Raw genomic sequence first — 57,671 nt, forward strand, 5'->3', positions numbered from 1 at the left:
CTTTACCTTGTGCTGCCTCTGCACCGGCCTTCGCGGTTTCTGCGTCAGCTTTAGCGGTTTCTGCACCAGCTTTAGCTGCTTCGGCTTTACCTTGTGCTGCCTCTGCACCGGCCTTCGCGGTTTCTGCCTTACCGGCAGCTGTTTCTGCACGTGCAACAGATCTATTGATCTCTTGGAGGCTATTAGTTACAGTGGTTGCTGCGGTTTTAGCATCTGCAATTGCTTTCTTAGAATCAGCATTTAATTTATAAGTTACTGCATTATTTTCATATGCAACATCTAACCCATCGCCAGCTTTAAAATCAAGCACATTATTAGCATTATTAAGTGCTGATGTGCGATTGTTACGCATGGTTTTAATATCCGAGCCATTTACTTGGAACTTATATTCCGTTTTAGCAATTTCATCAGCTGCTTTGATTACATGGTAAAGTTGTGAACCAGTGATTACATCACTCGACTTATCAGAGATTTCACCAGCTCCTACATTTTGGATCTGACGTTTAATAGTGTTATTACCAAAACTTACAGTGCCATTACCGGTTGCGGCAACGCCTGTAGATAAGGTTGCGTCACCAATTTTGAGGCCACTTACCGTATGTTTATCCGATGTACTTGAAGATTCGCCAATAGCAATATCGCCAGATTTATTGGCAACTGCACTTTTACCCAAGGCAATACCAGAAGTTGCACCAGAGGCAACATTAGCACGATCACCAATGCTAATCCCTGTACCAGCCTCTGTTTTAGCGCTGTTACCTAAAGTAATAGAATAACTTGCAGGGTCTGTAGCTTGTGCACCATTACCAATTACAATAGCTTGAGTTGCCTTATCCGCAGATGTCGCTTTATCGAAGTTGTTACCATCAGTTTTGTTATCGCCCAGACCACCAATTACAATAGATTTTGAGCCATTGGCTGTTGCTTCTGGACCAATTGCAACTGTTCTATCGCCATTTGCTGCTGCGTAAGCACCAATTGCTACAACCCTTTCTCTCGTTGCACTTGCATTTTGACCAATAACAACAGAGTTCTCTCTTGTTGCAGTAACACTTGTACCAATAGCAACGGTATTGTCACCGCTTACCTTTGTTGCGTCACCTAAAGCAATTGAACTTACACCGCTCGCGTTCGTACCCTGACCTAAAGCAATGGAATTTCTGCGTTCAACTGTTGCTCCATTACCAATAGCAATTGCATTCACTGCACCATTACCAACACCTGTATCTATTGCAGTAATATTAGTTTTGTTACCAATCGCAATTGCACCGCTTGCAGCTGTAATTTTGCTATCATTACCAATTGCAATAGCATTTGCAGAACCCACATTGTATGACAGATTACGAAGAATAGTACTGCCTGCACCAAATGCAATAGCACCCTCTGATCCTTCAACTTGAGCTAGCTTACCAATGGCAATTCCATTAATTGATTCTCTAAATTGGCTTCCCCAATAGTTATTAACGTTTGCTCCAGTACCAATCGCAATAGAATCTTTAGCAAGAGCATTTGCATAGACACCCGAAGCTATAGAGCGATCTGCTTGTGCCCCACTTGATTCGGCATATTTACCATTATTGTTTTTTGTTTGACCATCCGATGTATTGGTGATGCTACTATTATTTCGTCCTTCATAATTGAATGTTGCTTTGGTACCATCAGCTTTTAATAACGCTTGATCTCTAGTATTTCCATTGGAATTAACATGAGAATACCCCATGATATCAATGTTATCCGCTTTAACTTCATTAAATTTATCTAATACAGATTTTACACCTGCAGTTCTTGCAACGGTCTTACTTGCTTCTGTGCTAATAGGATCTGTTATAGTAATCTTTGAAATCTTACCATTTGCTACCTCTGTACCTAGGTTAGCTGTTTTAACTTCAATACCTACCGTGCTTTGATTGGTTGAGTCTAAGGTTGTATATACATCTGTGTATTCACCCGGTTTAAAAATAACCGTATGATCATTATTAACGCGCCCTGTTGTCTTATTGGCTTTTGTTGCATCATCATAATGCCCAATATTCCAACCGGTATAATTTCTCACATAATAAAGTTGTGAACCAGTTACCGCATCGTTACTGTCAGAAGCAATACGACCTGCAGCCACGTTTTGAATTTGGCGATACATCGTATTATTCTTATCATCCGTGCCACCTACAGAAAGAATAGAAACGGTTGTAGAATCTTTAGAACCATTAACTTGAGAAACTTGTTCAGTTTGTGTCTTAAATTTACCCGCTAGAGCTGAATTTGCAACATTAGATTTGATAGTCATCCCTTCTACTTTATTTAATGCAGCATTGTTTATGTTTCTGCCAGCTTCAATAACCTTATTTAAGGCATCCTGAGTTTGACTATCATTGTACGCTTTAACTGCCTCTGTATACTTAGTTTCAAGGTCGTTAACATCAATATTATCGTTCTCACGCCCTTGGCCTACTGATTTAATACGAGAAAGCGAACCTAAGAACACCGCGTCATCATATCCGTTATAAGCACCTCCATTACCGCTATTTGCTCCTAGAGCCAATGTATGACGCCCAATTGCTTGAGCCCCTGAGCCTAAGCTAACGGCATATGCTCCTTGTGTGCCCCCCTGGCGCCCATCAAGTGGGCTAAAATAATATGTTTTACCACCACCTGATGCGTATGAATCATAGTTAGAACCAATAGCTATACCTTTATAACCAGAGGCAATAATTATGTCATGTCCAATAGCAAGTTGATAATTACCTACTGCTTTAGGTTTCTTCAGCTTACCATTCTCCCATATCTCATCCTTCTTTCCTACTTGAGCTTTACCAAAGCCATAAGAACCCGTTTCTCGATCATAGACTCCCACAATATATTTGCCTCTAGCTAGATCTGCATGAAGTTCATTATCTTGTAATCTAAAGAGCCCATCATCGGTATTTGTCGCTGCCATTACCCATGTTGGATAGCCTAAGCAAATTGAGAGTAGCGAAAGTTTTAAAATAGGTTTAGATATATCTGTAACTAGATTTACTACACTATTGGAAGAAGATTTAACCGTTCCTTTTGCTAGCTCTGATACCACCTCTAGCCTTTGGGTAGTCCTATTCCAAATAACTTTAAATATTTTGTTCATATGAACGATATCCTCAAAGAAATGTCTATTTAATATATGGTATTTATCCTAATAAATACCGCTAATAACAATGAAGGATATGAAGTGTCTGTTATTAACACTAAATTATCATCCTCGCATTGTTTATGGGTGTTTCGGCGAACGTTTAATTATCCCTCATATATAAAAAAACAACAACCCACTAATTTGTAAACTTTCGTAAATTATTTGCTATATTGATTATGTCAATGATTCCCTTCGTTTTCAGTTTTAATGTTTATTGTGTCCATTCTTTCTAAAAAATAGCCACGCATTTGCGTGGCTATTTTTCAATTTAACGTTATTTATTTCGTTTCTTCTCAATCGTTTCTAGCAACTGATTGATTTCTGTATTTACAAAAATCTCTTCAATCGTATGGCTGAGTTTACGTCGCCAGTTTGGGTACTCCATACTTGTTCCAGGAATATTGACAGGATCAAGCATATTCAACCAATCTTCAGGCTGTGAACCGAATAACGCACTATTGGTGTCTGCCACATAGGCTTGCAATTGATGTGTGAACTCTTTGCTTACGTTGGTATCAGTATTCGCAAGTTCTTGCACATTTTCGACCGCTTGGCGGATTTTTGCTTTTGTCTCTTCGCGGCCTTGTTTGAGAATATTCAGCACTTTTTCACTTGGATAAACCCCAAACTGCTCGCCTAAATCAAAGTCGTAGCCTTTCCAATAGCCTTGCACCGTTGGTAAGTCGTGTGTACTCAACGTGGTCATTGCTTGGTATGGATAGTTCTCTAGCGGTTTACTTCCATTTGCATCCATTTCAAAATAAAAGATGTTATAAGCTAAAATACCTTTTTCTTCCAATTTTTCGAGCATACCTTTCGGCACAGTGCCTAATGCTTCAGCAATGATTAAACATTGATGGCGTTGGCTTTCAAGAGCCAGAATCGCAAGTAAATCATCTAACGGATAACGTACATAAGCCCCGTTTTTGGCGGAGTCTCCTTTTGCTACCCACCACATACGAGCTAAGCCTAAAATATGATCAATCCGCAATGCACCACAATCTTTCATATTAGCACGCAATAAGTCGATGAATGGTTGATAACCGCGTGCTTGTAACACTTCTGGATGCATTGGCGATAAGCCCCAGTTTTGTCCGTTTGGTGCCATAATATCTGGAGGCGCGCCCACAGAAGCATCCAATACAAACAACTCTTTATCTGCCCAAGTTTCTGCACCGTTATCTGCTACGCCTACGGCTAAATCGCGGTAAAAGCCCACGGGCATACCAAGCTCTTTCGCCAATAAGTTGCATTGTTGTAACTGTTGTTGAGCTACAAATTGCAACCACATATAAAAACGCACTAAATCACTTTGTTCCGCTTGGAATTGGGCTACTGCTGGCGAATGGTAATCGTGATATTGCTCAGCCCAGAAATTCCAGCCCCATTGTTCGCTAAATCGTGCAGAGAGCCAACTATGCAATGCATCAAACGTACCTTGGATTTTCAACGCTTCGCCATTTTGAGCGATAAATTGCTCGAAAGCGGTCTGATCTTGACTACAAAATGCAGAATAGGCTAAACTTAAGCCGTGCAATTTCAAGCTCATTACTTGCGTATAATCGACATAATCTTTCGCACGCTGTTCGGCTAATTGGCGTTGCGTTTCCGCATCATTAAACCACGTTTGAGCTTCTACTGATTTTTGGAATGCCTCAATTGCATTCACATCAATATAGACGATATTCATCCACAAACGTGAAGATGGGCTGTAAGGGCTTGCCCCTTCTGCATTCGCTGGGAAAAGTGCATGAATTGGATTAAGACCGACAAAATCCCCACCTTTTTCAGCTACTTTGGTTAAGAATGCTTTGAGATCACTGAAATCGCCAATGCCCCAGTTTTGCTCAGAACGTAAGGTGTAAAGCTGTAAAATCGCCCCCCATAATTTCTGATGAGCTTGCAACGCTTTTGGCTGGAATGCGGTTTCTGGTGTTACAATCACACGGCAATGATACGCCGCTTTTGCGGTGTGAAGAGAAAGCTCGTGATAGCCTAGAGGTAAATTACTCGGTAAATTGATCGCATTGCGTTTTACTTTACCCGCAAGCACCTCGCCATTTTCAAGCGTAAGTTGCCAGTGCGCCTGCAAATCCTGATTGCTGTTTGCAATATGCAGTGGAATATAGACCGTTTGTCCTGCCTTTACCACTTTCACAAGCGGTAGAATTTGGCGACTTTTTGGTGAGCCAAGGCGTTTCGCAATTTTTTGGTAAACTTCCGAGCTTGCATAACGACGGCGACCATATTCATCGAAGAAATAAGTGTTTAAATAAGGGTGAGTTTGTTTCATTTGCTTTTCCTAAATATAAATATATCGTACCGTAGGGCGTGTGAAACGAAGCTTCACGCACGCAAGCGGTTTATTTTTCAAAAGCAGAATCAACATTCTGCCTTTAAACTTTATCTATTATTTTTTTATGCTGTTTTTCGCTTTTTTAATATTCGCTTTCGGCTGTTTTTCATCGTAAACAATGGTTTTTACGCATAATTGAATAATTTGATCTGAACCATTGCGGATATATTCATCATCACGTACTTGGTTGTTTTTTTGCAAGTCGTGCATTGCATCATCAATCCCTTGGATCATACTTGGCTTATGCAGCAAGCCCCAGCAACTTGGATCAAGATAATTCACTTTTTGTTGGAAAGCATCGGCAAAAATCACACCGCTATTATAGGCATATTCTTTGTGATCGACTAAACGATTGATGGTTAAGGCTTGAATTTGCTCAATCGGCATTGGTACACGGTTGTAATACCAATTTATTACGCCTTGAGTAAATTGCGAGATATTGTAATCTTTAGTCACGCGGTCTTTGTAGGTTTGACCCGTTACGCTATAAGCAATGGCATAAGATTTTTGATCCAATTCAGCTTTGCTTAAACGAGGTAATGTCGTGTTTTTATTAGAACACGCAGCAAGGAAACCAACTGTGCAAATTAAAAAGATTTTTACAAGGTTTTTCATTTTTACTCCTGATTTCTTTTTTGGAAATATTAAAACTGATACAATTCTACCCGAAATAAAATATTTTTGCTTGAGGATTGAATGAAACAGTATCTTGATTTGTGTAGTCGTATCGTGAATGAAGGCAAATGGGTAGCCAATGAACGTACTGGTAAGCGTTGTTTAACAGTAATTAATGCTGATTTAACCTACAATGTTGAAAATGGAGAATTTCCTCTTGTCACCACTCGCCGTAGCTTCTGGAAAGCGGCTATTGCTGAACTATTGGGGTATATTCGTGGTTACAGTAATGCTGCCGATTTCCGTGCCTTAGGCACAAAATCTTGGGATGCTAATGCTAACGAAAATACAGCTTGGCTTAATAACCCGTATCGAAAAGGCGAAGATGATATGGGGTTAGTTTATGGAGCAATTGGACGTAACTTTCCAAAACCTAATGGCGGTTCTGTCGATCTGCTTCGTCAAATTGTCGATGATTTAAAACGCGGTATTGATAATCGTGGTGAAATTTATACCTTCTATCATCCTGGTGCGTTTGATTTAGGTTGCCTACGCCCTTGCTTGCATAGCCATCATTTCTCACTTTTAGACGGCAAACTCTACTTAAATAGTACACAACGTTCTGCCGACGTGCCACTTGGATTAAACTGGAATATGATCCAATGTTACACTTTCCTTGCATTGATGGCACAAATCACAGGACACGCCGCAGGGCAAGCGTTCCATAAAATTGTGAATGCGCATATTTACGAAGATCAACTCGAGCTTATGCGTGATGTGCAACTTAAACGCGAACCACTTTCTGCACCGAAGTTAATTATTAATCCAGACATTAAATCTCTCGAAGATTTAGAAACTTGGGTTACGCTTGATGATTTCAAAGTGGAAGGCTATGAATATCATCCGAGCATTCAATATCCGTTTTCAGTGTAAATAAAATCAGAGGCTTGAGCGATATCAAAGGTGCTAGCCTCTTTTATCTTTTTCATACTCATAAAATCATTTTTTTGGTACACTTAACGCACTTTTAGTATTTATTTTTGGAATAGATTATGTCGGAAAAGAAAAAAGGTTTTTGGTCTTGGTTGGGCTTTGGGAAAAAAGAAGAAGTTAAAGAACAAGTTTCACAAGAACAAACCATTGAAACAGATTCGCAAAACCTTGCAGAAAATGCACCGCTTATTAAAGAAGAAAAGCAAAAGGTTGTAGAAAAACACGAAACAGTAAGCGAATTTATTGAGCAGAAATTAGATGAAGCAAAGCATTTTGTTGAAGAAAAACTAGATGCTGCAGAGCATATCATTGATGAGCTAGAAGAGAAAATTGAGCAATCTTTCGAAGAAGAAAAAGAAGAGAGCGTGGCGATTGTTGATACGACTCATCACGATTCGAATGAGACTTTACAAGCGGTTGAAATTGCAGATGAAGTTGCTACAACAGTTAAGACACCTGAAGAAAATGAAGCCGTTGAGGAAACTCAACTTGAACCAGAGCAAGCGGTCGAAATTCCTGAAGAGATTGCAGAAAGAGCCACAGAAACCGAAGCAGTAACAGAAGAAACTCAAGATGAATATCAAGAAAAACCTGCGAATAAAACAGGCTTTTTCAACCGTTTAATTCAAGGGTTAATTAAAACCAAGCAAAATATTGGTTCGGGCTTCTTAAACTTTTTCCGCGGTAAAAAAATTGATGATGAGCTGTTTGAAGAGTTAGAAGAGCAGCTTTTGATTTCGGATCTTGGTATGCCAACTACCACAAAAATCATCAATAACTTAACCCAACACGCTACCAAACAACAACTTAAAGATGCGGAGTTGCTCTATCAGCAATTAAAACTTGAGCTTGCCGATGTGCTAAAACCAGTAGCTCAACCACTTGAAATTGATACTACTAAAAAACCGTATGTGATTTTGATGGTGGGTGTGAATGGTGTGGGTAAAACCACCACTATTGGTAAATTAGCGAAAAAATTCCAAGATGAAGGCAAATCTGTGATGCTTGCGGCTGGTGATACTTTCCGTGCGGCAGCGGTTGAACAGCTTCAAGTTTGGGGTGAACGTAACCATATTCCAGTGATTGCACAATCTAGCGGTTCAGACTCAGCTTCTGTGATTTTTGATGCAATGCAATCTGCTTCTGCAAGAAATATTGATGTGTTGATTGCCGATACCGCAGGACGTTTACAAAATAAAAATCACTTGATGGATGAGTTGAAAAAAATCGTGCGTGTAATGAAAAAATATGATGAAACCGCACCGCACGAAATTATGCTCACCTTAGATGCTGGCACGGGACAAAATGCGATTAGTCAAGCGAAACTCTTTAACGAAGCCGTTGGTTTAACGGGCATTACGCTCACTAAATTAGATGGTACCGCAAAAGGTGGGGTTATTTTCGCCATCGCTGATCAATTTAATATTCCGATTCGTTTTATTGGGGTAGGAGAGAAAATTGAAGATTTGCGTCCGTTTAATTCGGAAGAGTTTATCGAAGCCCTGTTTAGTCACGAAGATGTAAAATAGTTGCACCATATCCATATAATAAAGGCAAAACAATGATCAAATTTAGCAATGTCAATAAGGTCTATAAAGGGAACAAGGCTGCGCTGCAAGGCATTAGCTTTCACATTCCAAAAGGCGGAATGGCGTATCTTACAGGGCATTCTGGTGCAGGGAAAAGTACGTTATTGAAACTAATTATGGGCATTGAACGTGCTAATGGCGGGAATATTGAGTTTAATGGCTACGATATTACTCGCCTTGCCTCACACGAGTTACCGTTTTTACGTCGCCAAATTGGAATGGTGCACCAAGATTATCGCTTGCTAACAGATAGAAGCATTTTAGATAATGTGGCATTACCATTGATTATTCAGGGAATGAGCCAACAAATTGTCGAACGTGAAGCAAGATTAGCGCTTGCTCGCGTGGGGCTAGCAGGCAAAGAAAACTACTTCCCACATCATCTTTCTGGTGGAGAACAGCAACGCGTAGATATTGCTCGTGCCATTGTGCACCGTCCAATTTTACTGCTTGCCGATGAACCAACGGGCAACTTAGATGAAAAACTCTCCTTTGAGATTTTCCGCCTGTTTGAAGAGTTTAATCAGCAAGGCACGACAGTGATTGTGGCAACTCACGACACCAATATCATTGCAAAACGCCCCAAACCTTGCCTTGTGTTAGAACAAGGGCATCTACAAACGAATTAAGCAAAAGGACTGAAAATGGCTTCTTTATTGAATACACGATTAGGTGCACAAACTCGATATATCTTGCGAGCAGTTTGGCAAGATTTAATGCAACGCAAGCTGGGCACGTTTTTAACAATATTGGTAATTGCAGCATCGCTGACGATTCCAACCGTCAGCTATCTATTATGGAAAAATATCAACCACGCCGAGACAGAATTTTATCCTGAACCTGAATTAACCATTTATCTCAACAAAAATCTGTCAGATAACGAAGCCAATATTGTCGTAGAAAAAATTCGTCAATTCGAAACCGATAAAATTGAACATCTGAATTTTATCTCACGTCAACAGAGCTTAGAAGATTTCCAAACGTGGTCTGGCTTTGCCGAAGCCTTAGATATTATCGAGGATAACCCGCTTCCAGCTGTAGTGGTACTTAAACCGAAAAAAGCCTTTGCCAACAATGATGAAATGCTGACACTTCGTAACGGTTTGCAAAATATCAAAGGCGTGCAAGAAGTGCGATTAGATAACGGTTGGTTAGAAAAATTAACCGCTTTAACTTGGCTTTTCGCACGTATTGGCACACTTTTTACGTTATTGATGATGATCGCCGTCTTTTTAGTAATTGGCAATGTAGTACGTACCGATGTGGCAAATAGCCGTGCTTCCATTGAAGTGCAACAACTTTTAGGTGCAACCGATCACTTTATCGCCCGCCCATTTTTGTACAAAGGTATGATTTACGGTTTCTTAGGAAGTTTACTAGCGCTCTTATTTAGCACTGCCATCATTAGCTATTTAGTTGGCGTTGTAAAATATGTGACGGATATGTTCACCGTGAAATTTGAACTAACAGGCTTAGATTTCAGTGAAATCTTTTTAATTATCGTGATGTGTATTTTTATTGGTTGGATTGCGGCGAATATTGCTACGAATAAGCATATTATTGCTCTTGGTAGAAGATAATTACCCATATCATTAAATATAAAGAGTTACTAATATCAATAAATATTAGCAACTCTTTTTTTATCTACTTGATTTTGGAAAGAAACAATTAAATCACATAATCTTCTTTCAGCATATGGCGATAAACATAGAGATAAGAAACACCTACGAATGCAGTCTCAAACAGATTAGCAAGCCCTGCCCAATCGGCAGGAATTCCACTAACAACTTTTAAATATGTCATATAACCAAAAAAAATAATAAAACGGCAGAAAATAATCTGCCGTTATACTCACTCAAAAGATCTTATATATTATGCAAAGGCTTGTAATTCTGGATTAATTGGTGTTTCCGCCAAATTATTCACATAGTTACAAAGCGTTGCGAGGCTTACACCTAACACCACATCAATCGCTTGTTCTTGCGTATAACCTGCGGCAAAAAATGCGTTTAATTGTGCTTCAGTTAATTTCGCTTTTTGTAAAATCACGCCAAGCGTGAAGCGTGCTAAAGTATCTAATTTGCTATCGCTTTCAATGCGTGCTGTTGCACGGATTTGATTCACCAACTCTTCTTCTAATTTCAACACTTTTAATGCGATTTTGGTGTGTCCTGCCACACAGAAACCACAACCATTGACTACTGCAGCGGTAATCTGTACCACTTCACGCTCAGTTGCGGTTAAGCTATTGCGACCGTTAATTCCGCCCACGGTACGATAAGTTTCTAATGCGGTTGGTGCATTCGCGAGCACGCCAATTAAATTAGGAATAAAACCGTTTGCATTTTTAACGGCTGTTAATGCTTCTTTTGCGACTTCTGGTGCGGTGTCGATAGTGTGAATTTGGAATTGTGACATAATTTTTCCTCAAATGATGTTGTTTTTGTTGAAGCCGATAATACGAAGATTTTTCCTAAAAGAAAAAGAAGTAAAAAGCACGTGATAGATGAAAAAGTTATAAATAAAGTCTGATTGCGATATAATAAGCACATTGCAAGAAAGTTTAAAAATTTGACCGCTTAATGCTTAACTTCGTTGTGCTAGGTTAGATAAGTGGCAAAATCAATAGGAATAAAATGGGCTTACTTCAACTTTTATTTAGCTTTAAAGGGCGTTTAAATCGACAAGGTTTTTGGGCCGGAATTAGCATTAACTTTGCGTTTTTATTCATTGTGGTAAACTTTTTTACCTATTCGACCGCTTTTAACCCGATAATGCTTTTCCCACTAGGGGGAAGTCTGTATAGTGTTCTCACTATTGCAGTGAAACGCTTACACGATAGAAATCGCTCAGGTAAACACGCATTTATTTTAGTTGTGCCAATGATTTGCTATTTCATTGCTCCGCTTGCAGGCGAAACGAACGCGTGGTTGCTTGGCTTATTGATGCCGATGCTCATTTGCACGATTGTCTTTTTAGAATGGGGCTTTTTCTCCAGCTTTCCACAAGTAAACCAATATGGTGAGCAGGGATTATCGTTGAAATTAAAATAGCTTTTGAAATTAAAAACAAAAATTATGACCGAACAAATTAACTTAAATTATCACAAAACCAAATTCTTAACCTCCGCCCCTGATATACGCCATTTACCTGAAGACAGTGGCATTGAAATCGCTTTTGCTGGGCGTTCAAATGCAGGGAAATCAACCTCGCTTAACGCCTTAACCAACCAAAAGAACTTAGCTCGTACCTCAAAAACACCAGGGCGAACGCAGCTAATTAACCTTTTTGAAGTGGAACCAAACTGCAAATTAGTCGATTTACCAGGTTATGGCTACGCAGCCGTGCCTGAGCAGATGAAAATTCAGTGGCAAAAAGCATTGGGTGAATACTTACAAAAACGTGAATGCTTGCGTGGCGTCGTCATTTTAATGGATATTCGCCATCCGCTTAAAGATTTAGACCAACAGATGATCGAATGGGCGGTTTCAGCAAAATTACCCGTGTTATTACTGCTGACCAAAGCCGATAAACTCAGCCAATCTGAACGTAGCAAAACGGTCAAAATGGTGCGTGAAGCGATTTTACCTTTCCAAGGCGATGTGCAAGTAGAAGCTTACTCCGCATTAAAACGCCTCGGTATTGACAAATTATCAAGCAAATTAGACCGCTGGTTTGCACCAGCATTTGATATTTCAGCAGCAGAATAGGAGGACTGAAATGTACAACTTAACCGAATTACGTCAAGAAACCGATGAAATTATCGAGAACTTATTAGCGGATGGTTCAGATCCTGAAGCACTTTATATCATCGAACATCACGTGGCTCACTACGATTTTGATAAGCTTGAAAAATTGGTAGTAGATGCTTACAAACTGGGCTATGAAATTTCAGAAGCAGAAGAAGTGGAAGAAGATGGCAAAGTGTTCTTTGTGTGTGATATTGTAAGTGAAATCAACTTAAATGCGGATTTAATCACGGCTCAACAAAAAGAATTGCTCCCTCTAATCGAAAAAGCAGGAGCTGAATATGAAGGTTGGGGCACGTATTTTGAAGATCCAAATGGCGAAGACGATGAATACGGCGATGACGGCGAATTTTTCGAAGATCAGGACGAAGATTTTGACTTTGACGAAGAAGAGATTGTGCGTCATTAGTCTATAAACTTCACTCTTTATGACTTAAACCCTGATAATAAAAGGGTTTAAGTGAATCTAATAGAACAAATCAAACTATCTTTCTTACTCTAAAATAGCTTTCGAATCTTACTAAAAATCTGACCGCTTGTAGAAAGCGATTGATTTCTTTAGATGATTTACCAATAATTTGGAAAAGTCTATCAGAAGAGAAGTATATGCAAACCGAATCCACCAGTTCGCTTTACCACAAAGCGATTATCTTTATGATTTCTGCCTATTTTAGCATCACGTTAATGAACGTATTTGTGAAAACAGCCTCTGACACGATGCCTGCGAGCGAAACGCTTTTCTCTCGCTTTTTAATCGGCTTGCTGTTTTTGTTACCTTTTATGATTAAGGATCGAGATTTCAAAGTCGAAATGAGCCAGTGGAAATTTTTGGTACTGCGTAACTTGGCTGGCGTAGGCAGTATGCTGATTAACTTCTACGTGGTGAAATTTTTACCGCTTTCGATTTCAGTGTTATTGATGAACACCTCGGCACTATTCGTACCGATTTTATTGCTCTTTTTCCGTGAAAAAACGTCGCTTAATGTGTTGGAACTAAGCTTGATGGGCTTTGCAGGTGTGTCGATAATTCTGCTTTCTAACCAAAATAGTTCATTTGAACCGATTTATGTGCTAATTGGCCTAGGTGGAGCGGTATTGGCTGCGATGGCGTTTATTAGCTTACAAGAGTTGAACAAACATAATTCACCGAAAAATATTGTGTTCTACTTCCATTTAATCGGCACATTGCTGTTGCCGATGTTCTTTATTCATCAATGGAAAATGCCTGATTCGTATGAATTGGGTTTATTGATGTTGGTGGGCGGATTTGGCTTGGTTTTCCAACTTCTTCTTACCCGAGCTTTCAAACACGCACCAGCAAATGTGATTGCACCTTTTGCGTTTACGGGCGTGATTTTTTCGAGTGTTTTTGACTGGCTGATTTGGGATCACGCACCGAATGCATTCTTCTGGATTGGGGCAGTAGTGATTGTAGTTTCCGTAAGTTGGTTGGCAAAAGTGCGAAAAGCGAAATAAAGAGAGATTTTATGACCAGAATTAACCTTGTTCCCCCTGCTGAACTTTGCGATCAACATCTATTGGCGGAACATCGAGAATTAACACGAATTCCAAATGCGGTTGCGAAAGGAAAATTTAGCTTAAAAGGACAACCAGACGATTATAAATTAGGCGAAGGACACGTACGATTTTTCTTTAATAAACTGGCATTTTTAAAACAACGCTACGATTTATTGCACGAAGAGTGCCTTGCTCGTGGCTTTAATGTGCAATATTTTTGGGCTAATGAACTGCCTGATGATCCTAGTCTTTGGCAAAATTATTCGCCCACGGAAAATGCTTTGGCATTAAACCGTGAGAGAATTGCATTACGTATGCCTGCAAAGGCAAGGTTTACCACAAGAAAGTGAATCAAACCAGGAATAATGTCATAGTAGACCAAATTTTATCTACTATGCTTTCTTTTAGACTTTGCTTTCGTATCAGATTTAATATTAGTTTCAACTTTAGATGCTTGTATTTTTTTCCGCTAAAATTGGGTGAATATAACCAAGAGTTTCTAAACTTTGACAGACAGATTCGCATAATCCAGCAACATCATAATCATCATCAATAAGTTTCTCATTATTGTTCAGATCCTTGTATTCATTTTCAATTAAATATTGTTTTAATGAATTTTCCAATTCAGCTTTGGTTTTAGGTTTTACCATTTCTAGCATCATATAAAATTGGATTTGATTAAGATTACTAATAGTTCTATTATACATATCTCCAAACCCAATATAATGACTACCTTCTTTTTCTAACATTGTTGAAACATAGCGAATGAAACGCTCAGGCACATAGCTTTGATTATCTTTAAATACGTATGTTTGATATGGTGTTAAAAAAGCATTTACGTAATTTAAGATGGTAACCAGCAATATTGAAGAATAAATTTCATTTTCTGTTATATCTGAAAATTCTTCATTGTTTGCTACATAACTCTTAATATCTTCAATGGTAAACTTTTCAACCTCAAAAATAAATCGTTCAATTAAATGAACTAATTTTTGAGAATTAATAACACTTGCTAAGTTGTTTTCTTTATTTACATTTACAAAAGTAAGCTTATCTAATCTTTCTTTTGGTATTTCTTCTGTGCGATTAATCATATTTTGTAAATGAGCATGACATATCAGGCTTCTTCTAAATGCAACATCATAAATATAATCAATACATTGCTCACGAGCTACGTAATCGCTTGATGCAAGATTTAGCAACATTTCACGTAAATCTTTAGTCATCCAAGAAATAAAGGAAAGTTGAAAATCTGTATCTCCAATATAAGATAGTTGATGTTGATTTACGCTATCGACAAATTCATTTAAATAGAGAGGGTGATTATATTGCTCTAAATATTCATGAGCGACATAATGTTCATCTTTATCTTGAATATTATCAAAATGGATAACTCTAGAACTATTTTTTCCTTTTTCTGAATCAACGGTTTTAATCGCATCTGAAAATAGTTTTAGAACAGCTTTTCCTCGATATGTTTTTTCTGCTAATGAAAGATCAGCTGTATGCTTATTAGTAAATAACATAATATCACGAGCAATTTCGCGGTTTTTCCAACCAGGATAAGTATTATAAGAAATATAAGCAATACCGTTTTCGGATAAATTATCTCGACAAATATCTAAAATCCTAGATTTCACTTCATCTGGCACCCAAGAATAAATACCATGCACAATAATATAATCGAACAGCCCAAAATCTGGAGTAATATCTAAAATATTCTTTTTTTCTAGACGGACATTTTTTAAGCCCATTAATTTAATAATTTCATTACCTTGGTTAATTTGGCTTTCTGATAAGTCAATACCAATAAATTCCGTTTCTGGGTAATAAATAGCTTGAGAAATTAAATTTCCACCAAAAGAACATCCTAGCTCTAACACTTTAGCTCCGTTTATTTTGGGTGGATTCAAGCCCCATAGAAAAGAGTTTCCTTCTAAAAAAGCGATACTCGTAAAAGAAAAAGGTTTTGAATAATATCTTAATTCATCATAGCTATTATTTGTTTGATAAGATTGATTTTCTTCATTTGCCATATTAAATCCTATATTTATATGCAGATTTCATAAATTGAAACATTATAAGAGATTTGTCGTATAAAGAATAGTAGAACTAATTATAAAACATGCCCCTTCCCTGCAAATACACATCAATCCTTTCTCCAATATTAAGCTCTGACATATAACCCATTTCAATCCAAATTTCATAGTGATTTATCGCAATTTGAACAGCAGTCGTTCTGCCTCTAAACTCAATATTTTGCACGATGGCATCAAAAGTCGAGACCGTACAAGTGGTACTATTTTGTGAAATATTGACCAAACTGAATTGTTCTGGACGAAGCAAAATTTGACCGCTTGTCGCATCACTATGCGTAGGCTGAATAGGCACGCACCCAAGTTGGCATTGCACCATATTTTTATCAATTCTATAGGCAGGCAAGACAATGCTTTCGCCTATAAATTTTGCTGTTTCAAGATGATTAGGCGACCAATAAAGCGAGCAAGGTGTGTCAATTTGTAAAATTTTACCTTGCTGAATAATGGCGATTTTATCAGCGTAGCGTAAGGCTTCATCACGGTCGTGGGTAACAAAGATGGCAGAAGCACCACTTTGTCGAAGTGCTTGGAGCATCTCTTGGCGAATCTGTTGGCGGAGATGTTCGTCCAAAGCACTAAACGGTTCGTCCAGTAAAATTAATTCTGGGTTGGGTGCAAGTGCTCGAGCAAGAGCGACACGTTGTTGTTGTCCGCCAGAAAGTTGATGCGGAAAGCGTTCAGCTAATTCGCTGATACCCGTTAGTTTCATTGCTTGTTCGATACGGGCACGCTCTTCTATGGTCTTGCCCTTGCCATTTCCCAAGCCATAAGCAATATTGCGATACACATTTAGATGCGGGAACAGCACGCCCTCTTGCACCACATAACCAAGATGTCGTTGTTGCGTTGGTAGATTGCAATTCTCGCCAAAAATTAACCGCTCTTTGAGCCAAATTTCGCCGTTGGTCGGCTGCTCAAAGCCAGCAATGGAGCGCAACAACGTGGTTTTTCCACAGCCAGAAGCACCGAGCAAAAAGAGCATTTCACCCCGTGCTAAGGTCAGAGAAATATCGTTCAACACTTGCTGTTCGCCAAAAAATTTATTTAGGTTTTTGATGGTGAGTAATGTCTCTTTCATTCTATTTAAATGCATATTTTTTTAACAAAAACACAGGAATACCCGAAAAAAGTACCAACATCAATGCATAAGGTGTAGCAGCAGCATATTGAGCATCGCTGGTATATTCCCACACCGCGGTGGATAAGGTTTTAATATCATTCGGTGTAAGCAAAAGTGTAGCGGTCAATTCTTTCATCAAATTTAAAAAGACCAACGCAAAGGCGGCGGCAATCCCAGGCAGCATCGCGGGCAGAGTGAGCGTTCGGAAAATATAAAATGGACTCCGTCCAAGGCTTTGCCCGACTTTTTCGATATTATCGGAAAGCTGCTCCAAAGAAGCACGAAGCGTAGTTTGAGCCATCGGCAGATAGAGCATAAAATAAGCAACAATCATTACCAAGAAAGTTTGATAAATGGCATTGGCGTAGTTTATCGTAAAATAAATCAGTGATAATGCAATCACCAAGCCTGGTACAGCGTGAAGCAAGTAAGGTAAGCGGTCAATCCAGATAGTTAATTTACTGCTATAACGAACAGCAGCCCAAACTAGCGGCAATGCACAAATCACGGTAAGCAGTGCACCCAAGCCTGAAATCGTCAACGAATGGCTGAAAGCTGCAAAAAATTCTGAAAAATCGAACGCTCTTTCGCGTGAATTTCCTACAATCAGCCAGTAGATCAGCATCACCACAGGAACACCGATACTTAACATAAAAATGCAGGAAAAGAACGCAAAAGTAATACATTGTTTTCCAAATGAAAGCTTTTTAACAGGATAAGGTCGTGTAACGCCTTTACCGCTGTTGTACAGTGTTTGTTTGCCACGGAAAAAGATTTCACCAAATACGATAATAGTACAAATTGCCATTAACACTGCAGAAAGCAAGGCTGCCGAGCTGTTATTAAACGACATTTCATACTCTTGGAAAATCGCGGTAGTAAAGGTTTCATAATTGAGAATCGACACTGCACCAAATTCGACCAACATATGTAAGGCAATCAGTAATATACTGCTACCAATAGCGGGTTTAAGTTGCGGAAAAATAGCATGCCAAAAGGTGTAAGTTGAGCTTTTACCAAGAGAAAGACTGATTTCTTCTAACGAACGATCGAGTCTCTTTAAAGTCGCAGAAACAGGCAGATAAGCCAGCGGAAAAGAACTGAGCGTCATAATGCCAATCGTGCCCCAAAAGCCTTCCACCCGAAAGGTTAGGCTAATCCACGTAAAGCAGCTGACAAAGGCGGGAATGCAGAGTGGCAAGCTCATTGCTACTTCAAAAAAGGCTTTGCCTAAAAAACGGCAACGTTCAAGTAAAAAAGCACAAAGCGTACCAAGTGAAATAGCACCAATAGTTACACAAACCATTAAAAGCATTGTGTTACTTAATAATTCAGCTATTCGAGGACGAAACAATAGTTCAACACTTCGCGTTAATCCCACTTCTGTCGCACGTAAAATGACATACAGAAATGGCAAACATAACGGAAGCCCGATTAAGATAATAAGTAAAGTGAGCCAGAATGGCGGTCTGCGAGGCAAAGTTAAATCCTTGTAGGAATGTGAACCCTCAGTTCACGCACACAAGCGGTTAGTTTTGGAGGAGAATTGTAAACGCGTGCGTGAATTTTTTCAAATCCACGCACGCAATATTGGGATTATTTCAATCCAGCTTCTTCAATTAATTTGGTTGCATGCTCTTTATCTTGAGCTGTCGTTGCAGATACAACTGGAGCTTCTAATTTAGCATAAGGTTCAAGATTAAATGGTGAAACCACATCGGTGCGTAACGGATATTCTGCTCGCACTGCCACTAATGCTTCTTGACCTTTTTTACTCGCTAAGAAATCAACAAATTTTTGTGCTTCAGCTTGATTTTTAGAGGCTTTCAATACTGCTGCACCTGAATAGCTAACTAACGCACCCGGATCTTGGTGGCGAACAAAATAAAGACGGCTTTTTAGGTTTTCCACGCCTTTTTCTTTTGCTAAGCTATACCAATAATAGTTATTAATTAATGCAGCAGGTACTTCGCCATCTTCGACCGCTTGTAATGCCACACTATTTTTAGCATAAAGTTTTCCGTTCTCTTTTAAACCTTTTAACCAATTAAGGGCAACTTTGTCGCCTTTCATTTTGCTTAAAGCGACAACTTGCTCTAAGAATGCACCTGAAGTTGGCACATAGCCGATTTTATCTTTCCATTTTGGGGTCGCATAATCAAGCACTGATTTTTCCATATCTTTTTCAGATAATTTAGTGTGATCGTAAACCACTACGCGAGAACGACCACTTAATGCAACCCAGTCTTTTTTCGGTGCAAGTGGTACGCCTTTTTGTGCGGTTTGTTTAATGGTTTGTTCTGAAATTGGTGCTAAAAGCCCTGCTTCAGAAAGATCGGCAAAAGTCGCTGTTTGTTCAGTATAGAAAACATCGGCTGGTGTTTTATCGCCTTCTTCTTTTAATTGACCTGCAAGTTGTGCACTTTTCCCACTATTGAGCGTAACTTTAATGCCCGTTTCCTGTTCAAAGGCTTTAGCTACAGCAGCAGCGGCTTCTTTGTGCTGACCATTATAAACAGTGATATCGGCGAAGCTGCTTGCAGAAAAAGTAAGTGCTGCAAGTGCTGCTAGTTTGAAGTGTTTAAATTGCATAAGAAAAATCTCCTTTTTCGATTGACTATTTTTTGATGAATTGATCTGTCTTTATTTTATTCCTAATAAAATTAAAATGCAAATAGTTCTTAATTAACAATCAATGCTTTATAACCCCCCGGAAAATATTTTCCAAAAGCGACCGCTTTAGGCTATAATCTTGCAATCCCACTGTATAAAAAAACAAATATAGGCTAACTAATGGATTTTTCTTTATTACTTGATGGCTTGAATGATAAACAACGCGAAGCAGTCGCTGCGCCTATTGGCAATTATTTGGTGTTAGCAGGAGCAGGTTCAGGTAAAACCCGTGTACTGACTCACCGTATCGCGTGGTTAATTGGTGTAGAAAATGTGCCTGAATCAAACATTTTAGCGGTAACTTTTACCAACAAAGCAGCTAGCGAGATGCGTCATCGCATCGAAAGTACGCTTTTTCAAACGAGCAACCATTCCATGTTTGGTATGTGGGTGGGAACGTTCCATAGTATTGCCAATCGTCTGTTACGTTCTCACTATTTAGATGCTGATCTACCGCAAGATTTCCAAATTATGGATAGCGAAGACCAAATTCGTCTGCTCAAACGTTTGCTAAAATTACATAATATTGATGAGAAACATTTCCCACCGAAACATGTGGCTTGGTATATCAACGCTCAAAAAGATAAAGGCAAACGAGCCAAAGATATTGAGCATCACAATGATCCGAATGAGAAAAAACTGGTTGAAATTTATCAGATTTACCAAGAAGCGTGTGATCGTGCTGGTTTGTTAGATTTTGCTGAGTTGCTGATTCGTACTTATGAAATGCTCAAGAAAAAACCGCTGATTTTGCAACGTTATCAGCAACGCTTCCAACATATTTTGATCGATGAATTCCAAGACACCAACAATATTCAATATGATTTGATCCGTCTACTTGCAGGAGATTCAGGCAAGGTAATGATTGTAGGCGATGATGACCAATCGATCTACGGCTGGCGTGGGGCACAGGTTGAGAATATCCAGAAATTCCTGAACGATTACCCAAAGGCAGAGACGATCCGCCTTGAGCAAAACTACCGCTCGACAGGGCATATTCTTGCCGCAGCAAATGAGCTGATTTCCAACAACGATAACCGTTTGGGTAAAAACCTTTGGACGGCAAGCGGTAATGGTGATCCTGTTGAAATTTATTGTGCTTTCAATGAGTTAGACGAAGCCCGTTTTGTTGCCTCACAAATTCAGCAATGGAAAGAGGATGAGGGCAGCTATTCAGAATGTGCCGTGCTCTACCGCAGTAATAGCCAATCGCGTGTGATTGAGGAAGCCTTAATTCAAGCGAACATCCCATACCGCATTTATGGCGGGATGCGCTTCTTCGAACGCCAAGAAATTAAAGATGCATTGGCTTATTTGCGTTTAATTGCTAATCGCCAAGATGATGCAGCATTTGAACGTGTGGTCAATACCCCACCACGTGGTATTGGTGATCGTACCTTGGACACTATCCGACAAATCACTCGTAACCGTTCAATTACCTTGTGGCAAGCAGTGCAAGTAGCGTTAAAAGAAGAGCAACTTTCTGGCCGCTCCGCGTCCGTTTTGCTTCGGTTTGTGGAACTGATTAACGCAATGGATGAGGAAACTTCAGAAATGGCACTTGCAGAACAAACCGATTTTGTGATTAAAAAATCTGGTCTGTATGAGATGTATAAGCAAGAAAAAGGCGAGAAAGGCGAAGTTCGCATCGAAAACTTAGAAGAGTTGGTCACTGCAACCAAACAATTTACTCTACCAGAAGAGGCTAAAGAACTCACACCATTAACTGCTTTTCTAACCCATGCATCACTAGAAGCAGGAGAAGCACAAGCCTCGCCACATCAAGAGTATGTGGAGCTGATGACACTTCACTCAGCAAAAGGATTAGAATTCCCTCGCGTATTTATGGTAGGCGTGGAAGAAGGCATTTTCCCAAGCGGAATGAGCTTTGACGAAGGACGATTGCAAGAAGAACGTCGCTTGGCATATGTGGGCATTACTCGTGCGAAACGTAAACTGACCATTAGTTACGCCGAACTTCGTCGCCTTTACGGTAAAGAAGAACGTCATATTCCATCACGTTTTATTGCTGAATTACCAGAGGAAAATATCCGAGAAATTCGCTTACGTGGCAACATTAACCGTGCAGCAAATTTCAGCACCGTTGCAAAACATCCGCCAAAAACGACCGCTTCCATTTTAGAAGATGATATTTGGAAAATGGGGCAAAAAGTTTATCACGCTAAATTCGGGCAAGGCACGATTATCAACGTGGAAGGCTCAGGCGAAGCCACCCGCTTGCAAATTGCGTTCCAAGGCAATGGCATTAAATGGCTGATTGCGAAAATGGCAAAACTTGAAAAAATGTAGTTCTTAATATGCCTAGGGCTTTCGCCCTAGGTTACGCATAAATTAGCCCTTACAGGTCTACAAAGTGAATTGTATATGCAGTTTTTTGATACACATACTCATCTTGATTACTTGGCAGAAGCACTTAATTTATCCATTCCAAAGTTGGTCAAAAATGCAGGCAACGCTGGTGTGCAGAAAATGCTTATCGTAGCGGTTTTTGCAGAAAATTTTGAAAAATTGACCGCTTGTGCTCATCAATCCCCCGAGCACCTACGCTATGGTTTGGGATTACATCCGCTCTACATTCGCCAACACGAACGATCTCATTTAGATTTGTTAGAAAGTCGATTAAGCGAGCGAGATCCACTCTGCACCGCTATTGCCGAAATTGGGCTAGAAAAAGCAGTTGTAGAAGTGGCAACGCCTGAGCTTTGGCAGAAACAATACGAATTTTTAGAGACCCAACTCGCCTTTGCCAAGCGGTTTAATTTGCCCGTTAATTTACATTCTCGCAAAACACACGATGTGCTTTTTACGTTTCTCAAAAAGGCAAAGCTAAGCAACACAGGTGTAGTACACGGCTTTGCAGGCAGTTACGATCAAGCCAAACGCTTTGTTGATCTTGGTTATAAAATTGGCGTGGGTGGCACAATCACTTATCAGCGTGCGAATAAAACGCGAGAAGCAATCAAAAAATTACCGCTTGATGCTCTGATTTTAGAAACTGATTCGCCCGATATGCCTGTTTTTGGTTTTCAAGGTGAACCGAATCGCCCTGAACGCTTAGTTGAAACGTTCCGTCATTTGTGTGAATTGCGGGAGGAAGAGCCTGAAAAAATTGCGGAAATGGCGTGGGGAAATAGTTTGAAGCTGTTTGGGGGAATCATTAACTAATTTCTTCGTCAATAACTTCTGCCATGGATCAGGTGCAAAATTACGTGCAGCAGGCGTTTATGAAATCGCGTCGGTGAAACATGCTTGTGCTAGAACAAAACGGGCAACTTTCTCTCATTCAATATGGCGATCAGGATTTACGCTACCCGCTGATTATTGATGGACAGCTCGACTACGATATTTTAGACATCATCAGTCGAGATGAAGAGTGGGTTAAAGCCGAACTTGAGGCTCAACAATTGACAATCAATCAGGTTTATATTGGTGAGTATTTAAACGGACAGTTAATTACCCATTTATATGAAAGAGTCTAATATAAAAGCCTAACCCGCCCGCAAAACTTGCTGCGTAAAAATATCCCGAATTTCTGAAGGATTGGTTCGCCCTTCAGTTTCGGCTTCTAACACAGGGAAATCGTTACCAAATTGGGCATAAACTTGACCGCTTGTACGGCAAGGCGGTAAGCCTGAAAGATTGGCGCTGGTCGATGTAATTGCCGATTGTGTGCTTAAACATAAGACTTCCACTGCGGGGGTTCGGCAAAGTCTCATTGCAATTGAGTTGAACTGCCCAGTGAGAAAACGAGGTAAATTCGGTTTAGCGGGCATAATCCACGTAATTGCTTGACTGCCAATGTTGCCAAAGCGTTGCCATTGCTCATCGCTCAATTTGGTTTCATCCAAATAAGGTAAAAGCAGTTCTACCGTTGGGGCAATTAAAATCAGCCCTTTTTTCTCTTCGCGTTTTTTCAAGGCAAGCAATTTTCGAACCGCTTGTTCACTATTCGGATTGCAACCTAAACCAAAAACGGCTTCAGTTGGATAAGCAATCACTTCATTTTGTTGAAATTGCTCCACGATTTTTTGTAAATTATTCATCTTTTTTCACCGCTTGTTCTGTTTCTTGTTCTTCAAAAATATGCTGACACGCCTTATTTGCACATTGGTAGCCTTTTTTGCCTTTGCGTAGCACGGCTAACGTAAAATGACACACTGGGCACGTTTTCTCAATTGGCTTGCTTGCAAGCGTAAATCGGCATTTCGGGTAGCCTTCACAGCCGTAGAAAATCTTGCCCGTTCGCCCTTTCCTTGCGACTAAATAATGCTTTTTACACTCAGGGCAAAGCCATTTTTGTTCAGTTTCGGGTTGCTCTTCTTGCACAATAAAATGACATTCTGGGTAATGGCTACAGCCAATAAACATTCCATTTTGCCCTTGCTTAATTTGTAACAAATGGCCACATTCAGGGCAGATTTCGTCTAATGTTTTAATGACGTGTGAACTTTGGTGTAATGGTTTGATGTAGCTACAATCAGGATAACGCAAACAGCCTAAAAACAGCCCATGTTTACCTTGCTTGATTTGAAGTACTGCCCCACATTCGGGGCAGTATTCTTCTTGTTTGGTTGATTTAAAAAGTGGCATTCTATCTCTTATTCGCTTTTAATTTCGCCATTAAATCGGCAATATTTGAGGACACTTTATCTACTTTCTGCTCTTCCGTCATTTTAGGTTTATCGCTCTCCCACACCAAATCATCTTGCGGAAGTTCAAGTAAGAAGCGGCTTGGTTCGGGTTTAATCAGTTCTCCATATTGACGGCGTTCTTTGCAGAGGGAAAATGTCAGCGTTTTTTGCGCACGGGTAATGCCCACATACGCCAAACGGCGTTCTTCTTCCACATTGTCATCATCAAGGCTGTTTTGATGAGGCAAAATACCCTCTTCCATACCAATCAAGAAGACGTGTGGGAACTCTAAGCCTTTAGAGGCGTGTAAAGTCATCAGTTGCACTTGATCTGCCTCATCGTCATCTTCGCCACGCTCTAGCATATCACGTAAAGTCAGGCGATTGACGACTTGAATAAGCGTCATTGGATCTTCAATTTCATCACCCTCAAGCATACCTTGTACCCATTCAAACAGCGTTTGTACGTTACGACTTTGCATTTCTGCCGCTTTAGGCGAAGTAGCCGTTTCGTAAAGATAAGCCTCATACTGAATTTTCGCCAACAGATCTTTTACAGCCTCAATCGGGTCTGAACGTTCCGCCTGATCGGCAATTTCCACAATCCAGCGGGCAAAATCCTGCAGGGCTTGATAAGGCTTTGGCGTAAGGCGTTGAATCAGCTCAAAATCAAAAATTGCTTCAAATAGGCTCACTTGTTTTTGATTCGCCAACTGCCCTAATTTTTCCAAGGTTACCGCTCCAATTTCTCGCTTCGGCGTATTCACAATCCGTAAAAATGCCGCATCATCATCTTGATTCACAACAAGGCGAAGATACGCCATCATATCCTTAATTTCCGCCCGCGAGAAAAAGCTCGTACCGCCCGAAATTTTGTATGGAATACGGTTTTGCATCAGCAACTTTTCCAGCAAACGCGACTGATGATTGCCACGGTAAAGAATGGCATAATCTTTATACTTGGTCTTTTTGGAAAAACGATGAGCAATGATCTCCCCCACCACGCGTTCTGCTTCGTGTTCCTCATTTTTGGCTTCAATCACATTCAGCTTTTCGCCTTCGCCTAGCTCCGAGAAGATTTTTTTGTCGAAAATATGTTCGTTATTATCAATCAAAATGTTGGCACAATGCAAAATGCGTTGGCTAGAGCGGTAATTCTGCTCCAGTTTAATCACTTTCAGATCAAAATCTTCCCGCAAACGTTGCATATTTTCAGGCTTGGCCCCACGCCACGAGTAGATCGACTGGTCATCATCGCCCACCACAGTAAATTTCGCATTTTCACCGACAATCAGCTTAATCAGCTCATATTGGCTGGTATTAGTATCTTGATATTCATCCACCAACAAATAGCGAATTTTATTCTGCCAGCGGGCTTTAGCCTCAGAAAATTGGCGAAACAGCAACACGGGCAACATAATCAAGTCATCAAAATCAAGGGCATTGTAAGCTTTCAGCTGATTTTGATAAAGCTGATAAAAGCGCGAAAAAACGCGATCTCGCTCCGTTCTGCAGTGATGTATCGCCATTTCAGGCGAAAGTAGATTATTTTTCCAATTTGAAATGGCGGAAATCAAGGCTTTGATTAAATCTTTATCTTCCACCGCATTTTCAGGCAACAAATGTTTAAGCAATGCAATTTGATCGTGTTCATCAAACAACGTCATTCCTGATTTAAAACCAAGTAATTTATGCTCACGTTTGAGAATTTCAAAACCGAGCGTGTGGAAAGTAGAAATGGTTAGCCCTTTGCTCTGCTCTTTACCGATGGAATGCGACACCCGCTCCCGCATTTCGCGAGCGGCTTTATTGGTAAAAGTGACCGCCGCAATTTGCTTTGGCGAATAGCCACAGTTTTCGATGAGATGGGCAATTTTGTTGATGATTACCCGCGTTTTGCCCGAGCCTGCCCCTGCTAACACAAGGCAAGCTCCATCGACATATTCCACCGCTTGTTGTTGTTGGTTGTTGAGTTTCATGGTTTATTTATCTCATTTTTCTACCGCTTGTTACGCATCCCACTGCATTTTCAATGGATTTATCCCAATTTTAGGGCTATTTAAGCCGAGCTTTAATTGCTCAATCTGTTGGCAGATATGGTTGGTTACACCCTCTGCTTCTACCATTTTTTCTGGCGTAACACCTTCAGGTTGGATACCGAATAAAATCGCATCAAGCAAACGTTCAGCATGCATTCCTTCACGGCAATAATGCAATACGCCCGCATCTTGGAAGCAGGTAGCTATGTTAGCGATTTTTGTTGTCGCAATACCTAAAGCTCCATCTTCACCGCCCAGTTCGCGGAAAAGTTGATTTTGCGGGAAGCCTCCACAGGCAAAGAAAAAAGCACGGCGAAAAACGACATTTCCTCCGCAAGTCATCCGCATATGCTGCCACGCATACTCAAATTGGGGATGCTTTGCATATTTTTCTGCAATTCCGACCGCTTTCAAATCCAAGCGAACCAAACTTACATCGGGGCAAAATTCAAATACTGCTTGTGACACTTGTAAGGCTTGTGGTTCGTAGGCATCATCGGCATCTAGAAATGCGATAAGTGCAGCCTCACTTTGCAGCGCTCCCCAATTTCTTGCTTTTGCTACACCTCCATTCTTTGGCATTTGCTCGATACAAATTTTTGCGGGGAATTGTGTTTGTAGCGATAACATTAGTTCAAATGTACCATCAGTTGAGGAATCGTCAACCAACCAGATTTTGCCTAATTCCGCCTGATTTAACGCACTTTGTACCGCCCGTACTAAGGTTTTTTCCGCGTTATAGCATGGGATAATCACATCAATCATACAAATCTCGCTCCCGTTTCATCAACTGCCAAAATAGAGGCGTAATTATCTCTCCAATCGCCTAACACAATGCGAGTAAAGCTCTGTTCCTGATGAATATGCTCACGGTGCGTATGCCCGTGAATAAGCCGTTCCACCCCAAATTCTGCTACTTTTTGAGCAGTAAATTGAGGGTTTACATCCATAATCTCAAAAGATTTTGATTGCTTATCTTTCTGGCTTTTAGCTCGAATTTTATTGGCAATGTTCAATCGGATAAACAGAGGCAAGCAAAGGAACAATTTTTGTCGCCATTTTTGATGCACTTTTCGGCGGAATTGTTGATATCTCACATCATCAATGCAAAGCGTATCGCCATGGCAGAGCAATGTTTTTTTACCATATAAATCAAGCAGTTGATAATCTGGCAAAATCTCCATTCCTGTTTCTCGGGCAAAGCGTTTACCGATTAGAAAATCACGATTTCCGCAAATAAAATAGCATTTTACACCGCTTGCGGTAAGCGTTCGAATGGCTTGTTTTACTTCATCAATCAGCGGAGATTGCTCGTCATCACCAATCCAGAAATCAAACAAATCGCCTAAGATATAAACCGCCTCTGCGAGCGGTGCTTTTTGCCGCATAAATTGCAAAAAGAGCGTGGTAATTTGAGGATGCGATTCGCTTAAATGCAGGTCGGAGATAAAGTAAATCATAGTGGTTTTATGAGTGATCAAAATTGACGGTAATGTAGCGAAAAATGACAGAAACTGCAAAGGAAATGCAGATTCATCAATACTGCGTACTTATTTTACCAAATATCATCAAAAATCCACCGCTTATCGCTCAAAAAGTAAATTTTTACTTTCAAAATCAAGTTATTCGCTATATGATACTAAATTGATTTATTCTCATTTCGCGTTGCAAATCAAGCAATTTTTATTGAATTTGCAATTCATTTTCTCAACTCTCTTCATAGGGGAAAACAACAGTAAATGGAAAAGTTAGATAACAAACCCATTATCGAACTTCGCAATGTTACCAAAAGCTATGGTAGCAAAACGATTCTGAAAAATTTGAATTTAACCATTAACGATGGTGAATTTTTAACGATTTTAGGTCCTTCAGGTTGTGGTAAGACAACTGCGTTACGTTTAATTGCGGGCTTTGAAGATTTAACAGAGGGTTCAATTATTCTTGATGGTCAAGATGTATCTAATATCCCTGCTGAACAACGCCCTGTGAATACCGTATTCCAAAGCTATGCTCTTTTCCCGCATATGACCATTTTTGAAAACGTGGCATTCGGTTTGCGTATGCAGAAAGTGCCAAGTACAGAAATTGAGCCGCGTGTAATGGAAGCGTTGCGTATGGTGCGCTTAGAAGATCGTGCGCAACAAAAACCAGCACAACTTTCAGGTGGTCAGCAACAACGTATTGCCATTGCACGTGCGGTGGTAAACAAGCCAAAAGTATTACTTCTAGATGAATCGCTCTCAGCACTTGACTACAAATTACGTAAAGAGATGCAAAATGAGTTGAAAGCCTTACAACGTCAATTAGGCATTACCTTTATTTTCGTAACCCACGATCAAGAAGAAGCCTTAACGATGTCAGATCGTATTATCGTCATGAATGCAGGTAAAATTGCACAAGATGGTACACCACGTGAAATCTATGAAGAACCGAAAAACTTATTTGTAGCACATTTCATTGGCGAAATTAACGTGTTCGATGCCACTGTGATTGAACGTATAGATGCTACTAACGTGAAAGCAAACGTGGAAGGTCGAATCTGCAATATTAAAGTGGAAGAATTAGACATTCAGCCAAATCAAAAATTAAAAGTATTGCTTCGTCCTGAAGATATTGTGATTGAAGAGTTAGACGAAGATGAAAGCTCAAAAGCGATCATTGGTCACATTATCGATCGTAACTATAAGGGTATGACGTTAGAATCTAGTGTGAAACTCGATCACAATGGAATGAATGTGTTAGTTAGCGAATTCTTCAACGAAGATGATCCAAATATCGACCACGAAGTCGGTCAAAAAGTGGCATTAACGTGGCACGAAGGTTGGGAGGTTGTCCTAAACGATGACGAATAATAAATTCCAAAAAGGAACGGTGGCAACCATTTTCGGCTGGCTTTTACTTTTCGTATTAGTGCCGAACTTGCTGGTGTTTGTCATCAGTTTCTTAACTGAAAATCGCCAAAGCCAATACTTTGTTGATTTCGCATTTACATTGAGTGCTTATCAAGCTCTCTTTAATGACACCTACGCCACCGTTCTTTGGAACTCATTATATATGGCGGGGATTGCGACATTCTTCTGTTTGATTATTGGCTATCCATTTGCGTTTATTATTGCAAAATTGCCTGAGAAAGTACGTCCAATTTTGCTGTTCCTTGTGGTGTTGCCATTCTGGACGAACTCGCTAATCCGTATTTACGGGATTAAAATTTTCTTAGGCGTGAAAGGCGTGCTGAACGAGGTGCTATTAGCCGTCGGGATCATCAATGAGCCATTACGTTTGTTGAACTCAGAGCTTGCAATTATTATCGGCTTGGTTTACATCTTGTTGCCATTTATGATTTTACCGCTCTACTCTTCAATTGAGAAAATCGACAACCGTCTGTTAGAAGCGGCGAAAGACCTAGGTGCAAATGCGTTCCAACGCTTTATTCGCGTAACCATCCCGCTTACGATGCCAGGAATTGTATCAGGCTGCTTATTAGTGCTTCTTCCAGCGATGGGGATGTTCTACGTAGCAGACTTACTCGGTGGTGGTAAAACACCATTGGTGGGTAACGTAATTAAGAGCTTGTTCTTAAATACCAACCAGTTTGCATTAGGTTCAGCGGTAAGTATCGCATTAACCATTTTAATGGCGTTAATGCTCTATGTTTACTACCGTGCCAATAAATTACTCAACAAAAAGGTGGAACTTGAATAATGAAAAAGACATTTAGAAACCTTTTTATGTTTGTAGTGTTTGCTTACCTTTATATCCCAATCATCATTTTGGTAGTGAACTCGTTTAATGCGGACAGATACGGCTTGCAATGGAAAGGCTTTAGCTGGAACTGGTATGAGCGTTTATTTAACAACGATACTCTTGTTCAAGCCACATTAAACTCGGTCACCATTGCATTTTTTGCGGCAACATTATCAACGATTTTAGGGGCATTAACCTCAATCGCTCTTTATCGTTATAAATTCCGCGGTAAACAAATGGTCGGCGGTTTGCTCTTTATTGTAATGATGTCGCCTGATATTGTAATGGCTGTGTCTATGCTCGTGCTCTTTATGATGTTAGGCATTCAACTTGGCTTTATCTCATTATTAATTGCACACATTACCTTCTGTTTACCTTATGTGGTGATTACCATCTCAGCCCGCTTGAGCGACTTTGATGGCAAAATGCTGGAAGCGGCGAAAGATTTAGGTGCAAGCGAAGTGACGATTTTACGTAAAATTATCCTACCACTTGCATTGCCTTCAATCATTTCAGGTTGGTTATTAAGTTTTACTATATCGCTTGATGACGTGGTGGTTTCATCATTTGTAACCAGCCCAAGCTACGAAGTATTACCGCTTAAAATCTTCTCACTTGTGAAGACAGGTGTAACCCCAGAGGTGAATGCACTGGCAACCATTATGATTGTGTTCTCACTTTCACTCGTGGTTCTAAGCCAATTGGCATTACGCAAAAAACACTAATTTTAAATCTAAATAGCCCACGGTTTTGTGGGTTATTTTTTATCAAGGAATCTTATGCTTATCCAACAATCCATCGAAAAGAAATTAACCGAAACTTTTGCCCCAACCTTTCTACAAATCGAAAACGAAAGCCATATGCATAGCTCTGGTCGTGGCTCAGAATCACACTTTAAAGTAACGTTAGTAACAGAAGCATTTAACGGCAAGCGCAGCGTAGCTCGCCATCAATCAATCTATCAATGTCTCAACGCAGAGTTAGAAGGTGGCGTTCACGCATTAGCATTACATACTTACACACCAGAGGAATGGCAAGCCATCGGCGAACAAAGACCAGATTCCCCACGTTGTGCAGGTATTGGTCTTTAAACCATAACAAGCGGTAAAATTCCAACTTTATTTTACAAACTAAAAATATCTTGATAACAAGACCTAAAAAAGCTAAAATTAGCTCGTCTTTTTTATTGATTCGGTGAGATGTCCGAGTGGTTGAAGGAGCACGCCTGGAAAGCGTGTATGTGGGAAACTGCATCGGGGGTTCGAATCCCCCTCTCACCGCCATTGAGTAAGAAAGTATGTTTTCATAGATATTTCCTTGGTTAAGTTAAAGTAGTTATACTTTATTTAATATTCATCCCTAAGCCCTTTTGCTTAGGGATTTTTTTATGCAAAACTTTTACAAAATCCCTCCTCTTGTTTTCTATATTTTCGCCCTGTTTTCAAGTAGAATAGGGCGAATTTTTTTATGAGGAATAGAAGATGTCATCTCAATTTGTTTATACGATGCATCGCGTGGGCAAAGTGGTTCCACCGAAGCGTCATATTTTGAAAGATATTTCTTTGAGCTTCTTCCCTGGTGCGAAAATCGGGGTTTTAGGCTTAAATGGTGCAGGTAAATCGACCCTTTTACGCATTATGGCGGGCGTGGACAAAGAGTTCGAAGGTGAAGCACGTCCACAACCTGGCATTAAAATAGGTTATCTTCCGCAAGAGCCAAAACTTGAGCCGCAACAAACCGTGCGTGAAGCGGTGGAAGAAGCTGTTTCAGAAGTAAAAGGCGCTTTAACCCGTTTAGATGAAGTGTATGCTTTATATGCGGATCCTGATGCGGATTTCGATAAATTAGCGGCAGAACAAGCGAATCTTGAAGCGATTATCCAAGCACACGATGGTCACAATTTAGATAACCAATTAGAGCGTGCAGCAGATGCATTACGCTTGCCAGATTGGGATGCAAAAATTGAGCACTTATCCGGGGGTGAACGTCGCCGTGTGGCACTCTGCCGCTTATTGCTTGAAAAACCTGATATGTTGTTGTTAGACGAGCCAACCAACCACTTAGATGCGGAATCTGTGGCGTGGTTAGAACGCTTCTTACATGACTACGAAGGCACTGTAGTGGCGATTACCCACGACCGTTACTTCTTAGATAACGTGGCAGGTTGGATCTTAGAGCTTGACCGTGGTGAGGGCATTCCTTGGGAAGGCAACTACTCTTCTTGGTTAGAGCAAAAAGAGAAACGTTTAGAACAAGAACAAGCGGCTGAAAATGCCCGCCAAAAATCTATTGCGAAAGAATTAGAGTGGGTACGTCAAAATCCTAAAGGTCGCCAAGCGAAGAGCAAGGCGCGTATGGCTCGATTCGATGAATTAAATAGCGGCGAATACCAAAAACGTAACGAAACCAACGAACTCTTTATCCCACCTGGTCCACGCTTAGGCGATAAAGTGATTGAAGTGCAAAACCTCACCAAATCTTACGGTGATCGCACTTTAATTAATGATTTATCATTCAGCATTCCCAAAGGGGCAATCGTGGGGATTATCGGGGCGAATGGTGCGGGTAAATCAACATTATTCCGTATGTTGTCAGGTCAAGAACAACCAGATAACGGCACAATCACAATGGGGGAAACTGTAGTGTTAGCCTCTGTTGATCAATTCCGTGACGCAATGGACGATAAGAAAACCGTGTGGGAAGAAGTCTCTAACGGGCAAGATATTCTCACCATTGGCAACTTTGAAATCCCAAGCCGTGCTTATGTGGGTCGCTTCAACTTCAAAGGCGTGGATCAACAAAAACGCGTGGGCGAATTATCAGGTGGTGAACGTGGTCGTTTACACTTGGCAAAACTTTTACAACGCGGTGGCAACGTGTTGTTATTGGACGAACCGACCAACGACTTAGACGTGGAAACCTTGCGTGCGTTAGAAAATGCAATCTTAGAATTCCCAGGCTGTGCAATGGTCATCTCGCACGACCGTTGGTTCTTAGACCGCATCGCCACCCATATTTTAGATTACGGTGATGAAGGCAAAGTGACATTCTATGAAGGTAACTTCTCTGACTACGAAGAGTGGAAAAAGAAAACCTTAGGTGATGCCGCAACGCAACCGCACCGTATTAAATATAAACGAATTGCGAAGTAATTAAAGTATTAGATAAGCGGTTAGATTTTGCAAAAAATTTGCAGAATTTAACCGCTTTATTTTGCTGTCCTGATTTTAAGCAATCGTTTGCCATTGAATAATAATTCAGAGGTAAAATTAAATATAAAGGGTATATTTAATACCAAAAATTTAGTACTATCAGCCATCTTTTTTAAGTAATACAATGAAATTGTTCATTTTTTCAATGAGCTAAGAGGAGTATTTATGCTGACAATTGACGCTAATTCGCCACCTCCACCACCACGCAAACCAAGGTTCTATGAGGTTTTATATGTGCAAGTTATTTTTGCCATTATTGTCGGGATTTTATTAGGGCATTTCTTTCCAGAGTTTGGGGAAAGTTTAAAGCCATTGGGCGATGCGTTTATTAAACTCGTAAAAATGATTATTGCACCCGTGATTTTCCTTACTGTGGTAACGGGTATTGCGGGTATGAATGATATGAAATCGGTTGGGCGTGTAGCGGGCAAGGCAATGCTATATTTTTTAACCTTCTCAACATTGGCGTTGGTTGTGGGGATGATTATCGCCAATATTATTCAACCTGGAGCCGGGCTAAATATTGATCCGAGCACACTGCAATCTGCGAAGGTGTCAGAATATGTGAGCAAGGCACAAGAAAGCTCAATGATTGCTTTCTTTATGAATATTATTCCAACCACGGTATTAAGTCCGCTCACAGAAGGGAATATCTTACAGGTGCTATTTGTCTCTGTATTATTTGGTATTTCCTTAGCTTCAGTCGGCGAGCGTGGTAAGCCTATTACAGATTTGCTGCAAGTTGCTGCAGCACCAATGTTTAAATTGGTTTCAATTGTAATGAAAGTCGCCCCTATTGGTGCATTAGGCGCAATGGCATTTACGATTGGCAAATATGGATTGCATTCTATCAGTCATTTAATGTTGCTCATTGTCACCTTTTATATTACATCCATTTTATTTGTGCTTTTAATTCTTGGGGCTGTGGCTCGCTATAACGGTTTCTCCATTGTTGGGCTTATCCGTTATATCAAAGATGAACTTTGGCTAGTTTTAGGTACTTCTTCTTCAGAAGCAGCATTGCCAAATTTAATGCAAAAAATGGAAGCTGCAGGCTGTAAAAAATCGGTGGTAGGATTGGTTGTACCAACAGGTTATTCATTTAACTTAGATGGTACAAACATTTATATGACGATGGCAGCTTTGTTTATTGCTCAAGCGACCAATACCGATTTAACCATAGGACAGCAAATCACTTTATTATTGGTGGCAATGCTGAGCTCTAAAGGTGCTGCTGGTGTAACGGGTGCTGGCTTTATTACTCTGGCGGCAACCTTGTCTGTTGTGCCAGGTTTACCTGTAGAGGGAATGGCACTTATTCTAGGGATTGACCGTTTTATGTCAGAATGTCGTGCTTTAACTAATTTTATTGGTAATGCGTGTGCAACCATTGTGGTTGCTCGTTGGGAAAATGCGTTGGATAAAGAGCAATTAGGTAAAGCAATGCGTGGTGAGTTAGTGGTTAAAACAGAAATGCACTAATAGCAAATAATGTGAAATAGGCTTTGAGTATGTTATGCTCAAAGCCTATTTTTATATAAGGAATGTGAAATGAACCAATATGCCGTGTGGGGCAATCCCATTGCTCAAAGTAAGTCACCTCGTATCCATCAGCTTTTTGCGGAACAAGCGGGCAAAAATATGAGTTATGTTGCAAAATTGGGCGACGAGCAAGATTTTGAACAGCAGCTCACTAAGTTTTTCAAACAGGCTCAAGGTGCGAATATTACCGCACCATTTAAAGAAAGAGCATTTAAGTTAGCGGACGAGCATAGCGAACGCTGTTTGTTAGCAGGGGCTTGTAACACGTTGAAACGCTTGGAAGATGGGCGTTTGTATGCGGACAATACAGACGGCGTAGGATTATGTAATGATTTGGCTCGTTTAGGTTGGTTAAAAGCAGGGCAGAAAGTCTTGATTTTAGGTGCGGGTGGTGCAACAAAAGGTGTATTACTGCCCATGTTGCAGGCAGAACAAGTAATTACGCTATATAATCGAACCTTTGAAAAAGCAGTTGATTTAGCCGAGAAATTTGCAAAATTTGGCAACATTCAAGCCGCTTGTTGGGGGGAGGTATGCTCACAAAAATTTGATTTGATCATCAATGCTACTTCGTTTGGTTTACAAGGAAAATGTGTCGAATTGCCTACGCACCTTTTCCAAGACGCTTTCGTTTATGATATGCAATATGCCATTGAGATGAAAACGCCATTTTTGAATTATGCTAAAACCAATGGAGCTATAAAATATCAAGATGGCTTGGGAATGTTAGTGGGGCAAGCCGCGGTTTCTTTCCAATTGTGGGAAGGGGTAATGCCAGAAGTTGAGCCTGTTCTCAGACAATTAAAAGCAGAAATGAGTAAATAGCACTATTTCGAGCTGTTATTTAATAAACAAAAAAATGCTGTTTTTATGCCAAAGTGTTGAAATTGTCGGCAAAAGAGATAAAAATCACATTTTTTGTGAAAAAACGTTTGACGAGTAAGGATAAAATCAGCATAATGCACCCCGTAAACCGATACGGTGAACGCAAAGTAAAATGGCTACATAGCTCAGCTGGTTAGAGCACAACACTCATAATGTTGGGGTCGCAAGTTCGAATCTCGCTGTAGCCACCATTTGCGGGACTGGCGAAATTGGTAGACGCACCAGATTTAGGTTCTGGCGCCGAGAGGTGTGTGGGTTCAAGTCCCTCGTCCCGCACCATTTAGGTTTACAAAATTAGTGTTGGGGTATCGCCAAGCGGTAAGGCACCGGGTTTTGATCTCGGCATCCCTAGGTTCGAATCCTAGTACCCCAGCCATCTAATTATTTTTAATAAAATCAAATATAGAGCTAACATTTGTTAGTTTTTTTCTTTTGGGGTATCGCCAAGCGGTAAGGCACCGGGTTTTGATCTCGGCATCCCTAGGTTCGAATCCTAGTACCCCAGCCATACTTTACAATTTTTATAATTTCCTTAATTTTCCTTCTTAATTTTATTCTATTGCATTTGCTTCGTTTATCACTTTTGATTTCCTTAAAAATTCATTAAAATACCCCTAATTTTTTATAATTAAATTAAAGGAAATAACCATGCAAAAAATCAATCCAACGAGCACAGCAGCTTGGCAAGCATTAGAAGCACACAAAGCAGACAATCTTACCATTCCACAGCTTTTCGCAGAAAATCCAAACCGTTTCGAACAATATTCTTTAAATTTTGCCGATCAAATCCTTGTCGATTATTCTAAAAACGCGATCAATGAAAAGACTTTAGGCTTATTACGCCAGTTAGCGAATGAATGTGGTCTAGCATCAGCAACAGAAGCAATGTTTACAGGGCAAAAAATTAACCGCACAGAAAACCGTGCTGTTTTACACACCGCATTACGTAACCGTTCAAACACCCCTGTTTTAGTGGATGGTAAAGATGTGATGCCAGAAGTGAACGCTGTATTAGCAAAAATGAAAGATTTTTGTGAACGAGTGATTTCAGGTGAGTGGAAAGGCTACACAGGTAAAGCAATTACCGATGTGATCAATATTGGTATCGGCGGTTCAGACTTAGGCCCTTATATGGTGACTGAAGCACTGCGTCCATATAAAAACCATCTTACTATGCATTTCGTTTCAAACGTGGACGGCACACACATTGCGGAAACCTTGAAAAAAGTGAATCCAGAAACAACGCTTGTGTTAGTGGCTTCGAAAACCTTCACCACCCAAGAAACCATGACGAACGCACACACTGCACGCGATTGGTTATTGGCTGCGGCAAAAGATGAATCTGCGGTTGCAAAACATTTTGCTGCACTTTCAACGAACTCAAAAGAAGTCGAAAAATTCGGCATTGATACCAACAATATGTTCGAATTCTGGGACTGGGTAGGCGGTCGTTACTCGCTTTGGTCTGCTATCGGCTTATCTATTGCTCTTTCAATCGGTTTTGAAAACTTTGAGCAATTGCTTTCAGGTGCATACGAAATGGATAAACATTTCCGCACCGCACCAATCGAGCAAAACATTCCTGCAACTCTCGCATTAGTGGGGATTTGGAATAGCAACTTCTTAGGTGCAGAAACTGAAGCATTGTTACCTTATGACCAATATTTACATCGTTTTGCTGCTTATTTCCAACAAGGTAATATGGAATCAAACGGTAAATTTGTCGGTCGTGATGGCAAAGCAGTAAACTACCAAACAGGTCCAATCGTATGGGGCGAACCTGGCACAAACGGTCAACACGCATTCTATCAATTGATTCACCAAGGTACCAAAATTATTCCTTGTGATTTCATTGCACCTGCTCAAACACACAATGCCGTAGGCGATCACCATGCAAAATTACTTTCAAACTTCTTCGCTCAAACCGAAGCATTAGCGTTTGGTAAATCAAAAGAAGTGGTTGAACAAGAGTTCTTACAAGCGGGCAAAAAATTGGAAGAAGTTGCAGAAATCGTGCCGTTCAAAGTATTTACAGGCAACAAACCAACCAACTCAATTTTGGTGCAAAAAATCACCCCATTTACATTAGGTGCATTGATTACGATGTATGAACACAAAATCTTTGTTCAAGGCGTGATTTTCAACATCTATAGCTTCGACCAATGGGGCGTGGAACTCGGAAAACAATTAGCAAACCGCATCTTACCAGAGCTCCAAGACAACGAAAAAGTAATCAGCCACGACAGCTCAACGAATGGTTTAATCAACCAATTCAAAGCGTGGCGTTAATTTTGTAATTTAACTATGATTCAAGCGGTGCAATTCGTAAAACTTTTTGCAAATTGCACCGCTTACTTTTTATCTTATGGCAATTATTTTAGGCATAGACCCAGGCTCAAGGCTCACTGGCTACGGTGTTATCCGCCAAACAGGGCGACATTTAGACTATCTTGGCAGTGGTGTGATTCGCACTGCAGCAGACGATCTTCCTACGCGTTTAAAACGTATTTATGCAGGCGTCACCGAAGTGATTACCCAATTCCAACCCGAAATGTTCGCGATTGAACAAGTCTTTATGGCGAAAAATGCCGATTCTGCTCTTAAATTAGGGCAAGCTCGTGGCACGGCAATTGTCGCCGCGGTTAATCACGATCTTCCAGTGTTTGAATATGCGGCTCGATTAGTGAAACAGACGGTAGTAGGTATTGGTTCAGCTGACAAAGTGCAGGTGCAAGATATGGTAATGCGAATGCTGCAACTTTCCGCCAAACCACAAGCAGATGCGGCAGATGCACTTGCCATTGCGATTACTCATGCACACTCTATTCAGCACTCTTTAGTCGTAGCGAAACAGAGTAGCGAAAAAGTAAGTAGCGAAAAAGAGCAAATTTTAGCCTTAATGAAAACTCGTTACAGCCGCGGGCGTTTTCGTTTAAAAGGCTAATTAGGAGGATATGATGATCACTAAACAGTTTTTCATTTTCGGGCGGGTGCAAGGCGTAGGTTTCCGTTTTTTTACCTTGCAAGAGGCAAGTAAACTAGGAATCAAAGGCACAGTCCGTAACCGCATTGATGGCAGTGTAGAGGTCATAGCTCAAGGCACAGAAGATCAAATATCCTTAATGCGAGCTTGGCTTCTGGATGGACCCCAAATAGCAAAAGTAGAAAGAGTGGTTGAGAATAATTATGTTGAAACACGAGAACTAGAGCGATTTTCGATTATTGGGTAGTTATCTCTATTTATGAGATACTCTCTAATATTGTAAAAATTATGCTCCAAATAATATTGACTCGCATTAAAAATTCCCATATAGTTACGCCACTTTTTTTGCAAATAAGAATAATTCTTATCTTTTTTTATTTGGGAATCTACATATGAAATTGAAAAACACCCCACTTTCTGTTGCTGTGCTTGCAGCGCTTTCTTCTTTTGCATACGCAAATACTGCTGATTCAGTGAAACTTGATGTTGTTCAAGTTGTTTCTGAAAATGCAGGAGCAAAAAGCAAAACCAACGTTGTAACCTTAAAAGATCTTCAAAAATCGACCAACGAAGATTTAAGAGGCGTATTAAGTGCTGAACCTGCAATTAACTTTGGTGGCGGTAATGGCGGTACTTCACAATGGGTGACTATTCGTGGTATGGGTCAAGACCAAATTGATTTCAAAGTAGATAATACTTCAAGCGACACCCCAGTTTTCCATCACCAAAGCCGATTTATGTTAGATCCAAGCCTCATTAAACGTATTGACGTACGTAAAGGAGCAGGTTCTGCAAGTGCGGGCATTGGTGCAACCAGTGGCTCTATTGAAGCCACGACGGTTGATGCAAAAGATTTATTAGAAGAAGGTCAAGCGTTTGGTTTCAAACTTAATGCTGGCGTAAGCAGCAATAAAGGCCACTCACAAGGTGCAACCGTTTATGGTAAAGCAGGCGTTGTAGATGCATTATTAAGCGGTAACTGGCAAACTCTTGAAAATTACAAAGGCGGTAAAGGCTATTCAAATAAAGATGGCTCTGATGTGGTTAAAAATAGTGCGTTAGGACAACGTGGTCTATTAGCCAAATTTGGCGTGGACATTACAGAAAACCAACGCGTTGTGTTAAGCCATCGCCAAGAACAATATCACGGTGAACGAGCATTACGTGAAGAGTTTGATTTCTCACAATCTTATTTAGCAGGTACAAGTCAAGATCTTAAAGCTGGTCAAACATTAAGTCGTGTTTTGGCAGGTAAAGATAGACGTGGAAATAACACCTATTATATTTTAGATTCAAACGGTGCCTTGATTGCGAATGATGCAACTAATAACCCTCGTTATCGTATTACAACACAAGATACGACAAACTTAGAGTGGAATGGTAAAAATATGGGCTTCATTACTGAAGCAAAAGCAAACGCTTACCGTATTGAAACCTCACGCAAAGAACCTGCCGAAAATAGTACTACACGTGTTTTAACTCACGGTGCAAACTTAGATTTAGATTCCGAGATTGGTGAAAATCACTGGTTAAAATATGGTGTAAATTACCGTCATCAAGAAGCAAAACCAAATTCAATTCAAGAAATAGCTCGTGATCGTGCAACAGGTCGTATGGTTGCAACAGGTGTAAAACGCAACCAACAAAAAGAAGATGTGGGTTTATATGTTGAAGGGATTTGGGGCTTTGGACCAGTCACATTAACCACAGGTGCACGTTACGATCACTTTAAATTCAAAGCGAACAGTGGCAAAACCGTCAGCCACGCTGATTTCAATCCAAGCGTTGGTTTAATCTGGCAAGCGTTAGATAATTTAAGTTTTAATACTAACTTAAACTATGCAAGCCGTAGCCCACGTATGTTTGAAGCGATGTTAGCAGGCAATACATTACGTGATGTTTCAGATAATCTACGTGCAGAAAAAGCACGTAACACAGAAGTGGGTTTCAATTATGATGTAACTAAAAACATCTCATTAAACGGTAGCTACTTCTGGCAAAAAGTAAAAGATGCTCACGCGACCAAAGCTAACACCATTGTAAATGCTGCACTACTACGTAACCAAGGTTATGAATTAGGTGGTGCCTATAAACAAGGTGGTTTCAAATTCCGTGTAGGCGTTGCTGACAGTAAACCAGAAACCTTCACATTTAACGGTGCAAGTTTAGATAATGCCGTATTTGCAGTAGCAACAGGTCGCACTTGGACAACAGCCGTTTCTTATAAATTTGAAAATCCAAGTTTAGAATTAGGTTGGAAAGGTCGTTTTGTTGAAGGCGAAACAGGCACACCAAGCCGCGGGTCAAACGCTGGTTCAGCAGCAATCAAACAATCAGGCTATGGTGTGAGCGATTTCTACGCAAACTGGGAAGCAAACAAAAACTTAATGCTTAATTTTGCGGTGAATAATGCATTTAACAAAAACTATAAGAGCCATAGCCAACGTGCTGGCGGTAATAGTTTAGCGGGTGCAGGTCGTGATTTCCGTATGAACGCAACTTACACTTTCTAATTTCATAATAATCCCTCTATGATCAAACCTTACCCACCTCTTTCGAGGTAGGTAAGGTTTTTTTCGTTCTCCCTCATTCGGATTTATGGCATAATCTGTGCCGTTTTATTTTTGTTCACTTAGATTTTAATGTTTCCAGAATTTGGCTATTTTGCCCTGATTTTTGCTCTTATTGCCTCGATAACCCAAGTAGGGTTATCGCTTTGGGGTGAGCTGAGAAGAGCCCGATATTTTTTATCGCTAAACCCTTTTCTCTCGCTATTACAAGCGGTCGGAACGGGCATTTCTTTTGCAAGCCTTGCTTATGCGTTTTTAACCGATGACTTCTCGGTGATTTATGTTGCTCAACACTCCAATAGCCAATTACCCGATTTTTTTAAATTCGCTGCCACTTGGGGCGGGCACGAAGGTTCAATGCTCTTTTGGCTTACCGCACTCACGCTCTGGACGACGGTCTTTTGCCTTTTTTCTCGTAAAATCGACCGCTTGTTTGCCAACCGCACGCTAGCGATGATTTCGCTTGTTGCAATGGGCTTTATGCTCTTTATCTTGCTGGTTTCCAACCCCTTCGAGCGCGGTTTTCCACCTCCTCCAGAAGGCCGTGATCTCAATCCAATGCTGCAAGATGTTGGCTTAATTTTCCATCCGCCCCTGCTCTATTTAGGCTATGTCGGCTTTGCAGTGAGCTTTGCGATGATTGTGGCAAGCCTACTTTCTGACAAAATGGATGCTGCCGTAGCTCGTTGGATTCGCCCTTGGACGATGATTTCGTGGGGCTTTCTCACCGCAGGGATTATCCTCGGGGCTTGGTGGGCGTATTACGAGCTCGGCTGGGGAGGCTGGTGGTTTTGGGATCCAGTTGAAAATGCCTCATTGATGCCGTGGCTTCTAGGCACTGCGTTAGTGCATTCGTTAATCGCCAGCGAACAACGTGGCGTGTTTAATTATTGGACGATTTTGCTCGCCATCTTCGCCTTCGCCTTAAGCTTGCTCGGCACATTTATCGTTCGCTCAGGTGTACTGACTTCTGTGCACGCCTTTGCGGTCGATCCTGATCGTGGCATTGCGTTATTGCTCTTATTCTTTAGCTTGAGTTTTATCGCACTCGCTCTTTTCGCTTGCAAGACACAATTCTGGCAAGGCGAAGTACGCTTTACGTTTTTTTCTAAAGAAACCGCATTCTTATTGCTCAATGGTTTATTTGCTGTAGCAACTTCGGTTGTGTTGCTCGGCACTTTTTATCCGCTTGTGTTTACGATGATGCAATGGGGCAGTATTTCCGTTGGTGCACCTTATTTCAACACTATTTTCACCCCACTCGCGTTGCTGGTAATGTGTGCGATGGGCGTAGCAGTGGTACTTCGCTGGAAAAATGTACCTCTTAAACAAGCTAAATTGCAACTCTGGCTTCTGCCCGTAGCAGTGTTGCTTGCCCTTGGTTTGATTTATCACACCGTGAGTCAAACGCATCTGTTCAAAATTGAGCCGTTGCCTGTGGTCTTTGTTAGCCTTGCATTCTGGATTATTTTGACCCATCTGCCTTATTTGCGTTTTATGTGGAAAATCCGCCCGCTTGCAATGCGTTTGGCACATATCGGCTTTGCGATTTGTGTGATTGGCGCGATGATGAATAGCTACTATGGCGATGAAATCGGTGTGCGATTAAAACCGACTGAAACTGCCAATATCGCCGATTTTGAATTTAAATATGAAGAGTATCGCGATGCCATTGGTGCCAACTACACCGCTGAACAAGCTGTTTTTTCCATCAGTAAAGCCGGCAAAACGCTCGCCCAAATCATCCCAGAACGACGTTATTACGACATCCGCACCATGACAATGGCAGAAGTCGGCTTATACCACCACGGTTTGCACGATCTCTACATTGTAATGGGTGACAAATTTGGCAATCTCGAATACGCCTTCCGCCTACATTATAAACCTTACGTCAGAGCTTTATGGCTTGGTGGGGTTATTATGGTGCTGGCTTCACTGATGGCATTGGTGGGGTATCGGCAGCGTCGATAATCCTAGGGCGTAAGCCATAGGAGATTACCGAAAAAGGAAAAATAATGAAAAAACTCCTCCTCTTCATTCCCCTCGCTATTCTTATGGCGGTGGTGGCATTTTTAACCGTTCCGCTGTTGAACAAAGATGCACTTTCTCCAACAGAAGATTGGCAGGATAAACCGATCCCCGAATTTGTGGGCAAAAATCTACTTGATCCGCACGCACGTTTAACCAACAACAGCTTGCCACAAGAGCCCTATATTTTGAATGTTTGGGCGAGTTGGTGTACCTGGTGCATTAAAGAGTTTCCGATCTTATTGAAATTGAAAGCTCAAGGCGTGCCGATTGTGGGTTTAACTTATTCCGATCAACCTGCCGATGCTCGCGAAGCCTTGGGGCGTTGGGGAAATCCATTTGCGTTGGTGATTGATGATTATGAGCGTGGTTTTTTAATTCAAACCTTGAAGGTCTCTTCCGCCCCGTCAAGCTACTTGGTGGATAAACACGGCATCGTTCGCTACCAACAAAAAGGCTATAATCCTGATTTTGAAAAAGATTTCCTGCCACGATTAGATGCATTAAGAAACGAAAAATAAGAGCATAGGAATATAGGAATAGAATGAAGTTTTTGCAAAAGATTATCCTTTTTTTACCGCTTGTCTTTGCCATTTTTAGCAATATGGCCAAGGCGGAAATGGTCGATACCTTCCAATTTCACAACGATGCGGATCGCATACGTGCAATGAGTTTGGCGAAATCTTTGCGTTGTCCGCAATGCCAGAATCAAAATTTGCTGGAGTCAAATGCCACTACCGCTTACAAACTTCGTATTGAAGTATATGAAATGGTCAATGAAGGCAAATCGGATCAGGAAATTGTCGAAATTATGACCCAGCGTTTCGGTAATTTTGTAAACTACAAACCGCCTGTGAATGAGCAAACTTGGCTGCTTTGGGGGATGCCTGTTGGATTGTTACTTTTGGTTTTGAGCGCAATTGTATGGCGAACTAGTTCAAAAAGAGCGGGAAAATAGATGAAAACACGTGAGCAGCTTAATTTAGAAAACTATCAACAAGCGGTCAAATTCGCAGGCAATTTTGCCGAACCGTTTAAACAAGAATATTTGGCGGAGGCAGAAAGCCGTTATCAATTTGATCAAAATACAACAGAACCTTGGCAAAATAAAAGGAAATTTTCACCGCTTGTTGCAAGTTTGGTTGTGCTTTTAATTACCGTCTTCAGTAGCTTATTTTATTGGCAGTCGGGGCGTTATTCCTTGGTGCAAAAAGGTGAGCAAATGCATCAAGCCTTCCAAGTAAAATTAGAGATGGAAGATAAAACCCAAAAAAATGATCGCTATATTGAGAGTTTGCAAAACCGCTTGCGCGAGAACCCGAACGATGGCGATTTGTGGTATGAATTGGGGCAGGCTTATGCGTTAAATAATGAGTTTAGTTCAGCATTGATCAGCTATCAAAATGCACAGGTGGTATTAGGCGAAAAAGCGGCGATTTTAGGGGCAATGGCAACCGCAGATTATTACGATAAAGGGCAAAAACTGTCAGAGCAGGCAAATGCGTGGTTAGCTAAAGCCTTAGCATTAGACTCAAAAGAGAGTTCCAGCTTGTTACTACTGGCTTCTGATGCCTTTTTGCATAATGATTATGAGCAAGCAATTGGTTATTGGCGACGTGTGTTAGATGGCGATAATGATGCCATTAACCGCCGTGCAATTATTCAAAGTATTGAAATGGCGAAGCAGATGAGGAAAAAATAACCTCTCCCTCTGAAAAAAATTTCTAGATAGAACTTTTTCTGCTTCTCTTACCAAGGGAAAGAGGAAATTTTCCACAAACTATTTAAATTCAAGTAGAATAAACCCCTTTTATTTTAACAGACACAACAGATAAAAATTTGGAGAGATTATGCCTAAACTACGTTCAGCGACCAGTACACAAGGTCGTAATATGGCGGGTGCACGTGCATTATGGCGTGCAACAGGAATGAAAGAAAATGACTTCGGCAAACCAATTATTGCCGTGGTAAATTCATTTACTCAGTTCGTACCAGGTCACGTACATTTAAAAGATATGGGGCAGTTGGTTGCCGCTGAAATTGAAAAAGCAGGCGGAGTTGCAAAAGAATTTAACACTATTGCGGTAGATGATGGTATCGCGATGGGACACGGTGGTATGCTTTATTCGCTTCCAAGCCGTGATTTAATTGCAGATTCAGTGGAATATATGGTGAACGCACACTGTGCGGATGCGATGGTCTGTATTTCCAACTGTGACAAAATTACCCCAGGGATGTTGATGGCGGCAATGCGTTTGAACATTCCAACCATCTTCGTGTCAGGTGGCCCAATGGAAGCGGGTAAAACCAAGCTTTCTGATCAATTAATTCGATTAGATTTAGTAGATGCAATGATCGAAGCAGCCGATCCAAATGTTTCAGATGAACGTATTGATGCGATTGAGCGTTCTGCTTGTCCAACTTGTGGTTCTTGCTCGGGTATGTTTACCGCAAACTCAATGAACTGCTTAACAGAAGCATTAGGTTTAAGCTTACCAGGTAATGGCTCAATGCTTGCTACCCATGCAGACCGTAAAGAGTTGTTCTTAAAAGCGGGGCGTCAAATCGTTGAATTATGCAAACGCTACTACGAACAAGACGACGAAAGCGTATTGCCACGTTCAATCGGTACTTTTGATGCTTTTGAAAATGCGATGAGCTTAGACATCGCAATGGGCGGTTCAAGTAACACCGTGTTACACTTACTCGCCGCCGCACAAGAAGCAGGCGTGGACTTCAAAATGGAAGACATTGACCGCTTATCTCGCAAAGTACCTTGCTTGAGTAAAATCGCACCTAATACCAACAAATACCATATGGAAGATGTTCACCGTGCCGGCGGTATTATGGGCTTATTAGGCGAATTAGACCGTGCGGGCTTAATCCACAAAAATACCCACACTGTATTAGGCTTAACCATGGGCGATCAGCTTGACCAATACGACATTATCCGCAACCAAGACGAAGAGTTACATAAATTCTTCCGTGCAGGTCCTGCGGGCATTCGCACCACTCAAGCATTCTCACAAGATTGCCGTTGGGACACGGTAGATAACGACCGCGTAAACGGTTGTATCCGCAACAAAGAAAACGCGATTTCACAAGAAGGCGGCTTGGCGGTGTTATTTGGTAATATCGCAGAAGACGGCTGTATCGTAAAAACTGCAGGCGTAGATGAATCGATCTGGAAATTCACTGGTAAAGCAATTGTATTTGAAAGCCAAGAAGATGCTGTTGCAGGTATTTTAGGTGGTAAAGTGAAAGAAGGTCATGTGGTGATCATCCGTTACGAAGGCCCGAAAGGCGGACCAGGTATGCAAGAGATGCTTTACCCAACCAGCTACTTAAAATCGATGGGCTTAGGTAAAAAATGTGCACTTTTAACAGATGGACGTTTCTCTGGCGGCACATCGGGTTTATCTATCGGACACGCCTCGCCAGAAGCCGCTTCAGGTGGTGCAATCGGTTTAGTACGTGATGGCGATATTATCAACATCGACATTCCAAACCGTGCCATCAATCTTGCAGTAAGCGATGAAGAACTTGACACACGCCGTGCTGAGCAAGATCAAAAAGGCTGGCAGCCTGCAAACCGCCAACGTGAAGTCTCTTTTGCTCTAAAAGTTTACGGACATTTCGCCACTTCAGCCGATAAAGGTGCGGTACGTGATAAAACGAAAATTTAATTAAGCTAACCGAAAGGCTGATGGGAAATCTGTCAGCCTTTTTTAGTAGGCTGTGTGAATGCAATTCACTCACCTTTTTTTACCACTTGTGTGTGAGCCGATGGTTCATATACTTTACTGTGAGGAATTATGGATATTTTAGATTTACTTCATCATCGTCGTTCAAGTAAACAATTTGGCAATATTGCACCTAATACAGAACAGCTTGATGCGATTTTAAAAGCAGCTTTACGAGCACCAGATCATGGGCGAATGAAACCTTATCATTTTGTGGTAATTGAGAAAAGCGGAATGCAAAAATTTCATGAATGCTTAAAATCAGCAGCTATTGAATTTGAAATGGATGAAAAAAATGCTGCCAAAGCCGATAAATTGGCAAATCAAGCTCCAATGGTCATTGGCGTGGTGGCTAAATTAGATCACGAATCAGTGAAAGTGCCCATTTGGGAGCAAATTGTTTGTGCGGGTTGCGCCACTTATGCGATGCAATTAGCAGCAAACGCTCAAGGTTTTGATACTGTTTGGATTACGAAAAAATGGGTGGAAAGCACAGCCATTCGCGAAGCATTTGGTTGTGCGGAAACGGATAAAGTGATTGGCTTGTTAATGATCGGTTCACCGAAAGATGGCGAAGAAATTGCTTCCGCTCGCGATGCAGAAGATCCAACTGATTTTGTGCACTTTATCCGCTAATAGAGTTGAAAAAGTTACTCAAAACCACGCTCAACAATCACTCCGACACTGCTTGCTTGAGCCACGGCTTTAGGCTTGTGTAATTTGATACGTAATTTTTGAATGCTGTAAGTTTCTTGCAGTAAATTTGCTACTTGATGAGCAACTGTTTCGACCAGTTTAAAAGGTTTACCTTCCACGAAATTCAAAATACGCTCTGACACTTCAGCATAATTTAAGCAATATTGAACATCATCGGTTTCCACAGCTTTGCTGAAATCCCAATAGAGTTCAATATCAAACACAAGGCGTTGTTTGATGGTGTGTTCCCAATCGTAGGCACCGATGGAAGCAAAAGCGGTCAGTTCGTGGATAAAAACTTTATCAAGCATTAGATTTTCCTTATCTTATTCTGCTTTTATTATGCAGATAATGCGGTAAAATAGTGACAATATAACACAAAGACAGGGAAAAATATGACATTTACCGCGTATTTAATGATTTTCGGGACTTATCTGCTCGGTTCTATATCAAGTGCGATTATTTTCTGCCAATTAGCAGGCTTGCCTGACCCACGTGAAAATGGCTCGAAAAACCCTGGTGCAACGAATGTATTGCGTATTGGCGGGCGACTTTCTGCACTTGGCGTGTTGCTGTTTGATGTGTTAAAAGGAATGCTACCTGTTGCCATTGCGTTCCGTTTGGGGTTAGAACCAAGCGAAATTGGCTTTATTGCATTAGCCGCTTGCTTAGGACACGTTTTTCCAATTTTCTTCCACTTCCGTGGCGGTAAAGGTGTTGCCACCGCCTTAGGCACGCTGATTCCTTTTGGTATGGAAATTTCGGAATTAGCTCTTGCAACTTGGCTAATAACCTTTCTTATTTCTCGCTATTCTTCATTAAGTGCTGTCATCACCGCCCTTATACTGCCTACTTTTGTTTGGTGGTATAAGCCTGAATTTACTTTTCCTATTGCGCTAGTTTGTTGCTTATTGGTTTATCGTCACCACGACAATATTCAACGCTTATGGCGTAGGCAGGAAGATAAAATGAGTTTTAAATGACAAAATAACAAAGCCACCTCTCGGTGGCTTTTTAACGTTGTCATTAACGCAAAAATGCTGGGATATTTTTCTCGTATTCTGCGATTTTATCTTCGTGCTGAAGGGTTAAACCGATATTGTCTAAGCCTTCGAGCAAGCAGTGGCGACGGAATTCATCTAGCTCAAAATGGTAAACTTTATCGCCAGTGGTCACAGTCATTGCCTCTAAATCTACATCAATTTGCTTGCCTTCATTTGCCCATACCCATTGGAAAATCTCTTCCACCTCTTCTTCGCTTAAGCGAATCGGTAGCATATGATTATTCAAGCTATTATTGTAGAAAATATCTGCAAAACTTGGTGCGATCATTACTTTAAAACCGTAATCTGCTAACGCCCAAGGTGCGTGCTCACGTGATGAACCACAACCTAAATTTTTACGTGCAAGTAAGATTTTTGCACCTTGATATTGCGGATAGTTCAACACAAAATCTGGATTTGGCTTTGTACCTTCTGCATCTAAATAACGCCATTCGTGGAAAAGGTGTTTACCAAAGCCCACGCGGGTAATGGCTTGTAAGAATTGTTTTGGGATGATTGCATCGGTATCCACATTTGCTGCATCAAGAGGCACGACTAAGCCTGAAAGTTGTTTAAAACCTGCCATTATTTTATCCTTATTAATTTAATGCCACTTGGCGAATATCTACAAATTTACCGAACATTGCCGCGGCAGCTGCCATTGCTGGGCTCACTAAGTGCGTGCGACCATTACGACCTTGACGACCTTCGAAGTTACGGTTAGAGGTTGAAGCACAGCGTTCCCACTCACCTAAGCGGTCATCATTCATCCCTAAGCACATTGAGCAACCTGGGTTACGCCATTCTGCACCTGCTTCGATGAAAATTTTATCTAAGCCCTCTTTTTCTGCTTGCTCTTTCACTAATCCTGAACCTGGCACAACAAGCACTCGTTTGACGTTATCCGCTTTTTTGCGCCCTTTCATCACGGCTGCCGCTGCACGCAAATCTTCGATACGAGAGTTGGTGCAAGAGCCGATAAACACTTGATCGACAGGGATTTCTTTCAAATCAGTATTCGGCTCAAGCCCAATATAGGCTAGCGCTTTTTCTGCAGAGGCTTTAGTGACAGGATCTGCCATCTCTTCAGGATTTGGCACAACCTGGTCGATACCAATTACTTGACCAGGGTTTGTCCCCCAAGTTACTTGTGGAGCGATGTCTTTTGCTTCTAACACTACAACGGTATCAAACTCTGCATCATCGTCTGATTTCAATGTTTTCCAGTATTCCACAGCATCATCCCAATCTTTGCCTTGTGGTGCGTGTGGACGATCTTTTAAGTATGCGAACGTGGTCTCATCTGGCGCGATTAAGCCCGCTTTTGCTCCTAATTCAATCGCCATATTACATACTGTCATACGACCTTCCATTGAAAGATCGCGAATTGCTTCCCCGCAAAATTCAACAACGTGCCCTGTACCGCCCGCCATCGTGGTTTTACCGATAATCGCAAGCACAATATCTTTCGCGGTAATGCCTGGATTTACCTTACCACGGACTTCAATTTTCATACTTTTCGCACGAGCTTGTTTTAAGGTTTGTGTGGCTAACACGTGTTCTACTTCTGATGTACCGATACCAAATGCCAGCGCCCCAAATGCCCCGTGAGTCGCAGTGTGAGAGTCGCCACATACAATCGTCATTCCTGGAAGCGTCAAGCCTTGCTCTGGCCCCATTACGTGCACGATGCCTTGCTCTTTGGTGCTCATATCGAACAATTGAATGCCCGTTGCTTTCGTGTTTTTAGCCAGTTCTAAAACTTGGATTTTTGCCTGACCTTCAAGTTTGTTTACATCACGCACTTGAGTAGAAATACTGTGATCCATCGTCCCGAAGGTTTTACCTACTTGGCGAACCTGACGACCTGCAACGCGTAAGCCATCAAATGCCTGCGGACTAGTTACTTCGTGAATAAGATGACGGTTGATATAAAGAATCGGCGTTTCGCCTTCGGCTTCATAAACGACGTGTGCATCGAAAAGTTTTTCGTATAGTGTCTTTGCCATAATAAATTCCAACTCAAAATAAAATCGCAGAGAGCGATTGCAAAAAATTCGGCTTTTTCAACCGTTTGTCTTAAAACGCTTTAACTATAACGGTTCGATAAATTAAAGTAAAATGCTAATTTAATGAGAATAGACGATTTTTATGCTATTAAAAAAGCCTAAAACAAGGAATTTTAAGCTTTTAACAGAATAAAATATTAGAACTAAAAACAGACACAGAGGGTTATCTAGCAATTTCACCGCTTTATAGGGTAATTTACTTGGGAGGTTTTTTCGTCTGTTTTTGGATTAAAAGGGAAAAACTATCAATTTTTAATTAAATTCATAACCATCCCCACCAAACAAGCGGTCGATTTTTCTGAAAATGTTGCAGAAACAGGTATATACCACCAATTTTTTTGAGAGAAGGCTTTGCATTTTACGGCGTCTTTTTCGGTCATTAACAGCGGTAAATTTTGTGTGAGCTTAGGTGTAATCATTTCAGCAGCAAAGGCTTGGTGATCGGCAAAACTGAATGTCTCAGCAAGTGGAATACTAAGCTCTTTAAGCATATTAAAGAAACGAGGCGGATAGCCAATGCCTGCGAGAGCATAAACAGGTTGGGTAAATTCGCTAAGTTTGCGTTTTTCACCTGTTTTAAGGTTAATCGCAAAATCGGGGTCGAGGTGCATTACATGTTCGTTTGCATTTGCATTTTTTCCGTTACAAATGACAGCTTGCACTTGCTTTAATCGGCTTGGTAGTTCGCGTAATGCTCCTGCTGGGAGCACGAAACCGTTACCAAATCTGCGCTCACCATCAACTACTACCCATTCCATATCTCGCTCAAGCGCGTAATGTTGTAAGCCGTCGTCGGTGACGATTAAATCAAGATCAAACTGGCTTAAAAGCAGTTCAATGCTTTGTTTGCGGTTTGGTGAAATTGACACAGGTGCTTGAGTGCGTTGTGCGATTAGCACTGGTTCATCACCCATCAATTTCGGATCACTTTCTGGCGTAACTAGCTGCGGATAAACCTTATTTTCCCCACCATAACCACGAGAAATCACGCCTACTTTCACGTCTTTTTTCTGCAGTTGCTCTACTAGCCAAATCACAAGCGGAGTTTTGCCGTTTCCCCCCACGGAAATGTTGCCAATGACCAATACAGGTACAGGCGAGCGATAGGATTTCAGGATCTTTTTGCGATAGAGGGTAGCACGGATTTGGCTAATTAGCCAAAAGAGCAGAGAGAATGGGGCGAGTAGCCAAGTGATGATCGAGGTTTTTTGCCAGAGTTTCATTTTAGTTACGGCTTGAATGAACGTAGGGCGGGCTAAAGCCCGCCTTACAATTTAAAATTACATAACTTTTGTTACATCAAACAACTTTTCTAATTGCGTAGTCAGTAAAGAAAGTGGCCGGATGCTTTGAAGTTTAAGGTTAAGTGTTAATGTCTGTTGGCTTTTTTGGGCGTTTAGATCCAGCACTTCAAAGCCACGATGACGCACCACGCGAAGTAAGCGTTCTAAAGTTTCAGGGCGTGCATTCGCTTCAATGGTTAAAGTATATTGTTGCATTTTATTCTCCCTCCAACATATCAGTGTTGCAAGCACCTGGTGGTACTAACGGCCAAACATTGCTCTCTTCTGGAATGCATACTTGCAGTAAATATGCTCCTTTAGCGTTTAATAAGTGATCTAATGCATCCGATACTTCACTTGCTTTTTCGATGCGTTCGCCGGGAATGCCAAAAGCGTTGGCAAGCATCACAAAATCAGGATTGTCGTCTAAAATTGTTTCGCTATGTCGAGCTTTAAAGAAGAGCGATTGCCATTGACGAACCATACCTAAACGTTGGTTATCGAGCAATAAAATTTTCACAGGTAACTGTCCGCGCTTGATCGAACCAAGTTCTTGCACGTTCATCATAAATGAGCCGTCGCCTGTAATTAAAATCACAGGATCGTGTGGACGAGCTTTCGCTACACCTACAGCCGCAGGTAAGCCGAAGCCCATGGTGCCGAAACCTGCAGAAGTAATGTAATTTTCTGGGGCAAAGTGGCAAACATGCTGGGCTGACCACATTTGATGCTGCCCAACATCTGTCGTGATCACAGCATTTTCTGATTTACGTTCAGAAAGCGTGTTCAATAAAGCGTAAGGATCTATATCGCCTTCACCAGCGTTGTCGTTGTAGTCAAAATCGTGGGCTGATTTGAGAGCTTGCACACGCCCACGCCATTCATCAATATCAAGCGGATGAGCTAAAATATTGACCGCTTCTGCCATATCGCCTTTGAGTGCCACGTGGGCTTGGCGAAGCTTGTTGATTTCAGCTGCATCAATATCAATGTGGATCACTTTTGCATGCGGGGCGAAGGTGTCTAATTTGCCCGTCACTCGGTCGTCGAAACGTGCACCGCAGGCGATCAATAGATCGCACTCTTGTACGGCATAGTTTGCCGCTTTTGTGCCGTGCATCCCGATCATTCCCATATAAAGTGGATGATGAGGAGGGATCGTGCCAAGTCCTTTAAGGGTTGAAACAGAAGGAATATTTGCAACTTCAATGAAATTTCTAACCGCTTGCACTGCCTTCGCCATACCTACACCGCCACCAACATAAAGCACAGGTTTCTTCGCATTAGCAAGCATCGCCTTGGCTTCAGTTAATGCAGTTGGATCTTGCTGAGGAGCTGGATCTTTCGGGTAAACAATCGGTTTAAGCGAAGTTTCTGCCACTTGCACATCTTTTGGAATATCAATTAACACGGGACCAGGTCTGCCGCTTTGGGCAATTTTAAACGCTTGAGCAATAATTTCTGGTAGTTCATCAATATTCTGCACAATAAAGCTATGTTTGGTGCAAGCGAGCGAAAGCCCTAACACGTCGGCTTCTTGGAAAGCGTCTGTGCCGATAAGTGGGTTAGCAACTTGACCTGTAATAGCAACCACAGGAATCGAATCTGCAAAAGCATCGCCTAAGCCAGTGACCAAATTGGTTGCTCCAGGCCCTGAAGTCGCAATACATACCCCCACTTTGCCTGTTGAGCGAGCATAACCGATAGCCGCCATTGCTGCCCCTTGTTCATTGCGGCAGAGAAGATGGTCTAATCCTGAATCATAAATGGCATCGTAAGTCGGCATAATTGCCCCACCTGGGTAACCGAAAAGATGCGTAACTTGATGTGCTTTTAAGCACTCAATGACTAAATGTGCACCATTCATTGAAGATGTTGTGTCCTTTTCTTTTTTGATAAGTAATGGCGGTAATAGATAACACAAAATAACAATATTTTGAATTAAATTTGTGAAAAAAATGTAATTTTATTTGGAAAAACAAAATGGCAGGAATATCTTTTAATTTTAAAGTTGGTTATTTATTGAGGGGGTGGGTATAACTAGAATAAGTTATTATTAACCATAAAGTGGTATTTTTACCTATTTTTGTTGATTTAGTTCAAAAAAAACGATTTTTACGATAGAAACGAGTTAATAAATTCTATATGCTCGCACGCATAAGATTACCGTATCTTATTGTTTTTAATAAGAAAAATTCTCATTTACATTCATTCCTTGTGGGGGACTCTATCGTGAAACGTTTAACCAAAACTTTAGCAATGGCGACTATCGCAATGCTAGGTTGCTTTCATTCGGCACAGGCTGAGGAAAAGGCGACTGAAACCTTAACACAAAAAGCACTTAAACATGAAAAATTAGGTGTAACAGTAGAATCTGCAAATCATCTTTTTGCGGATAAATATCCACTTCAATACAATTCTTGGAAAGCAACTTCTGAATCGACTGATCGTGGTAGTGCGTTAGAAGTTGATCCTCGTAGTGTCATTCTTTGGGCTGGTTATTCTTTCTCAAAAGAATATAACAAGCCTCGTGGTCACTTCTATGCGGTTACTGACGTACGTGAAATTTTACGTACAGGTGCCCCAAAAGATGAAAATGATGGTCCTCAGCCAATGGCCTGCTGGACGTGTAAAGGCCCTGATGTGCCACGTTTAATTGAAGAGAAAGGTGAGCGTGGTTACTTCGATCCAAAATGGGCGAAATACGGTTCTGAAATCGTAAACTCGATTGGTTGTGCCGACTGTCACGATACTAAATCAGAAGATTTTAAAGAAGGTAAACCTGCGTTACGTGTTGCACGTCCTCACGTATTACGTGCTTTAGAGAGTGTGGGTTGGACTTTCGAAAACTTAGACAAACAAGGTAAACGCGTTGCAGTATGTGCAAACTGCCACGTGGAATACTATTTCAAAGATAAAAAAGACGTAACCTTCCCTTGGAAAAATGGCGTAGATGTGAGTAGCATTGAAAAATACTATGATGATATTGAATTTGCTGACTGGACTCACGCATTATCAAAAGCTCCAATGTTAAAAGCACAGCACCCAGACTTTGAAATTTGGTCACAAGGTGTGCACGGCAAAAATGGGGTAACTTGTATCGACTGTCATATGCCGAAAGTGAAAGATAAAGATGGCAAAGTGTATACTGACCACAAAATCGGTAATCCATTCGATCAATTTGAGAATACTTGTAAAACTTGTCACGAGCAAAGCAAAGAAACACTTCAAAAACGTGTTGCGGAGCACAAAAAACAAGTAAAAGATGCAATGATCAAATTAGAAGATCAAATCGTGAAAGCCCATTTTGAAGCGAAAGCTGCGTGGGAAGCAGGTGCAACACCTGATGAGATGAAAGATATCTTAAAAGCCATTCGTCATGCTCAATGGCGCTGGGATTACACTTCTGCAAGCCACGGTGGTTATATGCACGCACCAGATATGATGTTACACGTGATTGCAACAGGTATCGACCGTGCTGCAGATGCACGTGCTCAATTAGGTGTGGTATTAGCGAAACATGGTGTAACTACTCCAGTTGCGATTCCAGATATTTCAACCCGTGAAAAAGCACAAAAAGCAATTGGCTTAGATATTCCTAAAGACCAAGCTGCGAAAGATGAATTCTTACGCACAGTAGTGCCACAATGGGAAGCAACAGCTCGCGAAAAAGGCTTATTACCGCCAGTTGAAGTGCAAAAAGAAGTCACAACACCAAAAGCAGAAGCAAAATAATTAAGCTTGAGGTGACGATATGAAAAACTTAATTTCAAAAGCAGGGCGAGCAATCGCCCTCCAAGCAGTCGCTTTCGCAAGTTGTTTTGCAATGTTCTCTGCAATTTCAACCGCTTATGCTGAAATGCCACCACTCCCACAACAGATGTGGCAAGGTAAATCAGATGTTCAAGTCGCAGATGAAGCACGTCGCGATCCGAATAAATATTGTACGCAATGTCACGAAACCGCTAATGCGACAGGTAAACCATTTAGCCACGCGGGTAAACACTTCCAACACGGAACAAAAAGCCCAAATAGCGGTGAGCAAGTGACTTGTGTAAGTTGCCATGGCAATATGTCTGAAAATCACCGTAAAGGTGTGCGTGATGTAATGCGTTTTAGCAAGATGGATCAAAAAGCAAGCAAACCTGAACTTGAACGTACGGTTCACGAGCAAAACCAAGTGTGTGTGGCGTGCCATACGGCGGATAAATTGCGTGAAAAATTCTGGGCTCACGATACTCACGCAAACAAAATTGCGTGTGCAAACTGCCATGAACTTCACCCAGAAAAAGATCCGATGAAGGCAATTCCTGAAAAACAACGTATCAAACTTTGTACAGATTGCCACACTAAAATTCAGGCTCATAAAGAAGAAGTTAAAGCTCAGGAAGCTAAGGAAAACCAATAATGACTTGTACCCGTAGAGATTTCGTCTCAGGGGCAGGTGCTATCGCTGTAGTAGCAAGCACAGGGCTTGCTGCTTCGGTTACTCTTGCAACTGAGAATGAACCGAAAAAAATTCGCTATGCGATGGTACATGATGAAACATCTTGTATCGGTTGTACAGCATGTATGGACGCTTGTCGCACCACAAATAAAGTGCCAGAAGGGGTTTCACGTTTAGAAATTATCCGTAGCGAACCTTATGGCGAATTCCCAAATGTGGAATATGAATTCTTCCGCCAATCTTGCCAACACTGCTCAAACGCACCTTGTGTTGCAGTGTGTCCAACTGGAGCTTCATTTGTCGATCCAGAAACAGGGATTGTCGATGTACATTCAGATTTATGTGTAGGCTGCCAATACTGTATCGCTGTTTGCCCGTATCGTGTGCGTTTTATCCATCCAGAGAAAAAATCGGCGGATAAATGTAACTTCTGTCGCGATACCAACCTTGCAGAAGGTAAACAGCCTGCTTGTGTAGAAGCTTGTCCAACTAAAGCATTAACCTTTGGCAATATGAACGATCCAAATAGTGCCGTGGCGAAAAAAGTGCGTGAAAATCCAGTTTATCGCACCAAAGTGTCATTAGGTACGCAACCGAACTTATATCACATTCCATTTGGCAAAGGGGAGCATAGATAATGAACGACTATATTCCTTTTCATACCCCCAATTTAGTGTGGGACAGCACCATTGCGGTTTATCTCTTCTTATTAGGGATTTCCTCTGGTGCGGTGCAGCTTGCTATTGCATTCCGTAATAGCGTGAAAGTGGAAAAGCCAAGTGAGAACTGGATTATTCGTAGTGCGGCAATTTTAGGCACTATCCCAACAATTCTTGGTTTGACCTTGTTGGTGTTCCACT

The 57,671-nt window shown here is 41.1% G+C and carries 54 protein-coding genes and 5 tRNA genes (1 of these 59 running past the window's edge); 39 read left to right on the forward strand and 20 right to left on the reverse strand.

All coding sequences use genetic code 11. From position 1 onward, the window contains the following. The 3 genes from DPV92_RS04990 to DPV92_RS05005 all read right to left on the reverse strand — a co-directional run. On the reverse strand, positions 1–3,118 hold a 3,118-nt coding region (locus DPV92_RS04990), incomplete at its 3' end, for an ESPR-type extended signal peptide-containing protein (RefSeq protein ID WP_263969922.1). 319 nt (positions 3,119–3,437) lie between these two features. Next, positions 3,438–5,456, reverse strand: a complete 2,019-nt coding sequence (gene malQ, locus DPV92_RS05000; RefSeq protein ID WP_111353945.1) for a 4-alpha-glucanotransferase — start codon at positions 5,454–5,456, stop codon at positions 3,438–3,440. Positions 5,457–5,573: 117 nt separating this feature from the next. After that, entirely contained in the window at positions 5,574–6,134 is a 561-nt protein-coding gene (locus DPV92_RS05005) for a hypothetical protein (RefSeq protein WP_111353946.1), read from the reverse strand. Positions 6,135–6,215: 81 nt separating this feature from the next. Between DPV92_RS05005 and DPV92_RS05010 the strand changes: the two genes are divergently transcribed. The 4 genes from DPV92_RS05010 (at position 6,216) to ftsX (ending at position 10,296) form a co-directional block, all read left to right on the forward strand. Then, positions 6,216–7,067: a thymidylate synthase gene (locus tag DPV92_RS05010; protein ID WP_111353947.1), complete on the forward strand. Its 852-nt coding sequence runs from the start codon at positions 6,216–6,218 to the stop codon at positions 7,065–7,067. A 119-nt stretch (positions 7,068–7,186) separates the two neighbouring features. Continuing rightward, positions 7,187–8,656, forward strand: coding sequence for a signal recognition particle-docking protein FtsY (gene ftsY, locus DPV92_RS05015; protein WP_111353948.1), 1,470 nt, complete (start codon positions 7,187–7,189; stop codon positions 8,654–8,656). A gap of 32 nt (positions 8,657–8,688) precedes the next feature. After that, positions 8,689–9,345 (forward strand): cell division ATP-binding protein FtsE, encoded by a 657-nt coding sequence (gene ftsE / locus DPV92_RS05020; protein WP_005710157.1) that lies wholly within the window; start codon positions 8,689–8,691, stop codon positions 9,343–9,345. Between the two features lie 15 nt (positions 9,346–9,360). Beyond that, positions 9,361–10,296, forward strand: a complete 936-nt coding sequence (gene ftsX / locus DPV92_RS05025; RefSeq protein WP_111353949.1) for a permease-like cell division protein FtsX — start codon at positions 9,361–9,363, stop codon at positions 10,294–10,296. Positions 10,297–10,384: 88 nt separating this feature from the next. Here the strand turns inward: ftsX and DPV92_RS09970 are convergent, their stop codons facing one another. Together DPV92_RS09970 and DPV92_RS05035 are read right to left on the reverse strand one after the other, a co-directional pair. After that, positions 10,385–10,519: a hypothetical protein gene (locus tag DPV92_RS09970; RefSeq protein WP_263969923.1), complete on the reverse strand. Its 135-nt coding sequence runs from the start codon at positions 10,517–10,519 to the stop codon at positions 10,385–10,387. A 69-nt stretch (positions 10,520–10,588) separates the two neighbouring features. Further along, positions 10,589–11,134: a carboxymuconolactone decarboxylase family protein gene (locus DPV92_RS05035; protein ID WP_111353950.1), complete on the reverse strand. Its 546-nt coding sequence runs from the start codon at positions 11,132–11,134 to the stop codon at positions 10,589–10,591. 218 nt (positions 11,135–11,352) lie between these two features. Between DPV92_RS05035 and DPV92_RS05040 the strand changes: the two genes are divergently transcribed. The 5 genes from DPV92_RS05040 (at position 11,353) to DPV92_RS05060 (ending at position 14,333) form a co-directional block, all read left to right on the forward strand. Further along, positions 11,353–11,769, forward strand: a complete 417-nt coding sequence (locus DPV92_RS05040) for a DUF805 domain-containing protein (protein WP_005710275.1) — start codon at positions 11,353–11,355, stop codon at positions 11,767–11,769. 24 nt (positions 11,770–11,793) lie between these two features. Next, complete coding sequence (gene yihA, locus DPV92_RS05045; RefSeq protein WP_111354082.1) at positions 11,794–12,426, forward strand: ribosome biogenesis GTP-binding protein YihA/YsxC; 633 nt, start codon at positions 11,794–11,796, stop codon at positions 12,424–12,426. Positions 12,427–12,436: 10 nt separating this feature from the next. Further along, on the forward strand, positions 12,437–12,874 hold the full coding sequence (rraB, locus tag DPV92_RS05050) for a ribonuclease E inhibitor RraB (RefSeq protein WP_111353951.1): 438 nt from the start codon (positions 12,437–12,439) through the stop codon (positions 12,872–12,874). A 197-nt stretch (positions 12,875–13,071) separates the two neighbouring features. Beyond that, on the forward strand, positions 13,072–13,941 hold the full coding sequence (locus tag DPV92_RS05055; protein ID WP_111353952.1) for a DMT family transporter: 870 nt from the start codon (positions 13,072–13,074) through the stop codon (positions 13,939–13,941). A gap of 11 nt (positions 13,942–13,952) precedes the next feature. Next, complete coding sequence (locus tag DPV92_RS05060; protein ID WP_111353953.1) at positions 13,953–14,333, forward strand: pyrimidine dimer DNA glycosylase/endonuclease V; 381 nt, start codon at positions 13,953–13,955, stop codon at positions 14,331–14,333. 96 nt (positions 14,334–14,429) lie between these two features. On the opposite strand, the gene DPV92_RS05065 is transcribed toward DPV92_RS05060, so the two are convergent. The 4 genes from DPV92_RS05065 to DPV92_RS05080 all read right to left on the reverse strand — a co-directional run bounded on the left by DPV92_RS05065 (position 14,430) and on the right by DPV92_RS05080 (position 19,794). Next, entirely contained in the window at positions 14,430–16,019 is a 1,590-nt protein-coding gene (locus DPV92_RS05065) for a class I SAM-dependent methyltransferase (protein ID WP_111353954.1), read from the reverse strand. 76 nt (positions 16,020–16,095) lie between these two features. Continuing rightward, a complete protein-coding gene (locus tag DPV92_RS05070; protein ID WP_111353955.1) occupies positions 16,096–17,175 on the reverse strand; it encodes an ABC transporter ATP-binding protein in 1,080 nt (359 codons plus the stop codon). Further along, the gene (locus DPV92_RS05075; RefSeq protein WP_192574181.1) at positions 17,162–18,682 is read right to left on the reverse strand and encodes an ABC transporter permease; all 1,521 of its coding nucleotides are present in this window, start codon (positions 18,680–18,682) and stop codon (positions 17,162–17,164) included. The genes DPV92_RS05070 and DPV92_RS05075 overlap by 14 nt, the downstream gene beginning before the upstream one ends. A gap of 116 nt (positions 18,683–18,798) precedes the next feature. Next, positions 18,799–19,794 carry an iron ABC transporter substrate-binding protein gene (locus DPV92_RS05080; protein ID WP_111313598.1) on the reverse strand — a complete coding sequence of 332 codons (996 nt, stop codon included), beginning with the start codon at positions 19,792–19,794 and terminating at the stop codon, positions 18,799–18,801. Between the two features lie 201 nt (positions 19,795–19,995). Between DPV92_RS05080 and uvrD the strand changes: the two genes are divergently transcribed. The 3 genes from uvrD to DPV92_RS05095 all read left to right on the forward strand — a co-directional run bounded on the left by uvrD (position 19,996) and on the right by DPV92_RS05095 (position 23,375). Then, complete coding sequence (uvrD, locus tag DPV92_RS05085; RefSeq protein WP_111353956.1) at positions 19,996–22,185, forward strand: DNA helicase II; 2,190 nt, start codon at positions 19,996–19,998, stop codon at positions 22,183–22,185. 75 nt (positions 22,186–22,260) lie between these two features. Then, a complete protein-coding gene (locus DPV92_RS05090) occupies positions 22,261–23,061 on the forward strand; it encodes a TatD family hydrolase (protein ID WP_111353957.1) in 801 nt (266 codons plus the stop codon). Between the two features lie 86 nt (positions 23,062–23,147). Further along, positions 23,148–23,375: a YetF domain-containing protein gene (locus DPV92_RS05095; RefSeq protein WP_225791965.1), complete on the forward strand. Its 228-nt coding sequence runs from the start codon at positions 23,148–23,150 to the stop codon at positions 23,373–23,375. A 9-nt stretch (positions 23,376–23,384) separates the two neighbouring features. On the opposite strand, the gene DPV92_RS05100 is transcribed toward DPV92_RS05095, so the two are convergent. The 5 genes from DPV92_RS05100 to lpxH are packed head-to-tail and all read right to left on the reverse strand — an operon-like array spanning position 23,385 to position 28,026. Beyond that, the gene (locus tag DPV92_RS05100; RefSeq protein WP_111353958.1) at positions 23,385–23,939 is read right to left on the reverse strand and encodes a Sua5/YciO/YrdC/YwlC family protein; all 555 of its coding nucleotides are present in this window, start codon (positions 23,937–23,939) and stop codon (positions 23,385–23,387) included. After that, positions 23,932–24,486 (reverse strand): DNA topoisomerase family protein, encoded by a 555-nt coding sequence (locus tag DPV92_RS05105; RefSeq protein WP_111353959.1) that lies wholly within the window; start codon positions 24,484–24,486, stop codon positions 23,932–23,934. The genes DPV92_RS05100 and DPV92_RS05105 overlap by 8 nt, the downstream gene beginning before the upstream one ends. A gap of 1 nt (position 24,487) precedes the next feature. After that, positions 24,488–26,506, reverse strand: a complete 2,019-nt coding sequence (gene rep, locus DPV92_RS05110; protein ID WP_111353960.1) for a DNA helicase Rep — start codon at positions 26,504–26,506, stop codon at positions 24,488–24,490. A 30-nt stretch (positions 26,507–26,536) separates the two neighbouring features. Further along, on the reverse strand, positions 26,537–27,331 hold the full coding sequence (locus DPV92_RS05115; protein ID WP_111353961.1) for a glycosyltransferase family 2 protein: 795 nt from the start codon (positions 27,329–27,331) through the stop codon (positions 26,537–26,539). Beyond that, positions 27,328–28,026, reverse strand: coding sequence for a UDP-2,3-diacylglucosamine diphosphatase (lpxH, locus tag DPV92_RS05120; RefSeq protein ID WP_111353962.1), 699 nt, complete (start codon positions 28,024–28,026; stop codon positions 27,328–27,330). The genes DPV92_RS05115 and lpxH overlap by 4 nt, the downstream gene beginning before the upstream one ends. A gap of 279 nt (positions 28,027–28,305) precedes the next feature. On the opposite strand from lpxH, the gene potA reads away from it, so the two are divergent. The 22 genes from potA to DPV92_RS05235 all read left to right on the forward strand — a co-directional run bounded on the left by potA (position 28,306) and on the right by DPV92_RS05235 (position 47,909). Then, the gene (gene potA / locus DPV92_RS05130) at positions 28,306–29,418 is read left to right on the forward strand and encodes a spermidine/putrescine ABC transporter ATP-binding protein PotA (RefSeq protein WP_111353964.1); all 1,113 of its coding nucleotides are present in this window, start codon (positions 28,306–28,308) and stop codon (positions 29,416–29,418) included. After that, a complete protein-coding gene (gene potB, locus DPV92_RS05135; RefSeq protein WP_111353965.1) occupies positions 29,408–30,268 on the forward strand; it encodes a spermidine/putrescine ABC transporter permease PotB in 861 nt (286 codons plus the stop codon). Before potA ends, potB begins: the two co-directional genes overlap by 11 nt. Continuing rightward, positions 30,268–31,035 (forward strand): spermidine/putrescine ABC transporter permease PotC, encoded by a 768-nt coding sequence (potC, locus tag DPV92_RS05140; RefSeq protein ID WP_111353966.1) that lies wholly within the window; start codon positions 30,268–30,270, stop codon positions 31,033–31,035. The genes potB and potC overlap by 1 nt, the downstream gene beginning before the upstream one ends. A 54-nt stretch (positions 31,036–31,089) precedes the next feature. Further along, complete coding sequence (locus tag DPV92_RS05145) at positions 31,090–31,401, forward strand: BolA family protein (protein WP_111353967.1); 312 nt, start codon at positions 31,090–31,092, stop codon at positions 31,399–31,401. A gap of 102 nt (positions 31,402–31,503) precedes the next feature. Continuing rightward, positions 31,504–31,593, forward strand: a tRNA-Ser gene (locus DPV92_RS05150). A gap of 198 nt (positions 31,594–31,791) precedes the next feature. Further along, positions 31,792–33,462, forward strand: coding sequence for an energy-dependent translational throttle protein EttA (ettA, locus tag DPV92_RS05155; protein WP_111353968.1), 1,671 nt, complete (start codon positions 31,792–31,794; stop codon positions 33,460–33,462). Between the two features lie 225 nt (positions 33,463–33,687). Further along, positions 33,688–35,004: a dicarboxylate/amino acid:cation symporter gene (locus DPV92_RS05160; RefSeq protein WP_111353969.1), complete on the forward strand. Its 1,317-nt coding sequence runs from the start codon at positions 33,688–33,690 to the stop codon at positions 35,002–35,004. 69 nt (positions 35,005–35,073) lie between these two features. Further along, positions 35,074–35,889: a shikimate dehydrogenase gene (gene aroE, locus DPV92_RS05165; RefSeq protein WP_111353970.1), complete on the forward strand. Its 816-nt coding sequence runs from the start codon at positions 35,074–35,076 to the stop codon at positions 35,887–35,889. 174 nt (positions 35,890–36,063) lie between these two features. Beyond that, positions 36,064–36,140: transfer RNA gene (locus DPV92_RS05170), tRNA-Met, on the forward strand. A gap of 3 nt (positions 36,141–36,143) precedes the next feature. After that, positions 36,144–36,228: transfer RNA gene (locus DPV92_RS05175), tRNA-Leu, on the forward strand. A gap of 22 nt (positions 36,229–36,250) precedes the next feature. After that, positions 36,251–36,325: transfer RNA gene (locus tag DPV92_RS05180), tRNA-Gln, on the forward strand. A gap of 57 nt (positions 36,326–36,382) precedes the next feature. Continuing rightward, a tRNA-Gln gene (locus DPV92_RS05185) sits at positions 36,383–36,457 on the forward strand. A gap of 140 nt (positions 36,458–36,597) precedes the next feature. Next, on the forward strand, positions 36,598–38,238 hold the full coding sequence (gene pgi / locus DPV92_RS05190; protein ID WP_111353971.1) for a glucose-6-phosphate isomerase: 1,641 nt from the start codon (positions 36,598–36,600) through the stop codon (positions 38,236–38,238). Positions 38,239–38,314: 76 nt separating this feature from the next. After that, positions 38,315–38,893, forward strand: coding sequence for a crossover junction endodeoxyribonuclease RuvC (ruvC, locus tag DPV92_RS05195; protein ID WP_111354084.1), 579 nt, complete (start codon positions 38,315–38,317; stop codon positions 38,891–38,893). Positions 38,894–38,906: 13 nt separating this feature from the next. Beyond that, entirely contained in the window at positions 38,907–39,179 is a 273-nt protein-coding gene (locus DPV92_RS05200) for an acylphosphatase (RefSeq protein ID WP_111353972.1), read from the forward strand. Positions 39,180–39,324: 145 nt separating this feature from the next. Further along, the gene (locus DPV92_RS05205) at positions 39,325–41,445 is read left to right on the forward strand and encodes a TonB-dependent receptor domain-containing protein (protein ID WP_111353973.1); all 2,121 of its coding nucleotides are present in this window, start codon (positions 39,325–39,327) and stop codon (positions 41,443–41,445) included. A gap of 129 nt (positions 41,446–41,574) precedes the next feature. After that, positions 41,575–43,473, forward strand: a complete 1,899-nt coding sequence (gene nrfE / locus DPV92_RS05210) for a heme lyase NrfEFG subunit NrfE (protein WP_111353974.1) — start codon at positions 41,575–41,577, stop codon at positions 43,471–43,473. Between the two features lie 44 nt (positions 43,474–43,517). Beyond that, on the forward strand, positions 43,518–44,051 hold the full coding sequence (locus DPV92_RS05215) for a redoxin family protein (protein WP_111353975.1): 534 nt from the start codon (positions 43,518–43,520) through the stop codon (positions 44,049–44,051). Between the two features lie 23 nt (positions 44,052–44,074). After that, positions 44,075–44,488: a heme lyase NrfEFG subunit NrfF gene (gene nrfF, locus DPV92_RS05220; protein WP_040217342.1), complete on the forward strand. Its 414-nt coding sequence runs from the start codon at positions 44,075–44,077 to the stop codon at positions 44,486–44,488. Continuing rightward, positions 44,489–45,232 carry a TPR domain-containing protein gene (locus DPV92_RS05225; protein WP_040217344.1) on the forward strand — a complete coding sequence of 248 codons (744 nt, stop codon included), beginning with the start codon at positions 44,489–44,491 and terminating at the stop codon, positions 45,230–45,232. Between the two features lie 148 nt (positions 45,233–45,380). Further along, positions 45,381–47,216, forward strand: coding sequence for a dihydroxy-acid dehydratase (ilvD, locus tag DPV92_RS05230; RefSeq protein WP_111353976.1), 1,836 nt, complete (start codon positions 45,381–45,383; stop codon positions 47,214–47,216). Between the two features lie 129 nt (positions 47,217–47,345). Further along, complete coding sequence (locus tag DPV92_RS05235; protein ID WP_111353977.1) at positions 47,346–47,909, forward strand: NAD(P)H nitroreductase; 564 nt, start codon at positions 47,346–47,348, stop codon at positions 47,907–47,909. 14 nt (positions 47,910–47,923) lie between these two features. Here the strand turns inward: DPV92_RS05235 and folB are convergent, their stop codons facing one another. Next, positions 47,924–48,280, reverse strand: a complete 357-nt coding sequence (folB, locus tag DPV92_RS05240; protein WP_111353978.1) for a dihydroneopterin aldolase — start codon at positions 48,278–48,280, stop codon at positions 47,924–47,926. An 84-nt stretch (positions 48,281–48,364) separates the two neighbouring features. On the opposite strand from folB, the gene plsY reads away from it, so the two are divergent. Then, entirely contained in the window at positions 48,365–48,952 is a 588-nt protein-coding gene (gene plsY / locus DPV92_RS05245; RefSeq protein WP_111353979.1) for a glycerol-3-phosphate 1-O-acyltransferase PlsY, read from the forward strand. A 43-nt stretch (positions 48,953–48,995) separates the two neighbouring features. On the opposite strand, the gene leuD is transcribed toward plsY, so the two are convergent. The 5 genes from leuD to ilvG form a co-directional block, all read right to left on the reverse strand. Next, the gene (gene leuD / locus DPV92_RS05250) at positions 48,996–49,598 is read right to left on the reverse strand and encodes a 3-isopropylmalate dehydratase small subunit (protein ID WP_005706526.1); all 603 of its coding nucleotides are present in this window, start codon (positions 49,596–49,598) and stop codon (positions 48,996–48,998) included. 13 nt (positions 49,599–49,611) lie between these two features. Beyond that, positions 49,612–51,021 (reverse strand): 3-isopropylmalate dehydratase large subunit, encoded by a 1,410-nt coding sequence (gene leuC, locus DPV92_RS05255; protein WP_111353980.1) that lies wholly within the window; start codon positions 51,019–51,021, stop codon positions 49,612–49,614. A gap of 305 nt (positions 51,022–51,326) precedes the next feature. Then, positions 51,327–52,304: a tetraacyldisaccharide 4'-kinase gene (gene lpxK / locus DPV92_RS05260; protein ID WP_111353981.1), complete on the reverse strand. Its 978-nt coding sequence runs from the start codon at positions 52,302–52,304 to the stop codon at positions 51,327–51,329. Between the two features lie 57 nt (positions 52,305–52,361). Continuing rightward, positions 52,362–52,580: an acetolactate synthase 2 small subunit gene (ilvM, locus tag DPV92_RS05265; RefSeq protein WP_111353982.1), complete on the reverse strand. Its 219-nt coding sequence runs from the start codon at positions 52,578–52,580 to the stop codon at positions 52,362–52,364. Position 52,581: 1 nt separating this feature from the next. After that, positions 52,582–54,231, reverse strand: coding sequence for an acetolactate synthase 2 catalytic subunit (gene ilvG, locus DPV92_RS05270; RefSeq protein WP_111353983.1), 1,650 nt, complete (start codon positions 54,229–54,231; stop codon positions 52,582–52,584). A 365-nt stretch (positions 54,232–54,596) separates the two neighbouring features. Between ilvG and nrfA the strand changes: the two genes are divergently transcribed. The 4 genes in view from nrfA to nrfD are tightly spaced (at most 19 nt apart) and all read left to right on the forward strand, a layout consistent with a single transcriptional unit that may run on beyond the window. Then, the gene (gene nrfA / locus DPV92_RS05275; RefSeq protein WP_111353984.1) at positions 54,597–56,099 is read left to right on the forward strand and encodes an ammonia-forming nitrite reductase cytochrome c552 subunit; all 1,503 of its coding nucleotides are present in this window, start codon (positions 54,597–54,599) and stop codon (positions 56,097–56,099) included. Positions 56,100–56,118: 19 nt separating this feature from the next. After that, entirely contained in the window at positions 56,119–56,772 is a 654-nt protein-coding gene (nrfB, locus tag DPV92_RS05280) for a cytochrome c nitrite reductase pentaheme subunit (protein WP_111353985.1), read from the forward strand. Then, entirely contained in the window at positions 56,772–57,449 is a 678-nt protein-coding gene (gene nrfC / locus DPV92_RS05285; RefSeq protein WP_111353986.1) for a cytochrome c nitrite reductase Fe-S protein, read from the forward strand. Before nrfB ends, nrfC begins: the two co-directional genes overlap by 1 nt. Continuing rightward, a protein-coding gene (gene nrfD, locus DPV92_RS05290; RefSeq protein ID WP_111353987.1) for a cytochrome c nitrite reductase subunit NrfD crosses the window boundary here: on the forward strand, positions 57,449–57,671 show its 5' end (the start). The gene runs 743 nt beyond the window's last position; the window shows 223 of its 966 coding nt (coding positions 1–223); it begins with the start codon at positions 57,449–57,451; its stop codon lies beyond the right edge, outside the window. Before nrfC ends, nrfD begins: the two co-directional genes overlap by 1 nt.

This window comes from Pseudohaemophilus paraphrohaemolyticus, assembly GCF_003253115.1.
In the GTDB taxonomy this organism is placed as follows: Bacteria; Pseudomonadota; Gammaproteobacteria; order Enterobacterales; family Pasteurellaceae; genus Haemophilus_A; species Haemophilus_A paraphrohaemolyticus_A.

What these genes read in the sequence shown, in the direction of transcription:
- malQ (WP_111353945.1), bottom strand. Translation starts at nt 5,456, where the DNA reads ATGAAACAAACTCACCCTTATTTAAACACTTATTTCTTCGATGAATAT.
- DPV92_RS05005 (WP_111353946.1), bottom strand. Translation starts at nt 6,134, where the DNA reads ATGAAAAACCTTGTAAAAATCTTTTTAATTTGCACAGTTGGTTTCCTT.
- DPV92_RS05010 (WP_111353947.1), top strand. Translation starts at nt 6,216, where the DNA reads ATGAAACAGTATCTTGATTTGTGTAGTCGTATCGTGAATGAAGGCAAA.
- ftsY (WP_111353948.1), top strand. Translation starts at nt 7,187, where the DNA reads ATGTCGGAAAAGAAAAAAGGTTTTTGGTCTTGGTTGGGCTTTGGGAAA.
- ftsE (WP_005710157.1), top strand. Translation starts at nt 8,689, where the DNA reads ATGATCAAATTTAGCAATGTCAATAAGGTCTATAAAGGGAACAAGGCT.
- ftsX (WP_111353949.1), top strand. Translation starts at nt 9,361, where the DNA reads ATGGCTTCTTTATTGAATACACGATTAGGTGCACAAACTCGATATATC.
- DPV92_RS09970 (WP_263969923.1), bottom strand. Translation starts at nt 10,519, where the DNA reads ATGACATATTTAAAAGTTGTTAGTGGAATTCCTGCCGATTGGGCAGGG.
- DPV92_RS05035 (WP_111353950.1), bottom strand. Translation starts at nt 11,134, where the DNA reads ATGTCACAATTCCAAATTCACACTATCGACACCGCACCAGAAGTCGCA.
- DPV92_RS05040 (WP_005710275.1), top strand. Translation starts at nt 11,353, where the DNA reads ATGGGCTTACTTCAACTTTTATTTAGCTTTAAAGGGCGTTTAAATCGA.
- yihA (WP_111354082.1), top strand. Translation starts at nt 11,794, where the DNA reads ATGACCGAACAAATTAACTTAAATTATCACAAAACCAAATTCTTAACC.
- rraB (WP_111353951.1), top strand. Translation starts at nt 12,437, where the DNA reads ATGTACAACTTAACCGAATTACGTCAAGAAACCGATGAAATTATCGAG.
- DPV92_RS05055 (WP_111353952.1), top strand. Translation starts at nt 13,072, where the DNA reads ATGCAAACCGAATCCACCAGTTCGCTTTACCACAAAGCGATTATCTTT.
- DPV92_RS05060 (WP_111353953.1), top strand. Translation starts at nt 13,953, where the DNA reads ATGACCAGAATTAACCTTGTTCCCCCTGCTGAACTTTGCGATCAACAT.
- DPV92_RS05065 (WP_111353954.1), bottom strand. Translation starts at nt 16,019, where the DNA reads ATGGCAAATGAAGAAAATCAATCTTATCAAACAAATAATAGCTATGAT.
- DPV92_RS05070 (WP_111353955.1), bottom strand. Translation starts at nt 17,175, where the DNA reads ATGCATTTAAATAGAATGAAAGAGACATTACTCACCATCAAAAACCTA.
- DPV92_RS05080 (WP_111313598.1), bottom strand. Translation starts at nt 19,794, where the DNA reads ATGCAATTTAAACACTTCAAACTAGCAGCACTTGCAGCACTTACTTTT.
- uvrD (WP_111353956.1), top strand. Translation starts at nt 19,996, where the DNA reads ATGGATTTTTCTTTATTACTTGATGGCTTGAATGATAAACAACGCGAA.
- DPV92_RS05090 (WP_111353957.1), top strand. Translation starts at nt 22,261, where the DNA reads ATGCAGTTTTTTGATACACATACTCATCTTGATTACTTGGCAGAAGCA.
- DPV92_RS05100 (WP_111353958.1), bottom strand. Translation starts at nt 23,939, where the DNA reads ATGAATAATTTACAAAAAATCGTGGAGCAATTTCAACAAAATGAAGTG.
- DPV92_RS05105 (WP_111353959.1), bottom strand. Translation starts at nt 24,486, where the DNA reads ATGCCACTTTTTAAATCAACCAAACAAGAAGAATACTGCCCCGAATGT.
- rep (WP_111353960.1), bottom strand. Translation starts at nt 26,506, where the DNA reads ATGAAACTCAACAACCAACAACAACAAGCGGTGGAATATGTCGATGGA.
- DPV92_RS05115 (WP_111353961.1), bottom strand. Translation starts at nt 27,331, where the DNA reads ATGATTGATGTGATTATCCCATGCTATAACGCGGAAAAAACCTTAGTA.
- lpxH (WP_111353962.1), bottom strand. Translation starts at nt 28,026, where the DNA reads ATGATTTACTTTATCTCCGACCTGCATTTAAGCGAATCGCATCCTCAA.
- potA (WP_111353964.1), top strand. Translation starts at nt 28,306, where the DNA reads ATGGAAAAGTTAGATAACAAACCCATTATCGAACTTCGCAATGTTACC.
- potB (WP_111353965.1), top strand. Translation starts at nt 29,408, where the DNA reads ATGACGAATAATAAATTCCAAAAAGGAACGGTGGCAACCATTTTCGGC.
- potC (WP_111353966.1), top strand. Translation starts at nt 30,268, where the DNA reads ATGAAAAAGACATTTAGAAACCTTTTTATGTTTGTAGTGTTTGCTTAC.
- DPV92_RS05145 (WP_111353967.1), top strand. Translation starts at nt 31,090, where the DNA reads ATGCTTATCCAACAATCCATCGAAAAGAAATTAACCGAAACTTTTGCC.
- ettA (WP_111353968.1), top strand. Translation starts at nt 31,792, where the DNA reads ATGTCATCTCAATTTGTTTATACGATGCATCGCGTGGGCAAAGTGGTT.
- DPV92_RS05160 (WP_111353969.1), top strand. Translation starts at nt 33,688, where the DNA reads ATGCTGACAATTGACGCTAATTCGCCACCTCCACCACCACGCAAACCA.
- aroE (WP_111353970.1), top strand. Translation starts at nt 35,074, where the DNA reads ATGAACCAATATGCCGTGTGGGGCAATCCCATTGCTCAAAGTAAGTCA.
- pgi (WP_111353971.1), top strand. Translation starts at nt 36,598, where the DNA reads ATGCAAAAAATCAATCCAACGAGCACAGCAGCTTGGCAAGCATTAGAA.
- ruvC (WP_111354084.1), top strand. Translation starts at nt 38,315, where the DNA reads ATGGCAATTATTTTAGGCATAGACCCAGGCTCAAGGCTCACTGGCTAC.
- DPV92_RS05200 (WP_111353972.1), top strand. Translation starts at nt 38,907, where the DNA reads ATGATCACTAAACAGTTTTTCATTTTCGGGCGGGTGCAAGGCGTAGGT.
- DPV92_RS05205 (WP_111353973.1), top strand. Translation starts at nt 39,325, where the DNA reads ATGAAATTGAAAAACACCCCACTTTCTGTTGCTGTGCTTGCAGCGCTT.
- nrfE (WP_111353974.1), top strand. Translation starts at nt 41,575, where the DNA reads ATGTTTCCAGAATTTGGCTATTTTGCCCTGATTTTTGCTCTTATTGCC.
- DPV92_RS05215 (WP_111353975.1), top strand. Translation starts at nt 43,518, where the DNA reads ATGAAAAAACTCCTCCTCTTCATTCCCCTCGCTATTCTTATGGCGGTG.
- nrfF (WP_040217342.1), top strand. Translation starts at nt 44,075, where the DNA reads ATGAAGTTTTTGCAAAAGATTATCCTTTTTTTACCGCTTGTCTTTGCC.
- DPV92_RS05225 (WP_040217344.1), top strand. Translation starts at nt 44,489, where the DNA reads ATGAAAACACGTGAGCAGCTTAATTTAGAAAACTATCAACAAGCGGTC.
- ilvD (WP_111353976.1), top strand. Translation starts at nt 45,381, where the DNA reads ATGCCTAAACTACGTTCAGCGACCAGTACACAAGGTCGTAATATGGCG.
- DPV92_RS05235 (WP_111353977.1), top strand. Translation starts at nt 47,346, where the DNA reads ATGGATATTTTAGATTTACTTCATCATCGTCGTTCAAGTAAACAATTT.
- folB (WP_111353978.1), bottom strand. Translation starts at nt 48,280, where the DNA reads ATGCTTGATAAAGTTTTTATCCACGAACTGACCGCTTTTGCTTCCATC.
- plsY (WP_111353979.1), top strand. Translation starts at nt 48,365, where the DNA reads ATGACATTTACCGCGTATTTAATGATTTTCGGGACTTATCTGCTCGGT.
- leuD (WP_005706526.1), bottom strand. Translation starts at nt 49,598, where the DNA reads ATGGCAGGTTTTAAACAACTTTCAGGCTTAGTCGTGCCTCTTGATGCA.
- leuC (WP_111353980.1), bottom strand. Translation starts at nt 51,021, where the DNA reads ATGGCAAAGACACTATACGAAAAACTTTTCGATGCACACGTCGTTTAT.
- lpxK (WP_111353981.1), bottom strand. Translation starts at nt 52,304, where the DNA reads ATGAAACTCTGGCAAAAAACCTCGATCATCACTTGGCTACTCGCCCCA.
- ilvM (WP_111353982.1), bottom strand. Translation starts at nt 52,580, where the DNA reads ATGCAACAATATACTTTAACCATTGAAGCGAATGCACGCCCTGAAACT.
- ilvG (WP_111353983.1), bottom strand. Translation starts at nt 54,231, where the DNA reads ATGAATGGTGCACATTTAGTCATTGAGTGCTTAAAAGCACATCAAGTT.
- nrfB (WP_111353985.1), top strand. Translation starts at nt 56,119, where the DNA reads ATGAAAAACTTAATTTCAAAAGCAGGGCGAGCAATCGCCCTCCAAGCA.
- nrfC (WP_111353986.1), top strand. Translation starts at nt 56,772, where the DNA reads ATGACTTGTACCCGTAGAGATTTCGTCTCAGGGGCAGGTGCTATCGCT.